35 protein-coding genes (1 of these 35 only partly in view) are annotated in these 40866 nt (G+C 51.0%); 12 read left to right on the plus strand and 23 right to left on the minus strand.

The genetic code is table 11. From position 1 onward, the window contains the following. Positions 1-502 carry the 3' portion of a glutathione S-transferase family protein gene (locus tag V7P87_RS06820; RefSeq protein ID WP_333796765.1) on the plus strand. It extends 179 nt beyond the left edge of the window, so the window shows 502 of its 681 coding nt (coding positions 180-681); its start codon lies beyond the left edge, outside the window; it ends in the stop codon at positions 500-502. A gap of 111 nt (positions 503-613) precedes the next feature. Here V7P87_RS06820 and V7P87_RS06825 read toward each other — a convergent pair whose 3' ends face one another. Together V7P87_RS06825 and V7P87_RS06830 are read right to left on the minus strand one after the other, a co-directional pair. Continuing rightward, positions 614-1474 carry a DMT family transporter gene (locus V7P87_RS06825; RefSeq protein WP_333796766.1) on the minus strand — a complete coding sequence of 287 codons (861 nt, stop codon included), beginning with the start codon at positions 1472-1474 and terminating at the stop codon, positions 614-616. Positions 1475-1623: 149 nt separating this feature from the next. Next, positions 1624-2043 carry a DUF2141 domain-containing protein gene (locus tag V7P87_RS06830; protein ID WP_333796767.1) on the minus strand — a complete coding sequence of 140 codons (420 nt, stop codon included), beginning with the start codon at positions 2041-2043 and terminating at the stop codon, positions 1624-1626. Between the two features lie 253 nt (positions 2044-2296). On the opposite strand from V7P87_RS06830, the gene V7P87_RS06835 reads away from it, so the two are divergent. Together V7P87_RS06835 and V7P87_RS06840 are read left to right on the plus strand one after the other, a co-directional pair. Continuing rightward, the gene (locus V7P87_RS06835) at positions 2297-2842 is read left to right on the plus strand and encodes a hypothetical protein (protein ID WP_333796768.1); all 546 of its coding nucleotides are present in this window, start codon (positions 2297-2299) and stop codon (positions 2840-2842) included. Positions 2843-3106: 264 nt separating this feature from the next. Further along, a complete protein-coding gene (locus V7P87_RS06840; protein WP_333796769.1) occupies positions 3107-4357 on the plus strand; it encodes a DUF2235 domain-containing protein in 1251 nt (416 codons plus the stop codon). A gap of 113 nt (positions 4358-4470) precedes the next feature. Here V7P87_RS06840 and V7P87_RS06845 read toward each other — a convergent pair whose 3' ends face one another. From V7P87_RS06845 to V7P87_RS06900, 12 genes are all read right to left on the minus strand, one after another. After that, positions 4471-5283 (minus strand): TOBE domain-containing protein, encoded by an 813-nt coding sequence (locus V7P87_RS06845; protein ID WP_333796770.1) that lies wholly within the window; start codon positions 5281-5283, stop codon positions 4471-4473. A gap of 17 nt (positions 5284-5300) precedes the next feature. After that, on the minus strand, positions 5301-5972 hold the full coding sequence (locus V7P87_RS06850) for a sulfate/molybdate ABC transporter ATP-binding protein (RefSeq protein WP_333796771.1): 672 nt from the start codon (positions 5970-5972) through the stop codon (positions 5301-5303). A gap of 38 nt (positions 5973-6010) precedes the next feature. After that, positions 6011-6682, minus strand: a complete 672-nt coding sequence (gene modB / locus V7P87_RS06855; protein ID WP_333796772.1) for a molybdate ABC transporter permease subunit — start codon at positions 6680-6682, stop codon at positions 6011-6013. Positions 6683-6692: 10 nt separating this feature from the next. Then, positions 6693-7499 carry a molybdate ABC transporter substrate-binding protein gene (gene modA, locus V7P87_RS06860; RefSeq protein ID WP_333796773.1) on the minus strand — a complete coding sequence of 269 codons (807 nt, stop codon included), beginning with the start codon at positions 7497-7499 and terminating at the stop codon, positions 6693-6695. Positions 7500-7922: 423 nt separating this feature from the next. Beyond that, positions 7923-8738, minus strand: coding sequence for a 4'-phosphopantetheinyl transferase family protein (locus V7P87_RS06865; RefSeq protein WP_333796774.1), 816 nt, complete (start codon positions 8736-8738; stop codon positions 7923-7925). A gap of 980 nt (positions 8739-9718) precedes the next feature. Then, the gene (locus tag V7P87_RS06870; RefSeq protein ID WP_333796775.1) at positions 9719-10279 is read right to left on the minus strand and encodes a ZrgA family zinc uptake protein; all 561 of its coding nucleotides are present in this window, start codon (positions 10277-10279) and stop codon (positions 9719-9721) included. A 20-nt stretch (positions 10280-10299) separates the two neighbouring features. Then, a complete protein-coding gene (locus V7P87_RS06875) occupies positions 10300-10884 on the minus strand; it encodes a DUF1826 domain-containing protein (RefSeq protein ID WP_333796776.1) in 585 nt (194 codons plus the stop codon). Continuing rightward, a complete protein-coding gene (gene zigA / locus V7P87_RS06880; RefSeq protein ID WP_333796777.1) occupies positions 10884-12092 on the minus strand; it encodes a zinc metallochaperone GTPase ZigA in 1209 nt (402 codons plus the stop codon). The genes V7P87_RS06875 and zigA overlap by 1 nt, the downstream gene beginning before the upstream one ends. A gap of 3 nt (positions 12093-12095) precedes the next feature. Beyond that, positions 12096-12467 carry a MerC domain-containing protein gene (locus tag V7P87_RS06885; RefSeq protein ID WP_333796778.1) on the minus strand — a complete coding sequence of 124 codons (372 nt, stop codon included), beginning with the start codon at positions 12465-12467 and terminating at the stop codon, positions 12096-12098. Between the two features lie 429 nt (positions 12468-12896). Next, the gene (locus V7P87_RS06890) at positions 12897-13538 is read right to left on the minus strand and encodes a hypothetical protein (protein WP_333796779.1); all 642 of its coding nucleotides are present in this window, start codon (positions 13536-13538) and stop codon (positions 12897-12899) included. 188 nt (positions 13539-13726) lie between these two features. After that, the gene (locus tag V7P87_RS06895) at positions 13727-15112 is read right to left on the minus strand and encodes an MFS transporter (protein ID WP_333796780.1); all 1386 of its coding nucleotides are present in this window, start codon (positions 15110-15112) and stop codon (positions 13727-13729) included. A 103-nt stretch (positions 15113-15215) separates the two neighbouring features. Further along, positions 15216-16340 carry a GGDEF domain-containing protein gene (locus tag V7P87_RS06900; protein ID WP_333796781.1) on the minus strand — a complete coding sequence of 375 codons (1125 nt, stop codon included), beginning with the start codon at positions 16338-16340 and terminating at the stop codon, positions 15216-15218. A gap of 155 nt (positions 16341-16495) precedes the next feature. Here V7P87_RS06900 and V7P87_RS06905 point away from each other — a divergent pair, with 155 nt between their 5' ends. Continuing rightward, positions 16496-17152, plus strand: coding sequence for an HvfX family Cu-binding RiPP maturation protein (locus V7P87_RS06905; RefSeq protein WP_333796782.1), 657 nt, complete (start codon positions 16496-16498; stop codon positions 17150-17152). A 47-nt stretch (positions 17153-17199) separates the two neighbouring features. On the opposite strand, the gene V7P87_RS06910 is transcribed toward V7P87_RS06905, so the two are convergent. Both V7P87_RS06910 and V7P87_RS06915 read right to left on the minus strand, forming a co-directional pair. Further along, positions 17200-17616, minus strand: a complete 417-nt coding sequence (locus V7P87_RS06910) for a Cu(I)-responsive transcriptional regulator (RefSeq protein ID WP_333796783.1) — start codon at positions 17614-17616, stop codon at positions 17200-17202. Continuing rightward, positions 17613-20099: a heavy metal translocating P-type ATPase gene (locus tag V7P87_RS06915; RefSeq protein ID WP_333796784.1), complete on the minus strand. Its 2487-nt coding sequence runs from the start codon at positions 20097-20099 to the stop codon at positions 17613-17615. The genes V7P87_RS06910 and V7P87_RS06915 overlap by 4 nt, the downstream gene beginning before the upstream one ends. Positions 20100-20448: 349 nt before the next feature. Between V7P87_RS06915 and V7P87_RS06920 the strand changes: the two genes are divergently transcribed. The 4 genes from V7P87_RS06920 to V7P87_RS06935 all read left to right on the plus strand — a co-directional run bounded on the left by V7P87_RS06920 (position 20449) and on the right by V7P87_RS06935 (position 26690). Then, on the plus strand, positions 20449-20646 hold the full coding sequence (locus V7P87_RS06920; protein WP_296296259.1) for a heavy-metal-associated domain-containing protein: 198 nt from the start codon (positions 20449-20451) through the stop codon (positions 20644-20646). 241 nt (positions 20647-20887) lie between these two features. Further along, positions 20888-23725 carry an excinuclease ABC subunit UvrA gene (gene uvrA / locus V7P87_RS06925; RefSeq protein ID WP_296296257.1) on the plus strand — a complete coding sequence of 946 codons (2838 nt, stop codon included), beginning with the start codon at positions 20888-20890 and terminating at the stop codon, positions 23723-23725. A 262-nt stretch (positions 23726-23987) separates the two neighbouring features. After that, positions 23988-24296 (plus strand): hypothetical protein, encoded by a 309-nt coding sequence (locus V7P87_RS06930; RefSeq protein WP_333796785.1) that lies wholly within the window; start codon positions 23988-23990, stop codon positions 24294-24296. A gap of 288 nt (positions 24297-24584) precedes the next feature. Then, positions 24585-26690, plus strand: a complete 2106-nt coding sequence (locus tag V7P87_RS06935; RefSeq protein ID WP_333796786.1) for a TonB-dependent receptor family protein — start codon at positions 24585-24587, stop codon at positions 26688-26690. Between the two features lie 116 nt (positions 26691-26806). Here the strand turns inward: V7P87_RS06935 and V7P87_RS06940 are convergent, their stop codons facing one another. The 4 genes from V7P87_RS06940 to V7P87_RS06955 form a co-directional block, all read right to left on the minus strand. Beyond that, positions 26807-28111: a sensor histidine kinase gene (locus V7P87_RS06940; RefSeq protein WP_333796787.1), complete on the minus strand. Its 1305-nt coding sequence runs from the start codon at positions 28109-28111 to the stop codon at positions 26807-26809. After that, complete coding sequence (locus tag V7P87_RS06945) at positions 28108-28818, minus strand: response regulator transcription factor (RefSeq protein ID WP_333796788.1); 711 nt, start codon at positions 28816-28818, stop codon at positions 28108-28110. Before V7P87_RS06945 ends, V7P87_RS06940 begins: the two co-directional genes overlap by 4 nt. Beyond that, complete coding sequence (locus tag V7P87_RS06950) at positions 28818-29207, minus strand: DUF3019 domain-containing protein (RefSeq protein ID WP_333796789.1); 390 nt, start codon at positions 29205-29207, stop codon at positions 28818-28820. The genes V7P87_RS06945 and V7P87_RS06950 overlap by 1 nt, the downstream gene beginning before the upstream one ends. 108 nt (positions 29208-29315) lie before the next feature. Further along, positions 29316-31943, minus strand: coding sequence for a TonB-dependent receptor (locus tag V7P87_RS06955; RefSeq protein WP_333796790.1), 2628 nt, complete (start codon positions 31941-31943; stop codon positions 29316-29318). A gap of 237 nt (positions 31944-32180) precedes the next feature. Between V7P87_RS06955 and V7P87_RS06960 the strand changes: the two genes are divergently transcribed. The 3 genes from V7P87_RS06960 to V7P87_RS06970 all read left to right on the plus strand — a co-directional run bounded on the left by V7P87_RS06960 (position 32181) and on the right by V7P87_RS06970 (position 35505). Beyond that, positions 32181-32792 (plus strand): c-type cytochrome, encoded by a 612-nt coding sequence (locus V7P87_RS06960; protein ID WP_333796791.1) that lies wholly within the window; start codon positions 32181-32183, stop codon positions 32790-32792. Positions 32793-32917: 125 nt separating this feature from the next. Next, the gene (locus tag V7P87_RS06965; RefSeq protein WP_333796792.1) at positions 32918-34012 is read left to right on the plus strand and encodes a cytochrome-c peroxidase; all 1095 of its coding nucleotides are present in this window, start codon (positions 32918-32920) and stop codon (positions 34010-34012) included. Beyond that, positions 34009-35505: a parallel beta-helix domain-containing protein gene (locus V7P87_RS06970; protein ID WP_333796793.1), complete on the plus strand. Its 1497-nt coding sequence runs from the start codon at positions 34009-34011 to the stop codon at positions 35503-35505. The genes V7P87_RS06965 and V7P87_RS06970 overlap by 4 nt, the downstream gene beginning before the upstream one ends. Positions 35506-35577: 72 nt before the next feature. Here the strand turns inward: V7P87_RS06970 and V7P87_RS06975 are convergent, their stop codons facing one another. Next, positions 35578-35829, minus strand: coding sequence for a DUF4282 domain-containing protein (locus tag V7P87_RS06975; RefSeq protein ID WP_333796794.1), 252 nt, complete (start codon positions 35827-35829; stop codon positions 35578-35580). Positions 35830-36044: 215 nt separating this feature from the next. Here V7P87_RS06975 and V7P87_RS06980 point away from each other — a divergent pair, with 215 nt between their 5' ends. Then, positions 36045-38165 (plus strand): hypothetical protein, encoded by a 2121-nt coding sequence (locus V7P87_RS06980; protein ID WP_333796795.1) that lies wholly within the window; start codon positions 36045-36047, stop codon positions 38163-38165. A gap of 71 nt (positions 38166-38236) precedes the next feature. Here the strand turns inward: V7P87_RS06980 and V7P87_RS06985 are convergent, their stop codons facing one another. Together V7P87_RS06985 and V7P87_RS06990 are read right to left on the minus strand one after the other, a co-directional pair. Next, positions 38237-39826, minus strand: a complete 1590-nt coding sequence (locus tag V7P87_RS06985) for an L-lactate permease (protein WP_333796796.1) — start codon at positions 39824-39826, stop codon at positions 38237-38239. Positions 39827-40020: 194 nt separating this feature from the next. Continuing rightward, on the minus strand, positions 40021-40560 hold the full coding sequence (locus tag V7P87_RS06990; RefSeq protein WP_333796797.1) for a DUF6942 family protein: 540 nt from the start codon (positions 40558-40560) through the stop codon (positions 40021-40023). Between the last annotated feature and the right edge of the window lie 306 nt (positions 40561-40866).

The following is a 40866-nucleotide window of genomic DNA, read 5'->3' on the forward strand; positions in this document are numbered from 1 at the left end:
CACTGTGGTGTGGGAATCGCTGGCGATAGTCGAATATTTAGCGGAGCGTCATGCCGGAGTCTGGCCGGCAGATGCCAAAGCCCGTAACTATGCCCGTTGTGCTGCCAGTGAAATGCATGCCGGTTTTTCTGCTTTGCGTAATATCTGTGGCATGAACTGTGGGGTCAGGGTCAAGCTGCATCAGTATCCGGCAGCTTTGGCCAAAGATGTGCAGCGTATCGATACTTTATGGCAACAGGGTTTAACTGAATTTGGCGGGCCTTTTTTAGGTGGCAACCAGTTTAGCGCCGTGGATGCATTTTTTGCCCCTGTGGTGTTTCGTATTCAGAGTTATGGCCTGGAGCTCAGTGCTCCGGCCATGGCTTATGCCAAACGGATACTGGCCTTACCCGGCATGCAAAGCTGGTACCAAGCCGCGCTGAACGAAAGCTGGCGCGACCAGGGCCACGAAGATGAAATGCGGGCCTCTGGCATTGTGGTGTCTGATTTACGCTTGAGCTGATTGCCACCGAACTTGCAATAAAAAAACCGGCGTTTTGATAGCGCCGGTTTTTATTTTTCCATGTGCCTGCTTGCTGCCAATAAGGCTGATCACAACCCTTTTAACAAAGCATTAACGCCTTTCCTGCCAAATCAGATAAAGACCACTGGCCATAATCACCGAAGCGCCAATGAACAAAGTGGCATCGGGCCAGACTTGCCATAACAGAATATCAAAACCCAAACCCCATACCAGCGCCGTATATTCAAAAGGTGCAATGACCGAAGGGGGTGCCAGCCGGAAGGCTTCGGTAATAAACACCTGGCCAATAGCGCCGGTTAAACCAATAGCCAGAAAATAAGGCCAGTGTGTTGCCTGCAGCGGTTGCCAGTCGGGAATGGCCAAAACACCGGCCCCAAGACCAATCATTGTCATCAGCCAGAACACCATATTGCCGCTATGATCGGTTTTAGCCAGAATGCGCACCGTAATGGCGGAAATGGCATAACAGAGTGCCGACAACAAAGCCGCCAGTGCACCTAAACTCAGCAGCTGATCACCCTCAGGTTTAAGCATATAAAGCACAGCTGCCATGCCAACAGCGATAGCAACCCATTGCCTTGGCGCCACATAATCTTTTAACCACCACACCGACAACATAGTGATGAGCAATGGCGCGGCAAAAAAAATGGCATAAGCGTCAGCCAGCGACAGGGTTTTTAACGCATAAATAAAAGCCGCCAGCATCACCACACCCAATACAGCGCGGAAAATATGCAAAGACCAACGGGCATCCAGCAAATGTTGCAACCTGTTGCCGTGCCACAGCCAGGCCACAATAAAGGGCCAGGCGCAAGCGGCACGCAAACAGGTGATCTGCATCGGACTATAATGGCTGGTCAGCGCTTTCATACTGGCATCCATACCAGAAAACATAAAAACGGCCAGCAACATGGCAAGGATGCCATGCAGAGGTTTGTCGGTGCTGTGCATATCAGGAAGCTCAAATCAGAAGAGCCGCCAGTTTAACACAAGGTAAGCCCAGGCCGACCAGACTCCGACAGCAAGCCAGGGCACTTTGTCGCAATAACTGCTGCAGACTGAAATCAACCGCAATAATCCCCCTGCCGCTGTCAGCATCATTAATGCAGCTGAATGGCTAACTGCTGATTGGCACTGACCGTAAAAGCGGCTTCGCTAAAACTGGCCGGACCAAACTGACCACCATTATTGCTAAAACCATAACCTTCGGTCGGGATACCAAACATATTTTTGTCCAGCTCACCATTGTTGTTTTCGTCATGCATAATTTTAATGGCATAAGTACCGGCCGCTAAACCGTCAAACTGCAACTGCACCTTGTTGCTGCTGACCGCCACTTTATGCACCGCCACCGGCTGCTGGCCAGCTTCATAATTGGCTTCGTTGTTATACAAAGCAACATGCAAAGTGCCTTGTGGGTTTTTGAGCTGATGAATATTCAAATCCAGCTGATAAGCCGCCAGCGCCTGACAACTGCCGAACAATAATGCCGCCGGAATTAATAAAGTAAAAAGTTTCATTGTTTGCATCCTGTGTTGTGGCATCCACAGTGAACACCATGGCGCCATTCTAGGCAGGTGCTAACACCAAGGCAGGTGCCGGAAGTCACGATATTTCCGCCCAAAATAAATGACTTCCGGCCTAATGACGGGCACGTCAGGCTCAAACTTCAGCACTGACAAAAATCCGCCCCCTGATAACTTTTCTTACATTCTTGCGCCTTGGTTTATGCAATCTACGCACTACACTGAGTGTTCTTCAGGGAGCAGCAATATGATCAAAACCACAACACAACAACAGCAATGGATCCTGACGTTAGTCGCCAGTCTCTATATCTGGACCTTATTGATTTTTGAACATCTGAACGGCGGAGTGGTCAGTCACCATCTGCTCAATCAACCGGATTTACCGGCCATCTCCAACTGGTGGGGCGCGCTGCTGATGCCGGTATTAAGCTGGTTTTTATTAAACCGGATTTACCGCAGGGTACATCATCCTTATCCGGCAGCAGTGCTGGGCTCTTTTGCTGCCGCACTCAGTTTTGGTGTATTGGTGTCTGTGTTGTTTTTACAAGGCAGGGAACAGGTGCTGTCGCAACTGATGCTGAGCCTGCCGCTGCTGGCATTGTTTTTCCCTTTGTACCGCGCCGAATTTTTATTGGGTTTTGTGCTGGCGATGAGTTACACCTTTGGAGCCTTGCTGCCGACGGCTTTTGGTTGTGTGCTGCTGCTGATGGCGGCAGTGATGTATAAAGCGGTCCGACCGGTATTTTTATATCTGTTTGACCTCGTCACAGGCGCAAAAAAAACCGCCAGCTAAGCACAAACAGCCCCTTTGCTGACCCAATACCACAAAGGGGCTGTCGCTGAATGAGCGCTTGAATTTGTAACAAAAATTGTTCTTCGTCTGACCGTTTCCCGCCCGCTTCTGCTGCGTTTTACTTTTGCCTGCTGCACTACAAGCCGCTGTTTTTTAAAGCAGCTCGCTGCAGTCACAGCTCCGTCACCTATACTGCAGAGATGCAGATAAGCATGCCGTGCTGCATAGGAGGCAATCCCGATCTTTTGCCAGCGGAGGCACTGTATGAAAACGAAAAAACGAATTGTGATTTGTTGTGACGGTACCTGGAACGAACCGGATCAAAACCCAACCAATGTGATTAAAATTGCCCACCATCTGGCACCGGTGGACAAAAATGGCATCCAGCAAGTGGTGTTTTACGACCAGGGCGTGGGCACAGGTGGCGCTGTTGATAAGTTTATTGGTGGAGCCACCGGCAAGGGCATCGAAAAAAACGTGCTGGATGGCTACCGTTTTATTATTCATAACTACGATCCACAGGATGAAATTTACCTTTTTGGTTTTAGCCGGGGAGCTTATACCGCCCGTGCTATTGCCGGCATGATCAACGCCATAGGTCTGCTGCCCAAAGATCATTGGGAAAAACTACCTCAGGCTTATCAGTATTACCGTACTGAACCTTCCAAAAGAAACACCAGGCAGTACCAGGACAATCACAGGCCCGACATTCAGATGATTGGCGTTTGGGACACTGTGGGCGCGCTCGGCGTGCCAACACCCGGCCTTCGGCAGTTGTCAAAATCACTGGTCAGTTTTTTTGATACCGAAATCAGCCCGCTGGTGCGCCACGCTTACCATGCTCTGGCACTGGATGAAAAACGGGGCCCTTTTGCCCCTTCGATCTGGACCGGCGATTTAGCCGCCAATCAAGTGGTGGAACAATGCTGGTTTGCCGGTGTGCATTCAGATATTGGCGGTGGTTATGAAGACCACAGAGTGTCAGATTTGAGCCTGGTGTGGATGGTGGAAAAAGCCAGTCAGCTCGGGCTGGAATTTGATACCCGGGACCCGGTTTGGCAAGCTTCGGTGACACCCAGTGCACTGGCACCTTTGCACGACTCTTTTGGCAAAGCACACCAGTTGTTTGGCAAAGTGATGGACAGTCCCTATATCCGCAAAGTGGCAACACCACCAGGCCAGGGCCATCTGATGCAGGTGCATGACTCGGTGTTTGAGCGCATGCAAGCCAGCAATTACCTGCCGGAAAGTCTGAAACTACCGCCACAGCACCTCAGTGGCAACCGCCGCCAGTTTGACCGTTTCCAAACCTTTGCCACTCAGACCAGACTGGCTGTCGGCGAGCAAAACCACCCTTGTGCACTGGAAAATTACAGCCCGGGCATGGGCGCTGCGATCAGAACCAAAGCCAAACTTCAGCTCAATACTTTGGTGGATTTGCTGGTCGGTAAACAACAACTGAAACTGCAATGTGTCTGGGCCGCCAATGACAGATATGGGCTGAAGCGGATGTAACACAGTGCTACACAACGAAAGCTAAACTCTGAAAAACCACCCGCTAACAGGTGGTTTTTGCTATTTATAGGTACAATATTGTGCCCTGCAAAAGCATAACAGCAGCGAATTTTTTACGCAGGCACCGCAATAATGACGCTGGACGCCTTAAAAGCCACGCTGACAGGCGCCCCTTCACAAAGCGCCATCAGCTCTGCACTGACATTGGTTAGAGTGGCGCTAATACTGGTGCTGCTGCTCAGTGCCACCAGCACCTCGGTACTGACCATACCCGGCACCAGCGTGCTGATCCGGCCGGTATAATAATTGCGGGCCGAAGTTTTGATGTTCTGCTCTGCACCGAGCAGGATCACGGCACTGGATTTTACCAGCGCAAAAGCTTCAGCATTCGGTGTTAAGCCAAGCCGCTGGCAGCTGTCGTCGGTGATCACAGCAACCACCTCGACACCATCGGCAGTGCGCAGTGTAACCTCACTATTTACCATACCGGGTTTCATGCTGACCACTGTGCCAAAAAACTGATTTCGTGCGCTGGTTTTCATACTGAGCCTGCGTAACAACAGCATATCGTCCAGCAAGCCGCCGGTCTGACTGGAGATATCCGTTAAATAACGCTGATGTGCCGCCTCAAGTTGCTGAAAATTTGCCACCAGTTGCCGGCCACGCTCAGTCAGTTGTGAACCGCCTCCGCCTTTGCCACCGATAGCCCTGGCCACCAGCGGTGTACCGGCCAGATGATTCATGGCTGCAATGCTGTCCCAGGCAGTTTTATAACTGACACCGGCAGCTTTGGCGGCATGGGTGATAGAACCACATTTGTCGATTTCACTCAGCAGCAACACCTGCTGTTTGCCGCCTAACACCTGACCTTTCACCAACAACTTTAAATCCGCTTCCAGGCCAAAAGTAGGGTTGAGATTGTCCATGCTGTTCCTTCCCGGCGTTATTCAGCCGTGGCTTGGCTTTTCAGCCGCCCCTGTGCTAATTCAATAACAGTTTGTCCAAGCACCGCCGCATCCTGTTCATCATGGGTGATCAATAACAGCGGCAACTGCAACTGGATTTGCAGTTGTAATAAATCAGCACGCAAGCTCTGCCGCAGTGCTGGATCGAGAGCGGCAAAAGGTTCATCCAGCAACAGAGCTGCGGGTTCACCGACCAAAGCTCGCGCCAGCGCCACCCGCTGTTTTTGGCCGCCCGACAGCTGATGTGGATACAGCAGGGCATATGGGGTTAACTCAAAACGCTCAAGCCAGAGTTGTACCTGCGGATGCTGATGCAGGCGGCGTGGATTCAGCACACTTGTATTAAGTGCAAAACCAATGTTCTGACTGACATTCAGGTGCGGGAACAACGCATAATCCTGAAACAAATAACCCAACCGGCGCTGCTGCGGCGGCAGGTTTACACCAGCCTGATGGTCAAACAACAGCTGACTGCCAACCTGCATCCGACCGCTGTCGGGCTGCAATAAGCCGGCAATAGCTTTGAGCGTCAGACTTTTACCAGCGCCGGAAGGGCCAAGTAATACCAGCCGCTGTGCATGGCTTTGAAAAGCAACATCCAGCGAAAATGCACTGTCGGCAAAATGTTTTTTGATGCGGATCTCAAACAAAATAACCTCACCCCCACTTAGATTTGCCAGCTTTCGGCTTAGCGGCCTGACTGTTGGTATTTTGGGGGTGTCAGCAGATTCGCCACCACCAGCAACAACACACAAAGCAGCGAAGTGACTAACACCAAATCGTTGGCGCTGCTTTGTTCACCCGCCTGCACAGCTTCATAAATGGCAATAGATAAGGTTTGGGTTTTACCCGGAATACTGCCAGCTAACATCAGGGTGGCACCAAATTCCCCCATGGCCCTGGCAAAAGCCAGCATTAAACCAGCCAGAATACCGCGCCAGGCAAGTGGCAAGCTGATACGGCAAAATACCGCAAAATTACTGAGTCCCAGCACTTTGCCCGCCTGGATCAGCTGCGGGTCCATCGCCTCAAAAGCAGCCCTGGCGGGTTTTAGCACTAACGGAAAAGTCACCACAGTTGCCGCCACAATAGCGCCCTCAAGAGTAAAAATCAGCCGGATGCCAAACCAGCTTTCCAACCAGGCGCCCAGGGTGCTGTTGCGACCCAGCAGCACCAGCAGGTAATAACCCACCACTGTGGGTGGTAGCACCATGGGCAAAGTCAGCACAGCTTCAAACCAGGATTTACCGGCAAAATTACGCCGCGCCAGCACATAGGCACAAGCACCGGCCAGCAGCAGGTTTAGCAATGTCGCCACGCTGGCGACCCAAACCGATAATTGAATGGCGCTCCAGTTCATGCCAACTCCTTTAGATGCCGCCTGAGCTAAAACCATGCTGCAGCAGGATCTGCTGTGCGACCTCTGAGCGGATAAAACGGTGAAATGCCTGGGCCGCTGCCGGATTGGCTGGTTTGGCGCTGATAGCAAGGGGGTAACGGATTGTTGTGTCCGTTGTTACAACCCCAAGCTGTCGCACCTGTTGCCCTTTAGCATCTGACGCATAAACAAAACCGGCTTCTACTTCAGCGCGCACTACATAATCAAGCACCTGACGCACATGAGTGGCGAACACCAGTCTGGTATCAAGCGATTTGGCTAAACCAGCATGCCGCAGTGCCTCTTTGGCATAACGGCCAGCTGGTACGCTGGCCGGATTGCCAATCGCAATGTGCTTGATTTGTGGCCCGGTGAGCTGCTGAAGTAAGGCGGCCTCAGAGCCGGCCTTTTCAGGCGCGCCGCTAAGCCCGGTCGCACTGCTTAAAGTGCTGCGCTCTGGTGCAATCAGCACCAGAGTATTGGCAATAAAATCCTGACGGCTTTGTGGCTTTATCAGGCCAAACTGCGCCGCTAAATCCATACTTTGTTGATCGGCCGTAGCCAGCACATCCACAGGTGCGCCATGGCGCATCTGCTGCACCAGAACACCCGACGCAGCAAAATTCAGCGTCACTTTGCAGGCCTGACTGCGCTCAAAGTGGGTGGTAATTTGTTTAAAAGCTGCAGTTAAACTAGCCGCTGCCGAAATGGTCAGCTCACAAGCAGCGGCTTGTGCCGGGGCTGCACTCAGAAAACACCAGGCTGCACTTGCCAAAACAAAGCGACATAAACGCATCATCAATGCACTCCCGGGTTGGTCAGGTAGTGAGCCTGTGTTCCAGATGGTTCCAGGCGACACACCATTGGCAGAGTAAGCCGCTGATTATCTTGTCCCGCCACCTTGTACTTTTGACGGCGTTGTTAGTCGTAATATACGCCGTTATATAACGATGGCTATTCATCTGCCTGAGTACTCATAAAGGGGTAGCAGCTGTTATGCACTGTCAGCATTGCTGATGGCGGCTTTCGCCTGCGATGGATTTTTAAACAAACGGTACTGCGTCAGGCCGGTCAACCACAACCGGGATAAAAACCAAAGTCACCAGCGCTGCAGCGGAAAAATCGGAAGTCATTTTTTTTGTGACCAATATAAGATTTAAACCAACATTCATGGATGAAGCGCAAATGATGGCCGACGCCGCGACGCCCGATATTTAGTGATTCAGGCACACTGCCAGCGGTCACTGATCGCATCACTGCACACCAGAGTGATCACATCCTGTTGGCTGCAACTGAACCAACAGCGAAAAGTCCGTTGTGGCGACCTGACCGCCACCCATTCACTGGTCAACTGCAGCTCCAACCAGCCGCCCTCTGTGGTGAAAGAACTGACAGCCGCTAATTGAGAGCAATCCGTTAGCTCGGCCGCATCAAAACCAAAATACTCACCGACAAAAGGGCAAACGGCTTTAAATAGTGCTTCTTTGGCTGAAAAAAGCAGAGTCGTGGCCTGTGCTGCAGTAAAACCTGCGCGCAACAACATCTCCTGCTCTGCAGGCCGGTGTATTGATATGGAGATGTCGAGGGCCTGCTGTGCACTCAGCCAAAGCTCCGTATCCACCCCAATAAAATTGTCCGGAGCCAGGGGGCGGGTTAACAGTACAGCGCAGGCATGATTCTGGTGATGTGTGATAGACCCTGTCACGCACGGAGGCCAGGCCGGCGCTCGCATCTGACTCACGCCAAGCTGAGGTGGCTGGCATTGGAATAACCCACTGTGCTGCAGCAAAATCCTGCTCAGATAACGACCCGCAAGATACTCTATCTGCCTTTTAGGTACTGCATCTGCAATGTCCGGCGGCAGTTCGATCATCAGCCCGGTATAGTCAGTTTGCCGGAAAGCTGTCTGAGAAAAACCACAGCAGGCCAACAAAAGCTGTTGGCTGTTGTCGCAGAATAATTGGATCTCACTGAGGCTGGGTACCTGAGCGCCGCTTACTGGCAACTCGGACAAAAATCGAAATGGCGGGCAAGGCATAGCAGATAGCTTTAATTAAATGAATAAATTATTTGTACTTATTGACCCCACCATAATGAAGCGCAACAGTAAAAACAATGTATAAACCGCTAATTTTTAACATCTTAATAACCCGCTGCCACATCACCTTTCAAACCTTCAGGTAAAGACAAAGTGCTTAAACACCCAGGGCTCTGCGGCTTTCAACTTATGTACAGCTGGATCTGTTGACTGGCATGCCAAACTGACCCAGCCTATGCATCGGATATTGATGTTTTTATAAATAATCTTCCTTGTTTAACCGCTGTTAACTTTTCCCAATAAAAAAACGCAGGTAAGTGTTTGAATTCACTCATTACCTGCGTTAATCATTATGTTTATAGGTTATCAAACTCTAAAGGTGAATCCTCAAAAGGTCGTACAAACCTTTCCGAAGAAAATAACATTAGAACCACTGTCAATGCTGGGTTTTGGCCATTTTTGAAGATCCGCTTCATAACGAATATCACCTAAAGGGCTTTAACAGTGTTTTCGCTGATAAATTACCTTCACCTATTGGAGCCACACGATGAATACTTATTAAATGATTGGTTTAACAACAAAAATCATGATGCTTTTTGTAAAAACGATACTGTTATTTTATTAGCCAGGTTTATTCAGTTAGCTGTTGAATTCACCCCGTGGCAGAGTTCAATTCATCAGGCGGATGTCATGAATACAATCCAATTCATCCCCGCTACCACTCTGATTTGATGTATTTGACCCAGAACAGAGTTGGGTTGTCTGAAAGATATACCTTATGTATTGGCTTATTCTAAAAGTCCGGATTATCGGTGTCCCTTATCTTCCAATAATCCGGATAACCCAGGCGTCAGCTGACATGTATAGCTTGATGAGCTAAACGTCCACTGCTGCTGATACATTAGCCATAACAGGGCTTTACCGTGACCGCTGAACTTCAGTTCTCTCTGTTGTTTTGTATTGGTAACGGAAGACAGTTGTTAGTTCAGTCGTAGCTGGGGCTTCGCAGGCGTCAGCCTAGCCGCTGACTGACCTTGCTCTGTAATCCAACTTGTATCGATCCGCAGCAAGGCTGGAAAAAGACTAAAAAGCTGCACCTGAACTTGAATGGGTGTGTGACTGGCGCTGCAACTGAAGTGATATGTAGTTTCTATATCGCTATAAGTTGAATGGCCATGTTCATGATCATCTGCCTGTTTATGCGAGTGGGCAGATAGGAGCTTTTTTGGTAACTCAGTCAAATTCGATTGTTGTGTTACCGGGCTGCACTTCGCGCCTTCGATCTGGAACAATTTATCCGGCGCTGAAAGTAAAGCACTGACCTTGTTAATGGTATCCCTGTCACTTGCTGTTTGTGGCTGCTGTTCAAAACCAAGCAAATCCATGCCAGTCGCATACAAAGTAATATGTAAATCTGAGGCCTGTTTCAATAACTCCAGCCGGGCAACACCATGTTGGTGAGCACGGCTGTCCGGTTGGGCGGCCGGACTGCAAAATGCAGCCAGTATGCAGCCTCTGGTCAAAATGACAGATAAACGCATGCTGATTCTCCAGATCTATGTTATTCGCCTACCGGGTCCAGACTGAGCAGTAAGCGAGGTTGATTGGTCTGTGGGGAGCGATGCCAGATGGCACCGTCTTTATTGCCGTACCAGCCCGAACCTTTTAACACTGCAACGTCGCCATGCCGGATTTGTTGATAGGAGTGCTGGCTGTGCGCTGAGGTACCGCTGTGCCACTCAGTCCCCGGGCCTGAATAAGTGACCAGCAGACGGGCTGCGACATGGTCGGTATGAAAACGCGGGCACATGGCTTTATCCAGTCGTTTCAGCCGCAGCCCAACCGCAGTGCAGTCCATTAAGCAGCAGAGCATTTGACTCAGCAGTTCCAGATCGGCAATCAACTCAGCCTTACCTTCGGCCTTCGGTAAGCGCTGTTGTAACACTGTGTTAAGTTCGTCAGGCTCAGCTACCAGTTGCAAGCCGGCAAAAGAACTGAGCGCCGCCGCATAGTCACTGATGCATGAAGTTATGTCACGTTGCCAGATCACCAGATTAACGTCGCTATGCAATAGCTCCGTCAGCACTTCACTGCAATTGCTTTGCAACTGCTTCATCTGTGGCATTGGTTGAACAGTGCTGAACATCAGGCAAACTCTGCCTGAAAGGGACTACTGAGGGCTTGCCAGTCGTCGAGCGTCAACGCCAGTTCTTGCTCAGTCAACAGGCAATACTGCAATTGTTTCAGCATCTGTTCCTGATCAAGGCGCTGACCGATAAATACCAGTTCTTGCCGGCGATCCCCAAATGGCCCCACAAAACTGCTTTGGATGCTCAACACTGTCTCCGCATCATCGGGCCACTGATCCTGCGGTACCGCATGCCAGAATAAGCCTGCCATGCCATAACGTGCTATACCGCCGGCTTGATGCCACTGCCAGGCATAATCCGGCTCACTGGCCAACCAAAAATAGCCTTTGGAGCGCAATAGTTTGCCTTTTGGCCAATCCTGATGCAGAAAGTCATAAAACCGCTGTGGATGAAACGGAATTCGGGCCTGAAACGCAAAACTACTGATGCCATATTCTGCCGTTTCAGGCTGATGCTCACCCCTTAACTCTTTGAGCCAGCCAGGAGCTTGCTGAGCTTTTTCAAAATCAAACAGGCCCGTGCCCAGCACTTTATCGATGTCAATTTTTCCATGACTGGCCTGATGGATTTGCGCTGTGCTGTTGAGGCTGCGCAGTATGGCATGGAGTTCCTGCAAATCCTGCTGATTGACTAAATCTGCTTTGCTGATCAGCAGTACATCACAAAACTCAACCTGCTCGATCAGAAGATCGGCCACACTACGTTCGTCCTCTTCTCCTAAACTTTCACCGGTTTCGCGGAGCGATTGCGCTTCCCGATAATCTTTGAGAAAGTTCACTGCATCCACTACTGTAACCATGGTATCCAATCGGGCGATATCGGATAAGCTTTGGCCATTCTCATCGGCGAAGGTAAAAGTTTCGGCTATAGGCAATGGTTCTGAAATGCCAGTAGATTCAATGACTAAATAGTCAAAACGGCCTTCAGTTGCTAAACGGCTGACTTCCAGCAATAAGTCTTCACGCAAGGTGCAGCAAATGCAGCCATTGCTCATCTCCACCAGTTTTTCTTCAGCGCGGTTCAGACTCACTTCGTTTTTTACTGTTGCGGCATCAATATTCAGCTCGCTCATGTCATTGACGATGACCGCCACTTTGCGGCCTGCTCTGTTGTGAAGGATCTGATTCAGTAAGGTTGTTTTACCTGCCCCTAAAAAACCAGAGAGCACGGTAACGGGTAGTCGTTGAGCTGTTGTGTCAGTCATAAATCAATCCGGGAATGAGTGGGAGGATGAGCTATTGAGCAGTCGTCTGTTCAGCAAGTGCGCTGAAATCAAAGTTAAACTACCCACAATAGCCAATACTGGCTCTGCTTGTGCAGGCACAAAAAGTGAGGTCAGCAACAGACTAAATCCAAGGCTGCCCATCAATAATGGTTTTGTATTGCGATGTTTGATCCAGGATAACGGCAGGCTCCAGACCAGTATCAGGCTAATAGGAGCAAGTAATAAATAATGCACCCACTCGGATTCAAACCAGGTACCAATAGCCGCTGCGCTACCCAGCGCCAACAGAACAGGTGTGAACAGGCAATGCACCATGCAGAGTCCGGATAAACATGCACCTAACAGATCTTTCATCCTTTTCACCTGAATTGTGCTTAGCAACACTTGCCAATAAATTCCGACTTAACGATATGTTATATTATCACAATACATGAACACAACCGAAACTGATTTTGTTCTCGATGAAGGGTATGGGTAAAAAGACTTTATTTGTCAGTTAGATTGTCATTGGTCTGAGTGACCTGTGGTATGCGAATTGAAGAATGTGGCTATGGCAGATCAAGATGGACTGCCGGTTGCTGATGCAGGACTTTCTGGGCAAAAATCCACAACAAAAGACGGTCGAGATTATAGGTTATAACATACAAGGTAAGGCCATCGCGCTTGTTAGCGATATGTTTCTTTATACTTTTTATAACATAACGGTGCAGGTAAGTGATTGATTTATCTACTTACCTGCGTTAAGAATTATACTTTTACGTTATATAATTATAAAGGTGTAAGTCAAAATGGAATATCATCATCAAAATCGATGCTTGGTTCCATTGGCGCACGGTTTTGCTGACCAAAACCACCTTGTTGTGGCTGGTTATAAGCCTGTTGTGGTGGAGCCTGGTTATAAGCTGGCTGAGCTGGTGCCTGGTTGTAAGCAGGTTGAGCCGGAGCCTGATTATAGGCAGCTTGTGGTGGCGCCTGGTTGTAGGCTTGTGGTGCCGGAGCCTGATTATAAGCTGGCTGGGCCGGGGCCTGGTTATAAGCCTGTGGCGCCGGCGCCTGGTTATAGGCAGGTTGTGCCGCTTGTTGTGGACGGCCCTGACTCATGCCTGGTGTTGGTGAAAATACAAAACCCAGTTTGGCATCGAGAATTTCAATCGACAGGTTTAAGCCATTGGCACCCTGGAACTGACGGATACGTTGTTTGTCGCCGCTGACTTCAATAATGGCGCCTTCCACCAGCGCCTGCTGGTAAAACTGAATTTGTGCCGGCGCTTTGGCAAACACCACAGCTTCGTAATTACACCACTGTTCCATTTTGGTTTCACGGTCATAGTACTTCACGCCCAGACGCAGGCCAAAACCGGTAGATTCGCCGGCCTGGAACTGAGTGGCGGCTTTGTTTAACTTGCCTGTAATAGTTGTTGCCATGATTACATTACCTTCTGATTAATAGTCTGAACAACTGCTGCCGGGCACTGTTGCCGCTGTGCAGCACCGGCTGTACCGGCCAGAGTTGTGCAGTGTGATCCTTGTGCTGACTTACATCGGGCGCCACTGCTCAAGCAGGCGCCCCTGAGATTCATTTTTTGGTGGTTAAACCACCTGTTCCTGCTTTTTTATGCTGTGGCTGTATCGGTCTGACGCTGCGCTCTGTCTAACAAAGACTGTGCCTGTTGCAGATCAAAATCACCCGGCGCCACTTTTAAATAACAACGTTGTTCGGCCAGCACTACTGTGGCTTCCTGCACACCGGCAAGCTTGCTTAACTGCGCCACATAAAAATTTGCTGTCGTTTCATCTGGCACGGCCAACGCAAACGTCAGTCGTTGTGCCCGGGCGGGCACCACCAGCGAACGGGCAATGAACAGCCATAGTAAACCAATTCCGGCGGCAACAGCAAACACAGCCGACAGGCCAAAATAACCGGAAACAGCGCCCCCGATCAGCCCGCCGATAAAAGCGCCAAAAAACTGCGCACTGGCGTAAATGCCCATGGCCGTCCCTTTTTGGCCAGCAGGTGCAATACGCGACACCAGCGCCGGCATACTGGCTTCTAAATAGTTAAAAGCGATAAAAAACAGCAGCAGTGCACTGACACTCAACCACAACTGCTGACCACTAAACATTAACAATAAACTAACAATCAGCAAGCCGATGGCCAATAAAAAATAGCCTTTTTCCTGTTGTTTACGCATTGCCAGGATCATCATCGGCACCATCAGCACAAAAGCGCCCACCAGCACCGGCAGATACACCTGCCAATGCTGTTCAGAAGCCAGCTGCTGGCTTAACAACTGTTGTGGCACCACGACAAAAACCGCAGTCAGCATCAGGTGCAAAATCAGCACACCAGTGGTCAGTTGCCACAACTGCGGATGTTTAAATAAATCCAGAATAAAACCGGGTTTGGCCAGGGCTTCACTGTCGCTGGCCTGTTGCACAGCTTTGGGCACTAAAAAACTGACAATCAGCACACCACATAAAGCCAAACCTGCGGTAAACCAAAAAATACCACTTAAACCGGCAACTGCGGCGATGAAAGGCCCGGCAATCATCGCCACCGCAAAAGAAAGACCAATAGTGGCGCCAATCACTGCCATCACTTTAGGTCTTTGTTCTTCCCGGGTTAAATCAGCGGCCAGCGCCAATACGGCACCGGAAATAGCGCCCATACCTTGCAGCACCCGGCCAAAAGTCACCATATAAACAGAGTCGGCCAGCGCTGAAACCACTGAACCTACCGCAAATAAACTCAGGCCAAGCAACATCACCTGATGCCGGCCCCAACGGTCGGATAACCAACCCATTGGAATTTGCAAAACGGCCTGGGTTAAACCATAAGCGCCAATGGCAAGGCCAATCCATAGCGGTGAAAAGCCAATCAAATCTTTGCCATAAATGGCAAAAACCGGGATCAGCATAAACAAGCCTAACATCCGAAAAGCAAACACCAACGCCAACGAGATGGCGGTGCGCCGTTCCAGTGCGGTTAACTGTTGCATGAATCTTTTATCTCGTGCTGGACACCGGCGAACGGAAGGCAGCCGGTGCAAAAGGGCGGCATTGTAGCACAGCACATCTCGCTGCGGGTATGGCATCAGCAAATCAGCAGCTGGCAAGCTCCACTCTGCTGCGGCCATTTTGTTTGGCCTGATACATGGCAATATCGGCTTTTTTCATTTGACGCGACAAATCATAATCCGGGCCAAATACTGCGATCCCAATGCTCAGCGACAATGGTGCTCTGTCAGTTGGCAACTGCGGCAACCTGAGCGTGGCCACAGCCTGCAACAACTGCGTCGCCAGCGCCTGCGCCCTGACCGCATCGGCATTGGGCAAAAACACTAAAAACTCTTCACCACCAAAACGGGCCAATAACTGCGGTGTTTTGAGATGTTGTTGCAGGCAGTTGGCCACAGCAATCAACACCTCATCACCCACATCGTGGCCAAACTCGTCATTCACTTGCTTAAAATAATCCAGATCCATCAGTAACAGCGCAGCAGGCTGCTGTTTTGCCGCCAGCTGCAGCAGCTGTCCATTCACAGCTTCAGAAAAACCGCGGCGGTTTAATAAAGACGTTAACGGATCATGAGTAGCTTCACCTTTAAGCTGCTGCTGATTTTCTTCCAGATAACCGGTCAGCGCAAAAATAGCATAAGCCGCCATCACGCCGGGCCAGATGGCCTGAGTCACCAGCTGGCTCGACAACAACCAATGTGGTGCCAACAGCAATAACAAAGAACGCACCAGCATCACCAGCAGCCACAACATCAGACTGAACGCAAACCAGAAATCTGAGCGGGTAGGCTGTGGTTTATGCCATAACATCAGCCGGATCACCGGCAACAACACCAGCAGGCTGAATAAGGTTTGGCCATGCCAGACAAAATGCTGATACTGCAGCACAGCAAAATAACTGTACCAAAACGCATGCAACACAAAACCGGCAATCAGCCAGAACCCAGGCAGTGGCGCCGCAGCACGACGCATGGCAAAAGCCGCCAGCAACCATAAATTGGCACAGGAAAACAGATTAGACATCACCACGGCAGCCGGCCATTCAGGCCACAGATAAAACAACCAGCTGATGGCATCAGCTAAAAAGGCCAGCTGTAAAAAGCCCAGACTGTCCACCGTTTGAGGTTGGCCACGCAGCCGATAACAGGCCAGAAAAAACACCAGCGCCAGCTGCATCATACCCAGAATATAAATTTGTTCAGCGGTCATGGTGGGGATACAAATCTACTGCACTGATGCTCCGAGGTTAGTCGCCACCCCTTCACAATGCAAATCAGTGCCGGCAAGACTGAAAGAAAAACGCCCGATAGCCTTTCTCTAACAGAACTCCCACTTCAGATTGTTCGTTACATCAGGAACAGGCCATGCTGATCTTAAAAGTTTTTAATTATTACCAGCAGCAACAAAAAGCGCTGCAACAACAGCTGGCTGCATTTGCCGGCCTAGTGCCTTTGTTATTGCGCCTCTATTTAGCGCCTGTGCTGGCTCAGGCCGGCTGGCAGAAATATCAGCATTTTGCCGACACTGTGGCCTGGTTTGGCAACCCAGACTGGGGATTGGCTTTACCCTGGCCTGAACTGATGGCAACAGTGGCCATTGTTGTAGAACTGGGCGGCGCCTTTTGTTTGTTGTTGGGCCTGGCAACCCGGCTGGTTTGCCTGCCGCTGATTGTTGTGATGTTGGTGGCGATAGCGGCAGTACATGCTCCTTATGGTTGGCTGGCTATTGCAGATAGTGGTAGCTGGCTGGCCGACGGCACGCTGTTTTATAACGACAGGGTTATGGCTGCGGCAGAAAAACTGGCCGCCGCCAATGCCATTTTGCAACAACATGGGGATTACCCTTGGCTGACCGCCAGTGGCAAACTGGTGATCCTGAACAACGGCATTGAGTTTGCGGCCACTTATCTGCTGCTGTTGTGCTGTCTGTTACTGCTGGGGCCCGGTCGTTATGTCAGTCTGGATGATTGGCTGAGCCGCCGGTTGCAACAACAACGGGCGGCCTCTGAACTGCAGCGCTGACCCTGTGTGTAAGCTATGGCTGCAGCTGCAAAGCCAGCAATTGTTGCCTAACCGGCTTTATTGTCCTGCTGCAAGGCCGCCAAAATGGCACAGTCCGGCGTTTCGTCACCGCAGCAGGCATCCGACAATTGCTGCAGAATCTGCTGCATTTTCTGCAATTGACTGATTTTGCCCGCTATTTCTGCCAGATGTTGGCTCGCCAGCTGTTTGACTTCACGACTGGGCCTGGCTGGGTTTTGCCAGAGCAACATCAGCTCTTTGATCCTGTGACTGGAAAACCCCAAATCCCGTGCTTTACGGATAAAAGCCAGCTGCTGTAACTGCTGCGGGTTATACAGGCGGTAACCTGCAGCAGTGCGTGTGGTTTTTACCAGCCCCAATTCTTCATAATGGCGGATCATTTTGGCAGACACACCACTTTGGGCAGCAGCCTGACCTATGGTGAATAAGCTTGTATTGCTCATAAGGCCTCCTGAACTTGCTGTGGCAGGGTTTTTGGCCGCCAGCGTTGTAATAACAGCGCATTACTCACCACCAGCAAACTGCTGCTGGCCATGGCCGCACCGGCAATCACCGGACTCAGGTAACCCAAAGCTGCCAGTGGAATGCCAAGGCTGTTAAAGATAAAAGCCCAGAATAAATTTTGCTGAATTTTGCGGTAACTTTGCCGCGAAATTTCCAGCGCCGCGCTGACCAAACCCGGGTCGCCCCGCATCAGCGTAATAGCGGCAGCACTCACCGCCACTTCGGTGCCTGTGGCCATGGCGATACCCAGATCGGCCTGGGCCAGCGCCGGCGCGTCGTTAATACCGTCCCCTACCATAGCCACCAGCTCTCCCCGCTGCTGATACCGCTGCACCACTTTGGCTTTATCACTGGGCAACATCTCAGCGCTAAACTCGGTAATACCCAGCTGAGCTGCGGTATAACGGGCGCTGGCCTGGCTGTCGCCGGTCAACATAGCCACTGTCACGCCCTGATGTTGTAAGGCGGCCACTGCTGCTTTGGCTTCTGCTTTGGCCTGGTCGACAAAACAATACAGCGCCAGCAACTGGTAATGCTCCCCTTGCTGCTGCGCCAGCCAGGACACTGAAGCCCCTTCCACTGCAATTAACTCCAGCGGCAAACTCAGACCCAACTCAGTCAACCAGCCACCACTGCCCATCAACAAACTGCGCCCGGCCACTTCACCGCGAATGCCACGGCCCGCCACCACCTGCACCTGAGTCACAGGCAATAACTGCAGCTGTTGTTGACGGCTATGTTCCAGCACAGCACGCGCCAGCGGATGTTCACTGTGTTGCTGCAAAGAGGCGGCCCACAGGGCGGCTTCTGCTTCAGTACAGGCAAAGGCTTGCAGTTGTTGCACCACAGGTTTGCCCGCTGTCAGGGTACCGGTTTTATCAAACACCACCAGGGTGATGGCTTTGGCTTGCTCCAGCGCCACCGCGTTTTTAATTAATATGCCAAAACGGGCGGCGGTGCCGGTGCCAGCCATAATAGCGGCTGGAGTGGCCAGACCCAGAGCACAGGGACAGGCGATCACCAGCACAGCCACTGCATTTAAAATGCCCTGCACCCAGTCACCGGCCAGCCAGCCAAAACCCAGCAGCGTCACCAGCGCAATCAGCACCACGGCAGGCACAAACACAGCACTGACTTTATCCACCAGCGCCTGCACCGGCGCTTTGGCTCCTTGCGCCTGTTCTACCATGCTGATAATGCGCGACAAGGTTGATTCTGCCCCCACTGCAGTGGCCCTGATTTGCAACACACCGTCCAGATTGACCGAACCACCTGTGACCTTGCTGCCGGCATTTTTGCCAAGCGGCACACTTTCACCACTGATCAGCGCTTCATCAACATGGCTGCTGCCACTTTCAACCACCCCATCCACCGGCACCCTGTCACCGGGTTTGACCTGTACTAAATCGCCTTTTTTCACAGCACCAGCGGCCATCACCACCCAGTTGTCTTGTGCATCCGCGCCGGCCTGCCAGACCATAGCTTGTGCCGGCTGCAAATTTGCCAAAGCACGCAGCGCATCTGTGGTGTGTTTTTTCGCGCTGTGTTCTAAATATTTCCCCAGCAGCACCAGAGTTAATACAGCGGCGCTGCTTTCAAAATACAAATGTGGCATCACCATCCCATGCGCCTGATGGCCACTTTGGGCCGATCCCCAACCAGAGTAAGAGTCCCACCATAAATACAAACTTAAAAAATAAGCGGCGCTGGTGCCAATCGACACCAATAAATCCATATTGCCGGTTTTAGCTTTGAGTGCGCCCCAGGCGGCGCGGTAAAAACGGGCGCCAAAATAAAACTGCACCGGGGTCGCCAGCACAAATTGCCAGAAGGGTGGGAGCATCCAGTGTTCGGCGGCAGCTTCGCCCAGCCAGGGTGTGAATAACAATGCCAGCATCGGCAGCACCAAAGGCAGGGTGAGCACGGCGCTGCCAAATACTGGCCAACTGTCTTGTTGCCAGAAAGGCTTTCGCTGCCCTTGTGCTGTATCAGCAGCGGCGGCGTCACCGCTTGCTGTCGCCGGCAGTGGGAACTGCGCCTGATAACCGGCTTTTTGCAGCACAGCAGCAAGTGCGGCATCGTCCACTGCAGATATCAGCGTCAGCTGCGCCTGCTCTGTTGCCAGATTCACACTGACACTAAGCACCTCCGGTAAAGCCGCCAGCGCTTTTTCCACCCGGCCGACACAGGAAGCGCAGCTCATCCCGACCACCGCCAGTTGCTGCTCTGTCAGCTCCAGCTGATATCCGGCTTGTTGCACAGCTTGCGCCAGCGCAACAGCACTGAGTTGGTCGCCACTGACACTGGCGGTTTCACTGGCAAGATTGACCGACACAGCGTTCACACCAGGCACTGCAGCCAGCGCTTTTTCCACCCGACCCACACAAGACATACAACTCATGCCTTTGATTTGTAACCGCATCATTTTGTCTCCTTTGTGCCAGCCGGAACCGGCTTTCGCCACACCAAGTTTTGCAACTGCCAGGTGAGGCTAAAGCTTGCCATCATGGTAAGGTCAAGCCCTTTAATGCAAGTATCCGGCAACACAGCAAGCCAACTGTTCACCCCGCAATAACGCCAGCTTAAGCTATTGACGCTAAAATATAAAAAATGACAACAACGGCCTTGACCTTGCCCCGGGGGCAAACCGCAGACTGCTGACCGGCCAAAGCTATAAACAAGCAGCACAGAGGCCTGTCGTTTGCAGCAGCCAGTCACAGTGACCGCTTTGTGATTGTGGCCTGCAGCACTAACCAACAGAGGAACACCTGATGTTTACATTAAAAATTGAAACTATGACCTGCAACCATTGTGTCAGCCTGATCAACAAAGCACTGAATCAGCTGCAGGCCGATTTAGCCTTTGACATCGACCTGCCAGCCCAGACCTTACAGGTGCACAGCGACATTGACGTGTCAGATGTGATTGCCGCACTGGAAGAAGCAGGTTATCCGGCCGTACTGCAATAAAGGGTGTAATAACCAGACTTAGCAGTGGGTGTTGATGCCGGCTTGCCAAAAAATCTGTATTTATATACAGTATCTTGCTGTATGGGTTGAACTTCAGTGTGTGCTGCCAGACTGATCCGAACACAAGATCCTGACATACTTTATGCTTCAACCTGTTGGCTTTAGGCTGTAACTACAGATGGCAGGCTGGCTCAGACCAGCCTTGACTGCCCCAGCAACTCGCCGCTGAACCGGAACTGTGATGGACAAAATTGATATCCGGGGTGCCCGCACCCACAACTTAAAAAACATTTCGCTGCAAATTCCCCGTGACAAACTGATAGTGATCACAGGTTTATCCGGCTCAGGCAAGTCCTCTTTGGCTTTTGATACTTTGTATGCTGAAGGCCAGCGCCGTTATGTTGAGTCACTTTCGGCTTATGCGCGGCAGTTTTTAAGTCTGATGGAAAAACCCGATGTGGATCACATTGAAGGTTTATCGCCGGCTATTTCTATTGAGCAAAAGTCCACCTCGCATAACCCACGCTCTACAGTGGGTACTATTACCGAAATTTACGACTATCTGCGGTTGTTATTTGCCCGGGTGGGCGAACCGCGTTGCCCCACCCATGATTTACCTTTAGCCGCCCAAACCATCAGCGAAATGGTGGACAAAGTGGTGGCTTTCCCGGAAGGCACCAAGTTAATGGTGCTGGCGCCTGTGGTGCAGGAACGTAAAGGTGAACACGTCAAAACGCTGGAAACCTTAGCGGCACAGGGTTATATCCGCGCCCGCATTAACGGCGAAATTTGTGATTTGTCCGATCCGCCAAAACTCGATTTACATAAAAAGCACACCATTGAAGTGGTGATAGACCGCATTAAAGTGCGCGACGATATTAAGCAGCGCCTGGCGGAAAGTTTTGAAACCGCCCTGGAGCTGAGCGGTGGTATTGCCAAAGTCGCGCCTATGGAGGTGGAACCTGGCCAAAGTAGCGAAGAGCTGATTTTCAGCGCCAACTTTGCCTGCCCCAGCTGCGGTTATTCGATGGCGGAACTGGAACCGCGCCTGTTTTCATTTAATAACCCGGCTGGTGCCTGTCAGGCTTGTGACGGCCTTGGCGTGAAACAATATTTTGATGCCAATAAAGTCATTGTCAGTGATGAACTGAGTCTGGCCGGTGGTGCTATTCGCGGCTGGGATAAACGTAATTTTTATTATTTTCAGATGTTAAAGTCGCTTTCCGAGCATTATGGTTTTGACGTCGACGCCCCTTTTAACAGTCTGAGCAAAGAGCAACAACAGGCCATTTTAAACGGCAGTGGCCGTAAAGACATTGAGTTTAAATACCTGAACGATCGCGGCGATATTGTGCTGCGCAAACATCCCTTTGAAGGCATTTTGCCCAATATGGAGCGCCGTTACCGCGAAACTGAATCCAATGCAGTGCGTGAAGAACTGGCAAAATATCTGGCCAGCCAATGTTGCCCTGTTTGTGAAGGTTCACGCCTGCGCGAAGAGGCGCGCCATGTATTTATTGGCAACACCACCTTGCCACACATAGTTGAGCTGTCGATTGGTGATTGTTATCAGTATTTTCAGGCACTGACGCTGACCGGGCAAAAAGCCCAAATCGCCGAAAAAGTATTAAAAGAAATTCAGGACCGGCTGATGTTTCTGGTCAACGTTGGCCTGAACTACCTCAACCTATCCAGAAGCGCTGAGACTTTATCCGGCGGTGAAGCGCAGCGTATCCGTCTGGCGAGTCAGATTGGCGCCGGTTTAGTGGGTGTGATGTATGTGCTGGACGAACCTTCCATTGGCCTGCACCAGCGTGACAACGACCGCCTGCTGGGCACCCTGACCCATCTGCGCAATCTCGGCAACACAGTGATAGTGGTGGAACACGACGAAGACGCTGTACGTTTGGCCGACCATATTATCGACATTGGCCCGGGCGCCGGTGTGCATGGCGGTGAAGTGGTCGCGCAGGGCACTTTGGCTGATATTGAAGCCTCTGAAGCCTCTTTGACCGGCCAGTATTTATCCGGCAAACGCAAAATTGCCGTGCCGGATAAACGCCATGTCGGTAAAAAAGGCAAAGAACTAAAAGTGTTAGGCGCCACCGGCAACAACCTAAAAAACGTGGATTTAACCATTCCTTTTGGTGTGATGACCTGTATTACCGGCGTTTCAGGCTCGGGCAAATCCACCCTCATTAACGACACGCTGTTCAGAGTGGCGCACAAGGTGCTGAACAAAGGCGAGGGCGACGACCCGGCACCCCACCGTGCTATTGAAGGCCTGGAGCACTTTGATAAATGTGTCGATATCGACCAGAGCCCGATCGGCCGCACACCCCGTTCCAACCCGGCCACTTACACCGGCATTTTTACCGCAGTACGCGATTTATTTGCCGGCACCCAGGAAGCACGTTCTCGCGGTTATCAGGTGGGGCGCTTTAGCTTTAACGTTAAAGGCGGGCGCTGTGAGGCTTGTCAGGGCGACGGTGTGATCAAAGTTGAAATGCACTTCCTGCCAGATGTCTATGTGCCTTGTGATGTCTGTAAAGGCAAACGTTACAACCGCGAAACCTTAGAAGTGAAATACAAAGGCAAAAACATTCACGAAGTGCTGGAAATGACGGTGGAAGACGCGCGGGAATTTTTTGATGCCATTCCGGCCGTGTCGCGCAAATTACAAACCCTGATGGATGTAGGTTTAACTTATATCCGGCTCGGTCAGTCGGCGACTACCTTGTCCGGCGGTGAAGCGCAAAGGGTGAAACTGGCGCGCGAGCTTAGCAAACGCGATACCGGCAAAACCCTGTATATTCTGGATGAACCTACCACTGGTCTGCATTTTTACGATATTCAGCAGCTTTTAAACGTGCTGCATAAACTGCGTGACCACGGTAATACCATAGTGGTGATAGAGCACAACCTGGATGTGGTTAAAACCGCAGACTGGGTGGTGGATTTAGGCCCGGAAGGTGGCAATGGCGGGGGCGAAATTTTAATTGCCGGCACACCGGAGCAGGTGGCGGCTTGTGAACAATCTTATACCGGCCAGTATTTAAAACCGCTGCTGGCAAAATAACGCTGCTTTGCTTTGAGCGGCACCAGATAAACGGGCACAACAGTGGCCCGTTTTTTTTATGCTGACCACTGCTGCTTTTGGCGGCTGGCAAACACATAAAAGCTTTGCACAACAGGGCTGCAGCAGCTTGTTGTATGCAGTGTTGTGATTAACAGCTGCTGCAGCAAACTCCTTGCCGCCCTAAATTCCTTGCTGGGCAAAGCTTTGGCTTTTATCATCAGGCCATCTTTTGACGCGGCACTGCCGCAGCCCGGTGATGCCGATGAAAAAACTCTCTGCCGTACAACTGAAACAACAAAAAGCCGTATTAACTGCCGTGGAAGCGCTGGAACAACAGGCAACTGCAGAACTGCCCGGTTTTGTGCAAGGTTGGTTTAGTCTGGAATATGAAGCTTTTCCGGCATCACTCTTGGTGCGGTTGCAGCTGGTGTCGGATGAAGCCGTGGCGCTGGCACAGCCCCAGCTGTTGTTATGGCAAAAGCGCCTCAGCGCTTTAATGCTCAAACGTGGGGTGATTTTAAAAGATATGCGTAAACATCTGGTGTTCACCAGTCAGGGGCCGGAAGACTAACACCAGCGCTCATTGCGGCGAGCAGAAGCGCCGCGCTCCAGCCTAAAACACAACACCTCCAGCCGCCCATTCAAAGCCAAGGCCCAAAACAAAAGAGGTACCCAGCTCTGCTGCCTTGCCTGCCGACCTGGGTAACAACCCCAGTATTGACGCACTCTGGCGCCATGCCGGTGTTATTTTTCCGTATAAAAACGCCGCGATAGCTGAGACATCACACAAATAAATATTGAGTTAATGCGAACTATTTGTGTTAGTATCAGCGCGTTTCTTATCAGGAGAGTATTTTAGATGTCTGCCAACACCTTGCGTTATTCCCGACTGGCAAAAGCCGTAGCCCTGTTTTGTGTTGCATCACCCCTCTATGCCGCTGATGCTGCGAATGCCACCCTTGATGAAGTGTCAGTGATTGAAAAAAAGGCTGAAAAGAAAAAAGCCACTCCCACTTTAGAAGTGATCAAAATTACCGCCAGCAGCGCTGATGCCCATTATCTGGAAACAGGCACAGTAAATCTGGTCAGCCTGGAACAAATTGAACAAGTGCAGCCGCTGTCAACCGAAGACGTACTGCGCCGTATTCCTGGCATTAATATCAAAACCGAAGATGAAACTGCGGTAGTGGCGAACTTTGGTATCCGCGGCCTGTCGGCCAGCGAGTCTAAATCTCTGCTGCTGGAAGATGGTGTACCGGTCGCGCCTGGTTTATTTATCGGCAACGAACGTTATTTTAATCCACGTATTCAACGCGTTGCCTCTGTTGAAGTATTAAAGGGTTCGGCCTCTTTACGTTATGGCCCTTCCACTATCGGTGGTGTGGTGAACTATCAGACCAAAACGCCGGATGATGGTGTTGAATTGTCTGGCCGCCTCGGTTCTTTTAACACCCGCGAGCTGAGTGTAGAAGCAGGTAACCGCAACGCTTCAGGTGATGCTTATGCCGGCATTATTGCCAGCCACGCCAAAAGCGACGGTTTTATGGACAAAGGTTATGACATGACCGACCTGCTGGCCAAAGCCGGTGTGGAGTTTGCCAATAACCAGAAACTGGGTGTGAAAGTATCCCGCCATGAAAACGACGCCAATATTTCTTACCGTGGTTTGCTGCTCGGTGAATATCTGGCCGATGTCAAAACCAACCCGGCCCCGGACGACTTTTTACTCATTGACCGTACCGCCTTTGATATCAACCACGAGTGGCAAATTAACAACGATATGACGTTAAACACTGTGGCTTATTACAGCGATATGGCGCGTGATTACTGGCGTTATGGCGTGAACAGCGCCGCTTCTAACGCCGCAGGTCGCTGGGTTTATACCAATAATCTGAACGGTAACAACCGTGCTTTTGAACGTGTGGGTATTGAGTCACGCCTGAGTGTGGAACATCAGCTGGCCGGCCTTCAAAGCAGCTCTGAATTTGGTTTACGCCTGATGAGCGAAGAGTCGGATGATCAGCGTATTGCCGCCACCCGCGCTGCCGATCGCAGCGGTACTCTGGCTGCCCACCTGCAGGATTCAGCCGACAGCGTGGCCGCTTATGCACAAAGCCGTATTCAGCTGACAGAACAACTGGCGATGACCCCAGGTGTCCGTATTGAATCCTACGAGCAAAAACGGCTGAACCTGCTGCAAAACAACAGCCAGGCCAAAACCACCAACACAGAAGTGTTGCCTGGTGTTGGTTTTACTTACAGCCTGGACAACAACCAGCTGTACGGCGGTCTGTACCGTGCTTTCTCGCCAGCTGCCAATAACGTGGCATTAGATGGCCTGAAAGATCAGCAGCTGGACGGTGAACGTTCAGTCAACTACGAAATGGGGATCCGCGGCACCACAGACAAAACCCGTTACGACGTGGCCGCTTTTATGATGGATTTCAGCAACCAGGTGGTCACAGGCAACAGCGATCCAAACCTGTCACGCTCTAACGCCGGTGAAACCCGCCACTATGGCATGGAATTCAGCCTGGGTTATAGCCTGGCCACGAACCTGATGCTGGACTCTAACCTGACCTGGGTACCTGAATCTGAATTCAAAACCGGCAGCACTGCAGGCAACCGCATTCCTTATGCACCTAAAGTGATTGCCAACCTGGGCCTGAGCTACGACCTGTCACAGTGGAATTTTGCGCTGAATCTGCACCACCGTGGTGAACAGTTTGGTGACCCAAGCAATCTGGTGAATATTCCAACCAATGCCGCCAGCGGGATCTGGGGTGGTTTGTTACCTTCGTACACTGTGCTGGATTTATTAGCGCAATACGACGTCAGCAGCCAGTTTAACCTCTTTGCCTCAGTGAAAAACCTGGCCGACAAACGTTATATCACCGGTCTGCGCGAAGGTATTTATGTAGGCCCTGAGCGTTCATTTGAACTGGGTGCCCGCTACCGCTTCTAACGCCTTCAGGCAGTCAAAAAACCACCTCCAGCTGAGGTGGTTTTTTTATATGCGCACAACAAGCCTGAACAAGTGCAGTCGCAGCAACAGACTCAGCAGTGTTGAGTCAGATTGCTTTAGTCTGAAAGACGACGCTGGCTCTCTGTGGTTATTGCGACTGTTGTTGTTTCAGAACCCAGTGGCAGGCGTAATCTGGCAATAGCACCACCACCTGGCCTGTCCAGCCGGATAAAGTCACCGCCATGCTGATGGGCCACCCGCGACACTATCGCCAAACCTATGCCATGCTGTGGCACAGCACCGGGCCTGGCTTGTGTTGTAATGTGGATGTTTTGATTTGTCCGGCCTGCAGCAACCCCCGTGGCTGCAGGCTGTGGTTGTTGCCAGCCACTGCCGTCATCACAAATATCTATCAGACAGTCACTGCCCTGTACTTTAAGCTCGATCCAGACTTTATTCTGGCAATAGCGCAAGGCGTTACTCAATAAATTCGACAACGCCCTTTGCAGTAGTTTTTCATCGGCCTGAATGATCAGTGTGGGTCCGGGTAACAACGCAAGCTGATGTTCAGAATTGGCGGCAAATTTATCAATCAGCTCCTGCACCAACAGCGGTAAATTTAACTGGCTAAGCTGTAAATCAGCGCGAAAATCCTGCTGCGCCAAACGCAGATAATCGTACACATTGTCTTCAATTTCCTGCAAATTCCGGCACACCTGGGCGTAATGCGCCGGGCTCAGTTGTGATTCAATACTGAGCATAATAAAACGCAGCCGCGCCAGTGGTGTTTTAATGTCGTGGCAGACAGTGTCGGCCATTTCGCGCTGTAGTGAATTTAAATCAGCGATACGCTGATTCATCCGGCTTAAAGATTGGGCCAGCGGTTGCAGATAAGATTTGGCACTTAACCGAAACGCCGGTAAATGGCCGCGTTTGATTTCCTGCAAAGCGCTGAGCCTTAAAATTTCCACATCACGAAACACATTGCGGCTGAGCCAGAACATACAAAGCAGCAACAGCAGAATAAACACATGGGCTAAATCAATACTAAAATCTGTGCCGTCCGGCAGATTCAGTTTACTTAAACACAACAGCTCACCGGCGCCCACTTCACTGCACAAAGACGCATTGCCGCTGTTGTCGCGCATCACTTCAATGGCGTAATAAAAACCAGCCTGGGGCTGCCACATACCGGCCGGATAAGTGACAAACAAAGCGTCGGTACAATCGTCGGTATCGGACAGGCGGCAACTGAGTTTTTGCTTTAAGTTGTATTCGTTGACATGCAACAACAAACTCTGGGCGGCCTCGGCAACATCGTCACGTTGATACACCCAGCTGTATAACTGATTCAGACTGAAAAACAGCAGCAACACCACCAGCACAATACCAAGGTAAAAACGCAACAAGGCCGATCTCATTGGCTGCGCTCCGTGCTGTCGGCCACTGGGGCTTCTGCATAACTGATGCAATACCCCTGGCCCCAGACCACCCGGATATTCCAGTGTGGATCAGCGGCCTGGAGTTTACGTCTAAGCCTGGAAGCGCGGCCGTCCATAGTGCGGTCTTCACCGTCATATTCACGGCCTAATTGTTCGCGGAATAACCGTTCGCGGCTGATGGCCACGCCATAATTGTCGAGCAGCGCCAGCAATAACTGCAATTCGGCATTGGTCAGACAAATCTCCTGACCCGCCACGCTGGTGTGGCCACTGACTCTGTCCACCGTTAAATTGTGGTTTTGCAGCACTGTGACAGTGGCCTGTTGTGCAGTGGTGCTTAAAAACACTTTAATTTTTGCCAGCAAAATACGGGGGTCTAAGGGTTTGAGCAGATAATCCTGCGCGCCCAGCTCCAGCCCCTCCAGCTGCGCGCCCACTGAGGTTTGCGCCGTCATAAATAAAATTGGCCCTTTAAATTGCAGACGGATTTGCCGCACTAAATCAAAACCGCTGCTGCCAGGCAGCATCACATCACAAACAATTAAGTCAAACTTGTGTGCCAACAGCAGTTTTTTTGCTTTTTGCGTATTACCACAACTGGTGATCTGATATCCCTGCGCCTGCAAAAAGTCGCTGACTAACCGCGCCAGTTCCAGGTCATCTTCAATCAGCAATAAATGATGCATCAGGGCGTGCCCCAGCTGGCGCGGCTGCGTTTCAGCAGTTGATCACCGGCATTTAAATCAACCTGCAGTACCCGCACCAGTCGGCTATCGAGCAAAACGCCACTTTGTTGGGCGCGTAGTTCCAGCCGGGTATGGCTGGTCAGCATGAGTTTTAACTGTTGTTCGCCGCCATTGCCACATAACAAAGGTTCGGTAGCGGATTTTTGATACAAACAAGCCGGCACCTGTTGTTGCCAGCTGACTTTGACCTTCAGCTCACAGGACTCTTGTGGATAGTGCAAACACAATCTGGGATTTAACTTTAATTCGGCCGCTGCCAGCGACTGACAGCAACAACAAAGCGCCAATAACAGGCCAGCTGGAAGCGCCATCAACAAGCTGCCAATCATGGTTTGCTCCTGTGTTCAGTGGCCCGGCATCACACCGGGCTTTGCCTGTGACAGATACTGCCGTGTTCCATGCCAGAGGTAAAGCCCGGCAACACACCACAATTTTTGTCAGAACTGATACCGGACTTCAGCACCATAAGTCCTTGGTGGATTCAATGAAATAATAGGGGTGCCCAGCACATCAGCAGCCCAACCGCCAATACCGCCTGTGCTTGCACTGTCGGTCAGGTTTTTACCCCACAGCGCCAGCTCCCATTGTTGATCCGCGCTGCTCCAGCTCAGTCTGGCATTCAGACTTTTGCTGTCGGCAAAATAAGCCGGAATGGTTTTGGCCACGTCCAGCAAATCCGGGTCGTCGGCGCGGGTATTCTCTTCAAATACATAATCCAGGTGCAGTTTTATATCACCGGCCAGCCATTGTTGGTTTGGCGTCCAGTCGGCACTCAAAGTATAAGAGTCGGCAGTGGACGATTTTTCCACATCAGTCACCAGCTTGCCTTCGGCGTTGTAAAACTGCTGCCACTTCGATTCGGTGCTGCGGTATTCAGTCACCAATCCCAATTTGACGGTTTCTGTTGCCTGATAATCCAGAATAACTTCAACACCATGAATGTCCTGATCACCGTTAATCACTATTGGCACAGCAACACCAGCACCGGGCTCTTTACTGTTGACCGAACGCTGACGGTTGGTTAAATCCATCTGAAAACCCACCAGCTGCAAACGCAGCTTGCCCCATAAGTCGGCTTTATAACCCAGTTCTAAGTTGCCTACTTCTTCAGGCGCAAAAGGTGTGATGGCTGAACGCGGATCTAAAGAGTCATAACCACCTGATTTATAACCTGTTGAATAAGAAAGATAGACCATGCTGTCTTGGTTCAGGTGATAACGGGTGACAGCACGGCCTGTTAATTTACTCCAGCTATGTGAAGCATCCAGCCTTGGCATCAGCGGGAATAAAAAGTCGGTTAAACCAGGCATGGCAGCGCCAAAAGAACGTTCTTTAATTTCCCAGCTGAAGTCTTTGTCGTCGCGGCTATAGCGTAAACCTGCGGTAAAACCCCATTGTTCATTGAGCTGATAATCCACGTCGGAATAAACACCATAAGAGTTAAATGTACCGCTGTTGATAATATCTTCGGCCCAAAGTTTACCTGCATTGGAAGGGCCAAAAATTTCATTAATGCCAAGACCGGCGCTGACGGCCTGATAAGTGAGATCGCCGGTGGCGGCTATAGCACCGACCAGCTCTGGGCTAAAAGGCGCTGCACCTAACATTTGTAATAATTGACCGGCCCCAGGGTCGACCATCGCCATCACACTTAAAATGCTGGCCCAGTCCTGTGGATTCCACAGATGATCAGCAGGCAACCCCATTTGGTTAATCATCTCAGCCGGCAAACCAGCCCCTTGCAGGGCGCCAATCAGCATGCCGTTCAGATTGGCCGTCGTGAGCCTGGCCACAGTGTCGGCCATAATATTCAGGCTGGTTTTTTGATAGACGTTTTCTTTGCTATAGGTGACACCACCAACATAACTCAAGTTGTCTTTTTGGTAGTTCAGCTGCAGTTCGTTATAAAAAATATCGGAATCTTCAAAGTTGATGGTATCGAGATAACGGGTTTTATCGGCGGTGCCATCTGAGTCATCGCGGCCCGACACTTGCCATTGCCTTTTGCTGCTAATGAGTTTTCCCGACCAGTCGTCGTTAAAGTCGTGGGTCATTTTCAGCGACAAAGCGTCCATATCACGGCGTTCATGGCCGTCAATCACGTCGTTTTTGATGGTTCTGTCGAGCGGGTTCATGCTGTAGGCATAAGGGCTGACGCCAATGGAAGGGGCATAACCCTGATTGACGTCGTCCCAATCGTAGCTGAACTGCACTTTGGTATTTGCGCCCGGTTGCCATAAAGCGGCCAGCCGCGCCGCCTGATGATCGGTATTGCCAAGCTCCTCGCCCTGATAGTTGGAATACACATTGTTTAAAAATGAATCCCGCTGATTGCTCATCAGATTGAGCCGCAGCGCAAACTCATCGCTGAGCGCTGTATTGGCCATCGCCTCGTAACGCTGCAGTGCATAGTTGCCCAGCGTCGCTTTTAAAAAGGCTTCATCGTCCTGCGAAGGGGCGTTGGGGATCATATTCACCACACCGGCCGCGGCGTTTTTACCAAAGAGTGTGCCCTGGGGGCCTTTGAGAATTTCAATACGCTGCATATCGGAAAACATCACACTTTGCGCGGCGCGTGGCAGGTAAAAATCATCAAAAAATATCGCCACCGATGGGTCGCCACCTGTGCTGATATTGCTGCTGGAAATACCGCGCATACTGGCAGAAGCCTGCACCACAGCGTCTTTACTGAATTTAAAACCCGGGGTGTAATCGGCAATATCCCCCAGCAGCACTGAGTTGGTTTCTTTTAAATCTGTGGCAGAAACAGTGTCGATGGCCACTGGCACATCCATGACATTCTGCTGCCGTTTTTGTGCTGTCACCGTAATAGTTTCAATGGCCTGGGCTTTGTTATTGCCATTTTTATTTGCTTCGTCCGGTGCGGCCGCGCTGTTTTGTTGTGCGAATACGGGGTTATGAACACCGGCCAGCAGCATAAAAATACAAAGGGCTAAAGGCTGGACTTTAAATAACGGCCTCAATGGTTGATCAAATGACTGATTGAACGCTGGTTGCTGAGTTTTTTTTGACGTTGCGCCGCTGGATTTTATAGTCATAAACATCGCTCTCTCCGATTTTTAAACCGATTTTTTTAATAGTTATAAGTGCAGAGCCGGATCCTGAAACTGGTCCTGCTGCCTTGCAGCTGTGAGGGTCCTGGTCGCATTGATAGTAACAATGCAAAAAGCGAATGAAAGCCAACTGGACAATTTTGCACACTTTTCGGTTTGAACCTTGGCCGCTGAAAAAGCAAGCTAGCCTTTATGTTCAACCGCAAGAGCAGCACCTGCTGAAGCCCGATGCTTACAACAAAAAGAGTGCAAATTTCAGCCATTTTATTGTTTTTATTGAATGGACAAACAGCAGCTGCCACAACGGCCGACAGCTGTGATGCCTGTCATGCCACTGCGGTTCGTCAGGCAACTCAGGCACCCCAACTGGCAGGGCAATCGGCCTCTTACCTGCAAAAGCAACTGTTGCAGTTTCAACAGGGTGAACGGGGGGCAGCAGCAGGGGATGTTGCTGGCCAACAAATGGCGGCCATGGCAAAAACCCTGAGCCAGGCACAAATCGCAGAGCTGAGCCAGTTTTACAGCACACAAAAACCCGACAGTCAGAACACAACAAGCCAACTTGATGCTGCCCAACTTGATCAGGGCCGGCGTTTATATATCGGCTCTTGTGGCGCTTGTCATGGTGCCAAAGCCGAAGGCAATGCGGCGTTACATGCACCGGCACTGCAAATCCTGGATAACAGTTATCTGCAATTACAGTTAAAACATTTCCGCGATGGCATGCGTGGTGTGACCAAAACCGACAAACCGGGCCGGCAAATGGCGCTGATGAGCCGCCAGCTCAGTGACGCTGAGATTCAGGCTGTTGCTGCTTATATCAGCGCGGGTGCACAATAATGTTATCGCTGTTGTTCGCTTTATCGGTGGCCGTCCAGCCTGACCCTGTACCGCCTAGCCCCATCCAGCTAAAAAACAGCTGCCCGCCGAGCTTTGAACTCAGCAGTAACAACAGCTGCCTGTTGGTGACCCGTTATGATCTATACGATTCACTGCACGATAAAGGCGTGGGCGGCACCCAAACCGCGTTACCCAAAGCGCGGGATGGTTTTAGCCCACAACAAATTGATTTGGGTCGTTATTTGTTTTTTGACCCTTTGCTGTCCGGCAATCACCGTCAGGCGTGCGCCAGCTGTCATCAACCGGATAAAGGTTTTACTGATGGCAAAGCCTTAAGCACAGGCACGCACGGCGATCTGGGGAACCGCAGTGCGCCCAGTCTGTGGAATGTGGCATTTTTAAAAAAACTGTTTTGGGATGCCCGCGCCGATTCACTGGAACAACAAGCACTGATCCCGCTTTTTGCCGCCCATGAAATGGCCAATACGGCTGAGCAGTTATTGGCTGACTTATCGGCAAACAAAATTTATCCGGCGTTATTTAAACAGGCTTTTCCACAAGCGCCACAACTGGAGTTATCCCAGGTTGCCACAGCGCTGGCGGCATTTCAGAGTTCGCTTATTTCGCTGAACAGCAGGTACGATCAATACGCCCATGGTTATCATGAGGCGCTGGATGCGGAAGAAATTAAAGGGTTAAACGTATTCCGCTCTTTTGTGGCGCGCTGCGCCGAATGCCATACACCACCGCTTTTTACCAATCAGCAGATCGCTGTGATAGGCACACCTGAGCCGGACGGCATGCCCTTTGATCAAGGCGCCGGCAATAACAGCGACAAACAGAAATTACGCGGCGCTTTTAAAGTGCCAAGCCTGCGTAATATCGCCAAAACAGCGCCTTATATGCACTCGGGCCGTTTTGCCACTTTAGAAGAAGCGGCAGAGTTTTATACCAAAGGCCGCGGCCATGCCGTGCCTGAACAAAAATTGCTGCTGCACTGGCATATCTGGGAGCCCAAATTAACGCCGGAAGAAATCAGCCAAATCAGTAAGTTTTTACACACTTTAACCGACGAGAGCCTGATGCCTGAGCTGCCAACAGCGCTGCCTTCCGGCTTAGCACTGCCGGCTGAACTGCAAAATAACACAACAACTGCAGCGGCCGCTTCAAGCACAACAACATCCATTGCACCCTCCAGCGAACAAGGGACACAACCATGAAAAAAACCACCATTACATTGGTGTTATTGCTGCCTGCGGCCTTTTTTGCCGGCCAGTTTTTCAGCAAAAACACCCCGGTAGCGCCCACCTACGCGCCTGAAGTCAGCTACAACAGCGGCAGCGCAGCCAAAAGCATTAATGCCAAAAAGTCGGTGATTAACCCGGCGCCCACAGGCACCATACATCAGGTCAAAGACGGTCAGCTGATTATGGATGCGGTCAAAGCTGCCCAGCCAGGTGATGTGATTCAGGTGTGGCCAGGCACTTATACCGAAACCGTCTATATCGACAAAAACAATATCCGCTTGAGCGGTGTGATAGTGGAAGGCAAAAGACCGAAACTTTTTGGTGACGGCCATTTAAACGACGCCATTTTGTATTCGGGCAATAATGTGGTGGTGGAAAATTTCCTGATCACCAAATACAAAGGCAACGGCATTATGGGCCAGGCCGGCAACAACTTTGAGATCCGCAATAACATTATTGAAGACACAGGCGTGTACGGCATTTTCCCGCAACTGGGCGAAAACGGCATTGTGGAACATAACGTGGTGTCGGGTATTGAAGATGCCGCCATTTATATTGGTATGAGTGATTATATTCACGTTGCTAACAATGAAGTGTTTGACAGTGTGGCTGGTATTGAAATTGAAAACAGCCGCCATGCCGTGGTGGAAAACAACTTTGTGCACAACAACACCGGCGGCATTCTGGCTTTTGTCACGCCGGGTTTGCCTATTAAAGACACTGTGGATGTAATTATCCGCAACAACTGGATAAGCCACAACAATACGAAAAACTTTGGTGCTGTTGGCAGTATGGTGGCAGGTATTCCGGCCGGCACCGGCATTTTGATTATGGCGGCCGATAAAGTGGTGATTGAAGATAACCTGATCCTCAATAACAAAACCGCCGGCATTATTATCACTGACCATCAGAATGCACCCAATACCACTTTGGATCCTGAGTCCGACCCCACACCTGATGAAGTGATGGTGCTGAATAATCTGATGTATAACAACGGCTTTGATACCATTCCTGAAGCCAAAGTGCTGATGACCACTGAGCTCAAACAAGGCAATCCGGACATAGTGCGGGTGGGCAACAGCAACAATAGCTGTATTAATAACGCCCAGCAATATGTCACAGTCGGCGTCAGCAGTTGGCCGGTCTGTAGCTTCAGCAACACAGACTCAGTGGTGAGTTATTTGCTGGACACTCCGGCAGCGCCCCGTTCAGTGGCAGCGGCTGATAAAGGCAAATATGCCTATTTAGGGATTTGCACCGGTTGCCATGCTTACACAGGCCGGCTGATTGGCCCACCCGTGCAGGTGATTCAGTCTTTATATATGGACGACCCACAAGCGCTGGCTGATTACATCGCCAACCCGGTGAAAAAACGCGAAGATTATCCACTGATGCCAAAACAGGATTACCTGGATGCCGATACCCGGCTGGCAGTGGCTGAATATCTGTTGTCGGTGCAAAAATAACTCATTCATAAAGGACGAAGCAGTTGGTTGCCTGTCACAAGACAACCAACTTTGCCTGTACCAACTGAACTATTATTCGTCAGATTTATTGGCCAGCTTTTGCAGATTTTCGTGAATTTTAAACAGCACTATTAACAGCTCACACCAAATGCGGGAGGCAATAGCGCCGCCCACCAGAATACCAAGGCCGGTAAAAAAGCCACCGCCATAACTGGAGAACATGGCACCTAAACCTGAGAGAACACAACCAAGTAACATTAACCAATACACAAAAGTAATAATTTTTGGGGTTAACATTGCATCAAAGAAAAATACGCTTTTCATCACACTTCCTTTTATCCTGATTTATTACCAGGGGCACCACGCCAAACCTGTTCCCATACCATAACCATTTAGCCAGATTTGTACAGCCACTAACCTGAATAACAGCAACAAAGCCATGGGCTTACTTGATGAGCAGGCAAAAGCGTGAAATATTAATTTAGCCCACACAGCTGTCACCGCAGCTTTGTTCCCGCATCGTTTAAAAGGAAAATTACATGGCACATCAATGGCGGTTTTTTCGTTCCGGCGGTTTTGATCAGGTCAAACTGGATAAAATTTCTGACTGGCAACAGCTGGATCAACTGGACCCAAAACTCTGGGCTGCATTGAGTTGTCCGGTGCAGGGGCTGGAGTTTGACAGTCGCACTATGAGTTATCTGGACAACGACCAGGATGGCCGGGTGCGGATTGATGAAATTAAAGCGGCAGTCAGCTGGGCTTTGTCGGTATTACAACAACCGGAAGTGCTGTTGTCAGGTGAAGAACTGCCTCTTGCCGCTATCAACAGCCATAACGAAGCAGGGCAAAAATTATTGGCTTCGGCCAAACGTATTTTGCAAAACCTGGGCAAAGCTGATGCAGCAAGCCTCAGTGTGGCCGACACTGCCGATATGGCGCTGGTATTTCCGGCCAACCAGCTGAACGGCGACGGCATTATTACCGAAGAGCTGGCCGCAGACGACAAAGTAAAACAACTGGTCAACACTCTGCTTGGTCTGGGGATCAGCAGCACAGATCGCAGTGGCGCCCCCGGCATTCACAGGGAACAACTGGAACAATTTGTCAGCGAAGGCCAGTTATATACCCAGTGGCAACAACAAGGCAGCAGCATCAGCACAGTGTTTGGCGACAATACTGAAGCTTTGTATCAGCTGGTGCAAAAACTGGACGCCAAAGTCACCGACTATTTTACCCGCTGTCAGCTGGCCGCTTATGACGAAAGAGCCGCCACTGCGCTCAACGGCGCGCCGGAAGATTATGCGGCGCTGTCCCGGCAGTTATTGTCACAAGCCAGTTCAGACACCAGTTATTTACCGCTGGCGCAAGTGAGCGCGGCCGGCGTGTTAACCCTCAATCACGGCATTCACCCACACTGGGCTGCAGATTTAGCCGCAGTTGCTGCTTTGGCAGTGCCGGTCTGGGGCAATACGGAACAGATCCAACTGGCGCAGTGGCAACAGTTAACCACAGCCCTGGCTGCTTACGCAGAGTGGAAAACCCAACAACCTACCGGCCATGCCGCCACACTGGACGCTGAATTGCTGACCGCCTGCCTGCAGCAAGCCACCCTGGATGCCGCTTATAGGCTGATGGACGCAGATTTAGCCCAGCAGGCTGAAGCTGAGTCTGTGCTTGATGTGGACAAACTCGTGCGTTATCAGCGTTATTTGCGCGATTTATTGCGGAATTTTGTTAATTTCGAGAATTTTTACAGCCTGGAACAACCGGCTATTTTCCAGAATGGCCGGTTATATATTGATGGCCGCAGCTGCGATTTATGCCTGAATGTCAATGACGCCGGCAAACACGCCAAACTGGCGGCGTTAAGCGGCATTTATCTGTTGTATATCGACTGTGTGCGCAGCGCCACCGGCGAAAAACGTTCTGTAGTTGCCGCTATGACAGCAGGTGATGCCGGCAATTTAATGGTCGGCCGTAACGGCGTGTTTTACGACAGCAAAGGCCTGGACTGGGATGCCACTGTGACCCAGATTGTCAGCAATCCTATCAGTATCCGCGAAGCCTTTTTTACCCCTTACCAGCGCATTGGCCGGATGATTTCTGATCAAATTCAAAAATTTGCCGCCGCCAAAGACAAAGAAATTGAAGCCAAAAGTGCCGCAGGGGTGGGTGATGCCGCCAAGGTGGCCGAAGCGCCGGCGCCAGCCAAACCGCCAGCGCCTTTTGACGTGGCCAAATTTGCCGGTATTTTTGCCGCTATTGGTTTAGCCATTGGCGCCATCGGCACGGCGCTGGCTGCTGTGGTTACCGGTTTCCTGGGTTTATTGTGGTGGCAAATGCCGCTGGCCATTCTGGGCATTGTATTGTTTATTTCAGGCCCGTCGATGTTATTGGCCTGGTTTAAATTACGCGCCCGCAACTTAGCGCCGCTGCTAGACGCCAATGGCTGGGCGGTGAATACCAATGCCAAACTCAGCATTAAATTTGGCACCCGCTTAACGGCGCTGGCAAGCATTCCGGCCGGCTCCAGCCGCTCGTTGATTGACCCCTACGAGAAAAAAAGCAAAGCCGGTTTATGGCTGATTCTGGTGGTGGTTGTGGTCGCCAGCTGGGTGCTGTGGCGCCAGGGTATTTTTGCCTTTTTGCTGAATTAACCACAAAGCCAGCTCCGCTGGCTGTCACTTAACCTACTGAACGGCCAGGTAATACCAATTTCCTGGCTTTTTTATCCTAATAACCACCAGGCCAGCAGCGTGGCCCAGCACAGATACAGCGCCATCGGCACTAAGGTCAGGCGCATCACCTGAGCTTCAATGCCCTGCCGCTGGATCACACTGACCACGGCGACAATATTCAGCACACAAATCATATTACCGGCATTGGCACCCAGCATTTGCAGCGCCAGCAGGCCAACAGCAGGCAAGCCGGTATCGGCGGCAATTTGCAGCTGCACCTGGGCAAACATCAGATTGGAAAATGTGGCAGAGCCGGCGACAAAAGAGCCCAAAGCACCGAGCCAGCTGGCCAACCCAAACCAGGCGTCGCCCAGCGTGGCAGCCGCTGCATTGGCCAGATAAGCCGGCATCGACACCAGATCAGCCTCTGGGTTATGGCTTAACACAAAAATCCGCACCAGCGGCACCGCCAGCATCAGCGTGAACACACTGCTTTTTAACCGGCCAAATGCCAGATAGCTGCTCTGTTGCAACAACTGCAGGCCTTTGGGATACCAGGGTACCAGCAGCAATAAAGTCAGCACAAAAAAGCTGCCGGGCAAATAAAGGGGCGCCAGGCTGGCACTGATATCTGTGCCGAAAATCTGACTAAAACTGATTTGTTGTTGCTGCAACCAGCTTTTAAATGGCAACTGCGGCAAGCGGCTCAGCAACAATAACAGCACCAACAGTAAATAAGGCAACAGCGCGCGCCACAGGGGCCAACCGCCGCTGTCAGGCTGATTGCCGGCAGTGCACAACGGCACAGGCTGGGGCATAGGCGCAACCTGCAGCCAGCTCAGTCTGCTGCAGCCATAACTGAGCGCAAAACCACCGGCCGCCGCCAGCATCGAAGGAAACTCCGGCCCCAGCCAATAGGCGGTCAGATAAGCCAGCAAGCTGTAACTCATACCTGCAACAAGACAAAGTGGCAACACCGGCAAAAACACCCGCACACTTTTGACCGGGCTGAAAAAACGGCAATATAAAAACACCAGCATGACCGGCAGCAGCGGCGCCGCCAGAATGTCAATCTGGCTGGCCAGCAAATAAACCTGCTGCACTTCTGCTGTAGTTAATTGTGGTGCACCCTGACTGATACCAATCAGTACAGGGGTGCCAACAGCGCCAAAAGAAACGGCGGAAGAGTCGGCGATCAGCGGCAAGGCTGCCGCCGCCAGTGGCGCAAAACCAAGCGACAATAAAATGGGCGCAATAATGGCGGCCGGGGTGCCAAAACCTGAAATGCCTTCTAAAAAGGCCACGGCAAACCAGCTTAACCACAATAACTGCAAACGCGGATCCGGACTTAACCGCTGTAGTGCCTGCACCAGCAAGCTTAAGTTACCGCTTTGTTGTTGCCAGAACAGCAATAACATGGCACCAAAGATGATCGATAAAATAGACAAAGCTATCAGCACACCATCCAGCGCAGCGGCCGCCAGCTGCAGCCAGGACAGTTGCCACACCAGCGCCGCCAAGAGCAGCGTACCGGCCAAAGCCAGCGCCATGGCTTTGACCACAGTAGTACGCAGCACCACCAGCAGCACAAAAATACTCAGTAGCGGAAAAGCGGCCGCCAACCCTAACAGTTCCGACACAGGCGTTATTCTCCCTGACAAAATCCCTGACCCCAAACTGCATTTATTGCTGCAACAGCATCAGTTGCAGAAGTCACCATAACCTGTTTTGTATTTTGTTGTCTTGATTCAGCACAAAAGCCCGGTTTTACGCCGGCGCTGTAGCAACAGCAGTGTAGGGAAAAAAGCCAGTCCCAAAAGCGCCAGCTGACGTTTTACAGCGGGTTTTGCTGGCGCAATAACGCCAGTAAGCGGGCACTTTCAATAATTTTGGCATTATTGAGCTGGCGATAATCAAAAAAAGGCGTGACTAACACCCGCTGTTTAAGATCAATGGCAAATTCGTCGTTCAGCCAGTGCAGCTCTGCGCCAAGGCCAGCGCCCAGCAGCTGTTTGGCATGGGTGCGACCGGCAATCAGGTGGATTTGTTGTGGTGTATCAGGCAACAGCTGTGGCGGGCTAAACAACAGCGCTGTATTGCTGTGCTGCTGTAACAAGGCTGTGTCTCTGAACTGTTGCCAGCTTTGTGCTGTTGCGGCATAAGGAAATAAGCTTTTATCAAGGGCAAACAACAGCTTGGCGTATACATTAAAAATTTTACGCCAGCCGTTACCACAATGGCGGTAAATCAAATCAATATCACCAGGCTGCAACGCCTGCACCGAGCTCAGCTGCTGATACTCAGGCATTGGCGGGCTATTGGCGACATAAACACAAAATTGTGCTGCGGCATCTCCCAAACCTGCTTGTTGCAATGCAAAACTCCCAATCTTTTCAGCGAATGATACCACTGCAAAAACACAAAAACGCCAGGAGCGTTTTTGGACAGCTTCAGCTGGTCCCAAAGGGATTTTTCACAGGGATGTGAAAACACAAAAACGCCAGGAGCGTTTTGCACTCGCCACATCCATGTCGCTCGCCCCCGCAGCTTTGCTGTGCAAAATGACTCTCCTGCCATTTTGTGGACAGCTTTAGCTGGTCCCGCAGAGATTTTTACAGGGATGTAAAAACACAAAAACGCCAGGAGCGTTTTGCACTCGCCACATCCATGTCGCTCGCCC

The sequence above is a fragment of the Rheinheimera sp. genome (assembly GCF_036782235.1).
Taxonomy (GTDB): Bacteria; Pseudomonadota; Gammaproteobacteria; order Enterobacterales; family Alteromonadaceae; genus Pararheinheimera.

Bases quoted from the DNA above. Each gene is read 5' to 3' on its own strand.
- V7P87_RS06955 (WP_333796790.1), bottom strand. From the start codon at position 31,943: ATGTTTATGACTATAAAATCCAGCGGCGCAACGTCAAAAAAAACTCAG.
- V7P87_RS06945 (WP_333796788.1), bottom strand. From the start codon at position 28,818: ATGCATCATTTATTGCTGATTGAAGATGACCTGGAACTGGCGCGGTTA.
- V7P87_RS06835 (WP_333796768.1), top strand. From the start codon at position 2,297: ATGATCAAAACCACAACACAACAACAGCAATGGATCCTGACGTTAGTC.
- V7P87_RS06920 (WP_296296259.1), top strand. From the start codon at position 20,449: ATGTTTACATTAAAAATTGAAACTATGACCTGCAACCATTGTGTCAGC.
- V7P87_RS06840 (WP_333796769.1), top strand. From the start codon at position 3,107: ATGAAAACGAAAAAACGAATTGTGATTTGTTGTGACGGTACCTGGAAC.
- V7P87_RS06930 (WP_333796785.1), top strand. From the start codon at position 23,988: ATGAAAAAACTCTCTGCCGTACAACTGAAACAACAAAAAGCCGTATTA.
- V7P87_RS06960 (WP_333796791.1), top strand. From the start codon at position 32,181: ATGCTTACAACAAAAAGAGTGCAAATTTCAGCCATTTTATTGTTTTTA.
- V7P87_RS06970 (WP_333796793.1), top strand. From the start codon at position 34,009: ATGAAAAAAACCACCATTACATTGGTGTTATTGCTGCCTGCGGCCTTT.
- V7P87_RS06825 (WP_333796766.1), bottom strand. From the start codon at position 1,474: ATGCACAGCACCGACAAACCTCTGCATGGCATCCTTGCCATGTTGCTG.
- V7P87_RS06870 (WP_333796775.1), bottom strand. From the start codon at position 10,279: ATGCGTTTATCTGTCATTTTGACCAGAGGCTGCATACTGGCTGCATTT.
- V7P87_RS06900 (WP_333796781.1), bottom strand. From the start codon at position 16,340: ATGACCGCTGAACAAATTTATATTCTGGGTATGATGCAGCTGGCGCTG.
- V7P87_RS06895 (WP_333796780.1), bottom strand. From the start codon at position 15,112: ATGCAACAGTTAACCGCACTGGAACGGCGCACCGCCATCTCGTTGGCG.
- V7P87_RS06885 (WP_333796778.1), bottom strand. From the start codon at position 12,467: ATGAAAGATCTGTTAGGTGCATGTTTATCCGGACTCTGCATGGTGCAT.
- modB (WP_333796772.1), bottom strand. From the start codon at position 6,682: ATGAACTGGAGCGCCATTCAATTATCGGTTTGGGTCGCCAGCGTGGCG.
- V7P87_RS06845 (WP_333796770.1), bottom strand. From the start codon at position 5,283: ATGGACAATCTCAACCCTACTTTTGGCCTGGAAGCGGATTTAAAGTTG.
- V7P87_RS06935 (WP_333796786.1), top strand. From the start codon at position 24,585: ATGTCTGCCAACACCTTGCGTTATTCCCGACTGGCAAAAGCCGTAGCC.
- V7P87_RS06975 (WP_333796794.1), bottom strand. From the start codon at position 35,829: ATGAAAAGCGTATTTTTCTTTGATGCAATGTTAACCCCAAAAATTATT.
- V7P87_RS06915 (WP_333796784.1), bottom strand. From the start codon at position 20,099: ATGCGGTTACAAATCAAAGGCATGAGTTGTATGTCTTGTGTGGGTCGG.
- V7P87_RS06940 (WP_333796787.1), bottom strand. From the start codon at position 28,111: ATGAGATCGGCCTTGTTGCGTTTTTACCTTGGTATTGTGCTGGTGGTG.
- V7P87_RS06830 (WP_333796767.1), bottom strand. From the start codon at position 2,043: ATGAAACTTTTTACTTTATTAATTCCGGCGGCATTATTGTTCGGCAGT.
- V7P87_RS06980 (WP_333796795.1), top strand. From the start codon at position 36,045: ATGGCACATCAATGGCGGTTTTTTCGTTCCGGCGGTTTTGATCAGGTC.
- V7P87_RS06905 (WP_333796782.1), top strand. From the start codon at position 16,496: ATGCTGATCTTAAAAGTTTTTAATTATTACCAGCAGCAACAAAAAGCG.
- V7P87_RS06890 (WP_333796779.1), bottom strand. From the start codon at position 13,538: ATGGCAACAACTATTACAGGCAAGTTAAACAAAGCCGCCACTCAGTTC.
- V7P87_RS06950 (WP_333796789.1), bottom strand. From the start codon at position 29,207: ATGATTGGCAGCTTGTTGATGGCGCTTCCAGCTGGCCTGTTATTGGCG.
- V7P87_RS06865 (WP_333796774.1), bottom strand. From the start codon at position 8,738: ATGCCTTGCCCGCCATTTCGATTTTTGTCCGAGTTGCCAGTAAGCGGC.
- modA (WP_333796773.1), bottom strand. From the start codon at position 7,499: ATGATGCGTTTATGTCGCTTTGTTTTGGCAAGTGCAGCCTGGTGTTTT.
- zigA (WP_333796777.1), bottom strand. From the start codon at position 12,092: ATGACTGACACAACAGCTCAACGACTACCCGTTACCGTGCTCTCTGGT.
- V7P87_RS06875 (WP_333796776.1), bottom strand. From the start codon at position 10,884: ATGTTCAGCACTGTTCAACCAATGCCACAGATGAAGCAGTTGCAAAGC.
- V7P87_RS06910 (WP_333796783.1), bottom strand. From the start codon at position 17,616: ATGAGCAATACAAGCTTATTCACCATAGGTCAGGCTGCTGCCCAAAGT.
- uvrA (WP_296296257.1), top strand. From the start codon at position 20,888: ATGGACAAAATTGATATCCGGGGTGCCCGCACCCACAACTTAAAAAAC.